General features: G+C 44.3%; 49 protein-coding genes (1 of these 49 cut by a window edge). 15 read left to right on the forward strand and 34 right to left on the reverse strand.

The window, feature by feature from the left end:
* From GC102_RS13145 to GC102_RS13165, 5 genes are all read right to left on the reverse strand, one after another.
* On the reverse strand, positions 1-144 hold the beginning of the coding sequence (locus GC102_RS13145; RefSeq protein ID WP_312883257.1) for a response regulator. Its footprint begins 1488 nt before the window's first position; 144 of the gene's 1632 nt are visible here — the first part of the coding sequence; it begins with the start codon at positions 142-144; the stop codon falls past the left edge of the window.
* A gap of 309 nt (positions 145-453) precedes the next feature.
* On the reverse strand, positions 454-2385 hold the full coding sequence (locus tag GC102_RS13150; RefSeq protein WP_171689938.1) for a glucosidase family protein: 1932 nt from the start codon (positions 2383-2385) through the stop codon (positions 454-456).
* A 34-nt stretch (positions 2386-2419) separates the two neighbouring features.
* Complete coding sequence (locus tag GC102_RS13155) at positions 2420-3232, reverse strand: carbohydrate ABC transporter permease (RefSeq protein WP_171643204.1); 813 nt, start codon at positions 3230-3232, stop codon at positions 2420-2422.
* Positions 3229-4068, reverse strand: a complete 840-nt coding sequence (locus GC102_RS13160) for a carbohydrate ABC transporter permease (RefSeq protein ID WP_246320903.1) — start codon at positions 4066-4068, stop codon at positions 3229-3231. Before GC102_RS13160 ends, GC102_RS13155 begins: the two co-directional genes overlap by 4 nt.
* Positions 4069-4270: 202 nt before the next feature.
* Entirely contained in the window at positions 4271-5590 is a 1320-nt protein-coding gene (locus GC102_RS13165; protein ID WP_171643206.1) for an ABC transporter substrate-binding protein, read from the reverse strand.
* Between the two features lie 173 nt (positions 5591-5763).
* On the opposite strand from GC102_RS13165, the gene GC102_RS13170 reads away from it, so the two are divergent.
* The 3 genes from GC102_RS13170 to GC102_RS13180 are packed head-to-tail and all read left to right on the forward strand — an operon-like array spanning position 5764 to position 10226.
* A complete protein-coding gene (locus tag GC102_RS13170) occupies positions 5764-7506 on the forward strand; it encodes a cache domain-containing sensor histidine kinase (protein WP_171643207.1) in 1743 nt (580 codons plus the stop codon).
* Positions 7503-9002 carry a helix-turn-helix domain-containing protein gene (locus GC102_RS13175; RefSeq protein WP_171643208.1) on the forward strand — a complete coding sequence of 500 codons (1500 nt, stop codon included), beginning with the start codon at positions 7503-7505 and terminating at the stop codon, positions 9000-9002. The genes GC102_RS13170 and GC102_RS13175 overlap by 4 nt, the downstream gene beginning before the upstream one ends.
* Before the next feature lie 33 nt (positions 9003-9035).
* Positions 9036-10226 (forward strand): MFS transporter, encoded by a 1191-nt coding sequence (locus tag GC102_RS13180; protein ID WP_171643209.1) that lies wholly within the window; start codon positions 9036-9038, stop codon positions 10224-10226.
* Between the two features lie 132 nt (positions 10227-10358).
* Here GC102_RS13180 and GC102_RS13185 read toward each other — a convergent pair whose 3' ends face one another.
* Together GC102_RS13185 and GC102_RS13190 are read right to left on the reverse strand one after the other, a co-directional pair.
* Positions 10359-11546, reverse strand: a complete 1188-nt coding sequence (locus GC102_RS13185) for a benzoate/H(+) symporter BenE family transporter (RefSeq protein WP_171643210.1) — start codon at positions 11544-11546, stop codon at positions 10359-10361.
* Positions 11547-11688: 142 nt separating this feature from the next.
* The gene (locus GC102_RS13190; protein ID WP_171643211.1) at positions 11689-12513 is read right to left on the reverse strand and encodes a LysR family transcriptional regulator; all 825 of its coding nucleotides are present in this window, start codon (positions 12511-12513) and stop codon (positions 11689-11691) included.
* A 115-nt stretch (positions 12514-12628) separates the two neighbouring features.
* Here GC102_RS13190 and GC102_RS13195 point away from each other — a divergent pair, with 115 nt between their 5' ends.
* The 8 genes from GC102_RS13195 to cydS all read left to right on the forward strand — a co-directional run bounded on the left by GC102_RS13195 (position 12629) and on the right by cydS (position 20878).
* Positions 12629-13861 carry a cysteine desulfurase gene (locus GC102_RS13195; protein ID WP_171689939.1) on the forward strand — a complete coding sequence of 411 codons (1233 nt, stop codon included), beginning with the start codon at positions 12629-12631 and terminating at the stop codon, positions 13859-13861.
* A 227-nt stretch (positions 13862-14088) separates the two neighbouring features.
* Positions 14089-15531 (forward strand): MocR-like pyridoxine biosynthesis transcription factor PdxR, encoded by a 1443-nt coding sequence (gene pdxR, locus GC102_RS13200; RefSeq protein WP_171689940.1) that lies wholly within the window; start codon positions 14089-14091, stop codon positions 15529-15531.
* A 148-nt stretch (positions 15532-15679) separates the two neighbouring features.
* Positions 15680-16249 carry a TetR/AcrR family transcriptional regulator gene (locus tag GC102_RS13205; protein ID WP_171689941.1) on the forward strand — a complete coding sequence of 190 codons (570 nt, stop codon included), beginning with the start codon at positions 15680-15682 and terminating at the stop codon, positions 16247-16249.
* 59 nt (positions 16250-16308) lie between these two features.
* A complete protein-coding gene (locus GC102_RS13210; RefSeq protein ID WP_171689942.1) occupies positions 16309-17679 on the forward strand; it encodes an MFS transporter in 1371 nt (456 codons plus the stop codon).
* Between the two features lie 37 nt (positions 17680-17716).
* A complete protein-coding gene (locus GC102_RS13215; RefSeq protein WP_171689943.1) occupies positions 17717-18040 on the forward strand; it encodes a luciferase domain-containing protein in 324 nt (107 codons plus the stop codon).
* 362 nt (positions 18041-18402) lie between these two features.
* Positions 18403-19746: a cytochrome ubiquinol oxidase subunit I gene (locus tag GC102_RS13220; protein ID WP_171689944.1), complete on the forward strand. Its 1344-nt coding sequence runs from the start codon at positions 18403-18405 to the stop codon at positions 19744-19746.
* Positions 19743-20774 (forward strand): cytochrome d ubiquinol oxidase subunit II, encoded by a 1032-nt coding sequence (locus GC102_RS13225; RefSeq protein WP_171689945.1) that lies wholly within the window; start codon positions 19743-19745, stop codon positions 20772-20774. The genes GC102_RS13220 and GC102_RS13225 overlap by 4 nt, the downstream gene beginning before the upstream one ends.
* Positions 20775-20779: 5 nt before the next feature.
* Complete coding sequence (gene cydS / locus GC102_RS40580) at positions 20780-20878, forward strand: cytochrome bd oxidase small subunit CydS family protein (RefSeq protein ID WP_376769369.1); 99 nt, start codon at positions 20780-20782, stop codon at positions 20876-20878.
* Between the two features lie 68 nt (positions 20879-20946).
* On the opposite strand, the gene GC102_RS13230 is transcribed toward cydS, so the two are convergent.
* The 3 genes from GC102_RS13230 to GC102_RS13240 all read right to left on the reverse strand — a co-directional run bounded on the left by GC102_RS13230 (position 20947) and on the right by GC102_RS13240 (position 22582).
* Positions 20947-21096, reverse strand: coding sequence for an aspartyl-phosphate phosphatase Spo0E family protein (locus tag GC102_RS13230; RefSeq protein WP_171643218.1), 150 nt, complete (start codon positions 21094-21096; stop codon positions 20947-20949).
* A 628-nt stretch (positions 21097-21724) separates the two neighbouring features.
* Complete coding sequence (locus GC102_RS13235) at positions 21725-22234, reverse strand: SRPBCC domain-containing protein (RefSeq protein ID WP_171689946.1); 510 nt, start codon at positions 22232-22234, stop codon at positions 21725-21727.
* 18 nt (positions 22235-22252) lie between these two features.
* Positions 22253-22582 (reverse strand): ArsR/SmtB family transcription factor, encoded by a 330-nt coding sequence (locus GC102_RS13240; RefSeq protein ID WP_171689947.1) that lies wholly within the window; start codon positions 22580-22582, stop codon positions 22253-22255.
* Between the two features lie 302 nt (positions 22583-22884).
* Here GC102_RS13240 and GC102_RS13245 point away from each other — a divergent pair, with 302 nt between their 5' ends.
* Both GC102_RS13245 and GC102_RS40585 read left to right on the forward strand, forming a co-directional pair.
* The gene (locus tag GC102_RS13245) at positions 22885-23172 is read left to right on the forward strand and encodes a transposase (RefSeq protein WP_171689948.1); all 288 of its coding nucleotides are present in this window, start codon (positions 22885-22887) and stop codon (positions 23170-23172) included.
* Between the two features lie 131 nt (positions 23173-23303).
* Complete coding sequence (locus tag GC102_RS40585) at positions 23304-23468, forward strand: IS3 family transposase (protein ID WP_171689949.1); 165 nt, start codon at positions 23304-23306, stop codon at positions 23466-23468.
* A gap of 91 nt (positions 23469-23559) precedes the next feature.
* Here the strand turns inward: GC102_RS40585 and cysI are convergent, their stop codons facing one another.
* Complete coding sequence (cysI, locus tag GC102_RS13255; RefSeq protein WP_171689950.1) at positions 23560-25281, reverse strand: assimilatory sulfite reductase (NADPH) hemoprotein subunit; 1722 nt, start codon at positions 25279-25281, stop codon at positions 23560-23562.
* 38 nt (positions 25282-25319) lie between these two features.
* The gene (locus tag GC102_RS13260) at positions 25320-27152 is read right to left on the reverse strand and encodes an assimilatory sulfite reductase (NADPH) flavoprotein subunit (RefSeq protein ID WP_171689951.1); all 1833 of its coding nucleotides are present in this window, start codon (positions 27150-27152) and stop codon (positions 25320-25322) included.
* Between the two features lie 243 nt (positions 27153-27395).
* On the opposite strand from GC102_RS13260, the gene GC102_RS13265 reads away from it, so the two are divergent.
* Complete coding sequence (locus GC102_RS13265) at positions 27396-27587, forward strand: hypothetical protein (RefSeq protein WP_171689952.1); 192 nt, start codon at positions 27396-27398, stop codon at positions 27585-27587.
* An 83-nt stretch (positions 27588-27670) separates the two neighbouring features.
* Here GC102_RS13265 and GC102_RS13270 read toward each other — a convergent pair whose 3' ends face one another.
* From GC102_RS13270 to GC102_RS13300, 7 genes are all read right to left on the reverse strand, one after another.
* Positions 27671-28471, reverse strand: a complete 801-nt coding sequence (locus GC102_RS13270) for a pyruvate, water dikinase regulatory protein (protein ID WP_171689953.1) — start codon at positions 28469-28471, stop codon at positions 27671-27673.
* Between the two features lie 13 nt (positions 28472-28484).
* Positions 28485-29093, reverse strand: a complete 609-nt coding sequence (locus GC102_RS13275; protein WP_171643225.1) for a helix-turn-helix transcriptional regulator — start codon at positions 29091-29093, stop codon at positions 28485-28487.
* 80 nt (positions 29094-29173) lie between these two features.
* Positions 29174-31855, reverse strand: coding sequence for a pyruvate, phosphate dikinase (ppdK, locus tag GC102_RS13280; protein ID WP_171689954.1), 2682 nt, complete (start codon positions 31853-31855; stop codon positions 29174-29176).
* On the reverse strand, positions 31855-32031 hold the full coding sequence (locus tag GC102_RS13285) for a GapA-binding peptide SR1P (protein ID WP_171689955.1): 177 nt from the start codon (positions 32029-32031) through the stop codon (positions 31855-31857). The genes ppdK and GC102_RS13285 overlap by 1 nt, the downstream gene beginning before the upstream one ends.
* Positions 32010-33065 carry a type I glyceraldehyde-3-phosphate dehydrogenase gene (gene gap, locus GC102_RS13290; RefSeq protein WP_171689956.1) on the reverse strand — a complete coding sequence of 352 codons (1056 nt, stop codon included), beginning with the start codon at positions 33063-33065 and terminating at the stop codon, positions 32010-32012. Before gap ends, GC102_RS13285 begins: the two co-directional genes overlap by 22 nt.
* Before the next feature lie 228 nt (positions 33066-33293).
* Positions 33294-34196 (reverse strand): NAD(P)/FAD-dependent oxidoreductase, encoded by a 903-nt coding sequence (locus tag GC102_RS13295; RefSeq protein ID WP_171689957.1) that lies wholly within the window; start codon positions 34194-34196, stop codon positions 33294-33296.
* Positions 34197-34274: 78 nt separating this feature from the next.
* Positions 34275-34679 (reverse strand): Rrf2 family transcriptional regulator, encoded by a 405-nt coding sequence (locus tag GC102_RS13300; protein ID WP_171643237.1) that lies wholly within the window; start codon positions 34677-34679, stop codon positions 34275-34277.
* A gap of 204 nt (positions 34680-34883) precedes the next feature.
* Here GC102_RS13300 and GC102_RS13305 point away from each other — a divergent pair, with 204 nt between their 5' ends.
* Positions 34884-35486 (forward strand): DUF2238 domain-containing protein, encoded by a 603-nt coding sequence (locus tag GC102_RS13305; protein WP_171689958.1) that lies wholly within the window; start codon positions 34884-34886, stop codon positions 35484-35486.
* 311 nt (positions 35487-35797) lie between these two features.
* Here the strand turns inward: GC102_RS13305 and GC102_RS13310 are convergent, their stop codons facing one another.
* The 15 genes from GC102_RS13310 to GC102_RS13380 form a co-directional block, all read right to left on the reverse strand.
* Positions 35798-38527, reverse strand: a complete 2730-nt coding sequence (locus GC102_RS13310) for an alpha-mannosidase (protein WP_171689959.1) — start codon at positions 38525-38527, stop codon at positions 35798-35800.
* Positions 38528-38530: 3 nt separating this feature from the next.
* Positions 38531-41662 carry a beta-galactosidase gene (locus GC102_RS13315; protein WP_171689960.1) on the reverse strand — a complete coding sequence of 1044 codons (3132 nt, stop codon included), beginning with the start codon at positions 41660-41662 and terminating at the stop codon, positions 38531-38533.
* The gene (locus tag GC102_RS13320) at positions 41659-42978 is read right to left on the reverse strand and encodes a glycoside hydrolase family 125 protein (protein ID WP_171689961.1); all 1320 of its coding nucleotides are present in this window, start codon (positions 42976-42978) and stop codon (positions 41659-41661) included. The genes GC102_RS13315 and GC102_RS13320 overlap by 4 nt, the downstream gene beginning before the upstream one ends.
* A gap of 46 nt (positions 42979-43024) precedes the next feature.
* Entirely contained in the window at positions 43025-43942 is a 918-nt protein-coding gene (locus GC102_RS13325) for a carbohydrate ABC transporter permease (protein WP_171689962.1), read from the reverse strand.
* Between the two features lie 29 nt (positions 43943-43971).
* Positions 43972-44910 carry an ABC transporter permease gene (locus GC102_RS13330; protein WP_029199042.1) on the reverse strand — a complete coding sequence of 313 codons (939 nt, stop codon included), beginning with the start codon at positions 44908-44910 and terminating at the stop codon, positions 43972-43974.
* Between the two features lie 79 nt (positions 44911-44989).
* The gene (locus GC102_RS13335) at positions 44990-46459 is read right to left on the reverse strand and encodes an ABC transporter substrate-binding protein (protein ID WP_171689963.1); all 1470 of its coding nucleotides are present in this window, start codon (positions 46457-46459) and stop codon (positions 44990-44992) included.
* Positions 46460-46633: 174 nt separating this feature from the next.
* Positions 46634-48157: a response regulator gene (locus tag GC102_RS13340; protein ID WP_312883258.1), complete on the reverse strand. Its 1524-nt coding sequence runs from the start codon at positions 48155-48157 to the stop codon at positions 46634-46636.
* Positions 48147-49970 carry a sensor histidine kinase gene (locus GC102_RS13345; RefSeq protein ID WP_171689964.1) on the reverse strand — a complete coding sequence of 608 codons (1824 nt, stop codon included), beginning with the start codon at positions 49968-49970 and terminating at the stop codon, positions 48147-48149. Before GC102_RS13345 ends, GC102_RS13340 begins: the two co-directional genes overlap by 11 nt.
* A gap of 634 nt (positions 49971-50604) precedes the next feature.
* Entirely contained in the window at positions 50605-51516 is a 912-nt protein-coding gene (gene murQ / locus GC102_RS13350) for an N-acetylmuramic acid 6-phosphate etherase (RefSeq protein ID WP_171689965.1), read from the reverse strand.
* 39 nt (positions 51517-51555) lie between these two features.
* Complete coding sequence (locus GC102_RS13355) at positions 51556-52575, reverse strand: N-acetylglucosamine kinase (protein ID WP_171689966.1); 1020 nt, start codon at positions 52573-52575, stop codon at positions 51556-51558.
* Position 52576: 1 nt separating this feature from the next.
* Positions 52577-53401 carry a carbohydrate ABC transporter permease gene (locus tag GC102_RS13360; RefSeq protein WP_171689967.1) on the reverse strand — a complete coding sequence of 275 codons (825 nt, stop codon included), beginning with the start codon at positions 53399-53401 and terminating at the stop codon, positions 52577-52579.
* Between the two features lie 17 nt (positions 53402-53418).
* On the reverse strand, positions 53419-54348 hold the full coding sequence (locus GC102_RS13365) for a carbohydrate ABC transporter permease (protein WP_171689968.1): 930 nt from the start codon (positions 54346-54348) through the stop codon (positions 53419-53421).
* 27 nt (positions 54349-54375) lie between these two features.
* Positions 54376-55677 carry an ABC transporter substrate-binding protein gene (locus GC102_RS13370; protein WP_171689969.1) on the reverse strand — a complete coding sequence of 434 codons (1302 nt, stop codon included), beginning with the start codon at positions 55675-55677 and terminating at the stop codon, positions 54376-54378.
* Between the two features lie 40 nt (positions 55678-55717).
* Entirely contained in the window at positions 55718-56740 is a 1023-nt protein-coding gene (locus GC102_RS13375; protein WP_171689970.1) for a serine hydrolase domain-containing protein, read from the reverse strand.
* On the reverse strand, positions 56733-57590 hold the full coding sequence (locus GC102_RS13380) for a MurR/RpiR family transcriptional regulator (protein WP_171689971.1): 858 nt from the start codon (positions 57588-57590) through the stop codon (positions 56733-56735). The genes GC102_RS13375 and GC102_RS13380 overlap by 8 nt, the downstream gene beginning before the upstream one ends.
* Between the last annotated feature and the right edge of the window lie 81 nt (positions 57591-57671).

Consider the following 57671-nt stretch of genomic DNA (forward strand, 5'->3'; position numbering starts at 1 on the left):
TGAAATTGCTTCCAAAGCTTCTTTGCCATTCCGATAGTCTCCAATACATTCAAAACCGTGCCGATCCCACTCTATGCTCTCCTTTATTCCTTCTCTCACTTCAATTTCGTCATCAACGATCACAATTCTATACAGTGTGTACACCTCCGTTGCTTCTCTTTTGCAATTTCACAGGCTGATTCTTCAATCTGTCTGTCGAAAGAAAACGCTTTCCAAAATTTCATTATACAAGTCTTTACTCTCATCGGGAAGGAGTTTATTTTGTGATATTTTGTCGATTTTTATCATATTATGAAATTAAAATTCTGGCCTCACCTAACCTATCAGCTTTTCAATTTAAAAAAAGCCGACAGATCAAAACTGTCGGCTACATCGTCTACATTGACCCAATCGGAAGTTGCACCATTCATCAAAAAATCATGTCAGTTATTTCATTTTGATAGAGTAACGTATTCAAAATTCACACCACTGCACTTCGAACGCTGTACCTCTAACTCCCTCAAAATGCATGTTGCCTTTCTCACTGGAAACAATAAGTTCAATATGCGTACTTTGACTTTTCACGACCAAATCAAATTCTCGACCAAAAGCTTTGATCGATCGAAGAGCCATCTCATCCCAGCCTTCTGGCAATCTAGGCACACAAGCAAAGCTGTTTAATCCAGTTGGCTTAATACCGAATAAACCTTCCGTAATTACACGGCAATACAAAGCACTTTCAGCTGAAAGATGACGCTGATTCCCTTCAGGATAAGCTTCAACTGCATAAGGCACATGCTCACCCAAGAGTCTTCGACTCGAATAGGATTCCAAATAGGCTATAGCAATTTCTGTTTCTCCTGCAGCAAACATACCCCGTAACCCGTAGAGTGTAGAGCGATCCCAGAATGTAGTGTCTCCCGCTTGAGTAGCCAAACCGTCTTCTGACCACAGCCTTGGGGAAAGCAGTGCTTTAATGGTTTCCACTTTACGTTTCTCAATTCCCATCGTCAGAGGAATACAGATCCATGATCGCAAAATGTCGTTTCCATCGTAATACCGATACGTGTCGAATCCTTCAACAGTAGCACCAAAGAATTCCTCGATCGCTTCATAAAGCTCCCCGGCTGAGACCTTATATAGTTCCGCATATTCACTTTTTCCTAGCGCTCGGGCTAAATCCGCAGCATGTAAATACGCTGCATAGGTCAAACAAGAAGTAGATAGATTGGCTGAACCACTTGGGAACCTTCCTTCTAGCTCGTCAGAATCCGATGCGATTACACCCTCACTATTTTTTTGACGCTCACAATAATTAAGACACCACTCGATAGCTGGCCATAATTCCTTCGCTATTTCTTGATTGCCTGTCGCTAGTGCAAAGAGCGATGCACCATACGCATACATGGCTGCGTCTCCCCGGTCTCCTGCTCCCTCCCAAATATCAACACCTTCCGCAATGATAGAGCTAGGAATCGGTTGATAATCAGGTCCCATGAACGATGTATATAGACGCAGAGCATTGAGTGTTGCCTCATTACCAAGTTCATTCCCTAAATAAGGAAATAGCGGTCCGGCATATTCAATCTGGTCATTGGTCCAAATACCTGCGTAGTAATGCCCCCCGCCCGGACTATGCATGAGACCACCCTTTGTTTCAAAAATACTTTCTGCTGTTCTTAATTTGGCAAACTCAAACATGCGATTGAGATCAGGATTCGGAGTTTCCAAATGTAAAGATTCTTTTAATTCATCTACAAATAAGCATCTCTTCATCTGTTCTTCTGTGACATTGATCTCCTCATCTGGCTCTTTCAAATGTTTGGCATGTATTCGAACACCAAATTGTAACGACTCATTAGGTCCAAGAGTTCGTTCACCATGTGCATCATGCGTGACATCTATGAGGTAGATGCCAGACACCCCTTTTACAGTTGTTTTTGCACGTCTAGAAATGACTTCTATAGAAACAAATTGATTGGATGTATTCGTCAACACGATCTTCTCTAAAGCACTCTTCGTATCTGTAGATGGAAATATCGTTCTTTCTATAAATATCCCATTTTCTTCCACGCTATAAATGTGGAGCAGACCGTTAAATTGAAATAGACGGGGCCGTTCATTTTCACTCTTTTTCCCATTAATCTGAATAATCGGCATCATCTCAAGTTCAAAATCATGCATCATGCTCGCATGTGTATCATTTGGAATTGTCCGAAGAGTAGGCCATACAACTTTGCGTGATAATATTAATTTCCCCTCTTGGTTAATTCCATAACGGACAATCATAGAGACTTTTTTTCCGCTCATTTCCAAATGATCTTCGTGAAGCAGTTTACTGTCTTGTAATACATCCCAATGAATGCGGTTAGAACCAAGGGTCCATCTTTGTTTGTTTTCCTGCATGTTCTTCCTCCATGTATATATCTAGCACAAGCACCTATCCTTTAATGGCTCCATCCGCCATACCTTTTACAAAAAACTTTTGAAGAAACAGATAAACGACTGTAATTGGCAACATCCCCATCAAACATCCAGCTGCTACCCAATTAATATTACTTTGGAACTGTGAAATAAACATGGATAGAACAACGGGAACCGTTTGAAACTCTCTTTTTTGCAGAAAAAATAAAGAGAATTGATAATCATTCCAAACTTGGACACCAATTAATATAACAATAGTCGCAGTGATGGGTTTTAATAATGGCAAAATAAGACGAAAGAAAATAGCGTACTGATTGCAACCGTCAATGACGCCTGCTTCATCCAATTCCTTTGGAATTGTGCTTATAAAGCCAGTGTAGAGAAAAATGGTCATTGGAAGAGCAAACGTTACTTGTGCTAACGAGATCGCCCAGTACGTATTAATACCTCCAATATCCACAATCAATTTATACAGAGGTACTAGAATCGTAAGTGCAGGGATAATTAAGCATGATATGCAGACGGTGTAAATAAAATTGTTCCATTTGGTTCTATGTCTAGCCAGCGGATAGGAAGCAATCGAACCAATTAGAATAACTAGCACAAGAACGATAGCTGTGATGATTATATTGTTCAGAATCGCTTTGCCTAAGTGCGCTTGCTTCCAAACGTCCACAAAGTTACTAAGACTTAATGAAGTAGCTGGAAGCCACTTGGAACTTACATCGCTTGCACCCTTAAATGATAAGTTTATTAAAATATAAAAAGGAACAATATGAACAATCGAGATGAGCCCGATGATGAAATACTTCAAAATGTTCTTACTCACATGCTCACTTCCTTTTTACGTAGCATTCTCAATAAGGTCAAGCTGACAATACCAATGAGTATAAACATCACATTACCCAGAGCAGCTGCATATCCGGCGTCTTGTCGTGCAAAGTACAAGTTGTACATCATCGTAGATAATGATTGAGACGCATAGCCAGGCCCCCCGTTGGTCAGCGCCACAATAACGTCAAATAGCTTCAAACCACCAATGATATTGACGACAACATTAATCGTAATCGACGGCATCAATAACGGTAAGGTTACATTTTGGAAACGTGCAAACCATCTGGCGCCATCGATTGAAGCAGCTTCATAGTAATCTTTGGGTATCGATTGCAAGCCTGCCAAGTAAATAATCATCGCTACTCCCATAAACTGATAGGTGTTAACAAAAGTAATAATCCCTACAGCCACAGGGCCATTAGCGAGCCAATCGGTGGGAGCTTGATGAAACAGGATCCTAATATCGTTAATCGCTCCACCATCATATTGAAAAAAGAAATACCAAATGTAACCCATAATCAACGGACTAATAATAACTGGCAGATAAACAATGGTTCTGACCAAACCTTTTCCACGTATTTTCTGATCCAGGAACAAGGCGTATGCAAGCCCTAACAGGTTTTGAAACAGTGTGCTTCCAAGCCCATATATAAGCGTATTCTTCATCGTTATGAATATTTTTTTATCCGTGAACATCTGGGTATATTTATCCCAACCTATCCAGTTAAACGTTGGTGAGTAGCCATCCCAATCCGTAAAAGAGATTCTAATTCCTTTGACCAATGGATAAAAAATAAATAAACCAAACAAAAGCAAAGCAGGTAAGTACATGATGTTTAACGCATTTGGAGACAAAAGCAGCTTCTTAATCCAACTAGATTTATGTATTTCTACGCGATTTTTATTTTGTATCGCTTTCGTATCTACAGTATTCAATTTTTCTCTCTCCTTCCTAAACCATTGCGAGGCGGAACAAGAATAGCCCATAAACATAAATGCACGTAGGGGCTATTCTATTTCCATCTATTTATCTTTACTTTGTAACTGTTGCTCTTAAACGAGTGTATTCTTTTTTCATATTTTCAGAGAATTGCTTAGCTGTAATTCCGCCAGCAATGATATCTTGACCATTTTTACACATAACATCCCACATGCCATTCGGTAAAAATACACGGTCAAAATATGGAAGTACACGCACATCTTTATACTGCTCATAGTATTTGCTTAAATCGCCGGCATCCACTTTGGCACCTTTGATTCCTGAAGGCAACGCATTGGAAACAGCCACCAATTGAGCATTCTCAGGTTTTGCGTAGTAAGCGACAAACTTTTTGGCTGCTTCTATGTTTTTGGAATCTTTGGAGACTCCCCATGTTGTTTTTTCCCCGCCGACAAAGGTAGGGCTGTCACCTTCAACGATAGATGGAATTGGCATGAAACCAGCATTCAACTTTGGATTCACTTTCTTTGCTTCTTCAATCACATAAGCTCCGTAGAAAAGAAAGGCCGTTTTTCCTTCTGCTAATGCTTTCGCATCATCATTGTACTTAGCCGTTAAGACATCTTTGTTTAAGTAACCTTTTTTGTATAGATCAGCAAACATATTGGCGAATTTATCCCAGTTATTCCAATCAAAAGTACCATCTAGCAGCTGGGCAGAATTGTTTGTAGCGGCACTTGCATAAAGCGGAGTAGCAAAATAGTCAAAATACTGTCCCACTGGCCAGTTATCTGAACCACCCATATGGAAAGGCGCTACTGTACCACCACTTTTGGTTTTAATTGTTTCTGCCGCTTGCATCATTTGATCATACGTTTTAGGAACTGCAATGTTGTATTTTTCTAATACATCCACATTGTAAGCAATTCCTGATTTATCTTGATCCATTGGCAAAACGTATACTTTACCTTTGTCGTCAGTTACAGCAGGTTTAATAGCATCATCCAGAGCTCCTACCCAAGCTTGATCTTTCAAATCAGCCAAATACTGTCCATATCTGATTTTGGCCCAACCATGTGTAGAGAAAACATCCGGTAGATCATTACTTGCCATTTTTACTTTCATCATGTTTTCGTAATCTTTACCTGGAGCACTGAATTCAACCTTGATGGTTGGATTCTCTTTCGTAAAATTATCAGCGATGGTTTGAAGGACTTTGGCTTGTTCACCAACCACGTTTGTTGCTACACTAATCGTTACTGGCTTAGCTGAATCCTTCTTATCCTCTTGCTTTGTTTCCGTTGTAGCAGCAGGTTTGATATCGGCTGCCTGTTTGTTTGAGCCACAAGCGGACAAAATTCCTGTAGTTGCGATTAATATGCACAATGTGGCTTGCCATTTTACACTTTTCATCTTTGTCTTCCCCCTCAGATATGTTTTGTAACTGCTTACATTCATATCCTAACATGAGTAAAACCGTTTTCAATGATGGATATCTACACTCTGATTGCGATTTTCTACACAGTTCAACATGGATTGACACGTCAGCCCCCTAACTATATGCTTGTCTCATAGGAGGCGCTTTCATGACAATCAGCCTATCTCTTCGCAATAAATTAATGATTATTTTTACGGCAACCATTATTTTGCCTTTTCTTACTCTAGCGATAATTCTACCTTATTATTTCAAAAGCTTGATTAGTGAAGAAACGCAGCATGTAACCTCCGGCGCCATGAATTCCTTATCCAGAAACTTAGAAACATATTTGGATGACTTGGATCGTCTGACCTTATTACCTTATTATAACGATGAACTTATACAAGCTCTCAAAATTACCGCATACCAGTCCAATTCGAGCTTAGACGATTATACCAAACTAAGAACTTATCGTGCTCTTAATGGGGCCTTGCCCAGTTATTTGATCAATACAAGAAAAGAGATCCTAAACACAGTTATTGTGACCAAAGATGGAAAAGGATATTTGAGTAGTAGGTTTGATGCGAATAATCTTGTGCAGGACTTTCCCTTTCAGGAGCAAAATTGGTTCCAGAAGGCACTTCTAGCCAATGGTAATGCAGCTTTTGTAGGATCCCATAAACAAGACTACTTATCCGGAACGAATAACACTCGCGTATTCTCAGTAGCTCGTATGATCAAAGATCCCGATTCCAAAGAACCTATTGCTGTTATCATAGCAGATGCAGATTATGGGGCACTGAGCAAAATAACGGAAGATATTTCATTTAGTATGAATTCTATGATTGTGATTATGGATGAGGACAATCAACTGCTTTATTCCAATAAAGAAGTGCCTGACACTTTGGTGACTCAACTCTCTAACAAAAGCAGCAAGATTACAATCGGTGACCAAAAATACGTAACCCTTTCCAAAAACCTAAAATCTGCGAATTGGAATATTGTCGTGCTTCTTTCTGAGTCAGAAATGAATTCTAAAATACAATGGATTTCCACTGTTGCTATCATTGTCTCGGCCGGTGGTATCTTGGTCACTTTCATTCTTTTTATGTATTTAACCAGATGGATCGTAACACCATTTAAACAAATGAATGGCGTCATGAAAGAAGTCCGGACAGGAAACTTACAAGCACGTTTTACCTCTATCGGAAAGGATGAGATTTCACAGCTTGGACAATCCTTAAACAAGATGATTTCTCAATTGAATGATATGATTAACCGCGAATATAAAACGGCCCTTTCCTTAAAAGAAGCTGAATATCAAGCCCTTCAATCACAAATTCAACCTCATTTTCTTTACAATGTATTGACAGGATTTATTGGTTTGAATCAACTAGGTGAAAAGCGAAAACTTGAAGATGCCATATTTGCCTTGAGCGGTATGCTCCGCTATATTCTTGCCAATAATCAAACCACGACAATTGAACAAGAGTTTCAAATTTTGCAGGGATATGCCTTGCTTCAAAAACTCCGGTTCAACGAGAAACTGCAAATTGATATCGGTTACGAGAAACTTGTAGGTTCTTTTCAAATTCCTAAGCTTTTAATTCAACCGATTGTGGAGAATGCGATCATTCATGGCATTGAACCTAGCGAAAAACCAGGTCTTGTTGAAGCTAAGGCTCTTATTTATGTCCATGAAGATAAGGAATTCATCCAAATTAAAGTACGTGATACTGGGGTCGGATTCGAAATGAGTGACTTTCAATCAACCAAGCAACATATTGGAATCTCTAACGTAAAAGCAAGATTAGAAATGCTTTATCCTGATGCTAGTTTCATGATTCAGAGTAGACCTGGAGTGGGGACAACCGTTCATATTACTATTCCACTAGAAGGAGCACATTTATGAGAATTATCATTGCCGATGATGAGACTTGGGTTAGAACGACAATTAAAAATATGCTGATGGAGCTAGACATGCCTCTCGATATTGTTGGAGAAGCAAGCAATGGCGAAGAATTGATTGAAATGTCTCAATTGCATCAGCCTCAGCTCGCTTTCGTAGACATCCGTATGCCAAAGATAGATGGTCTTGAGGCAATTAGAGTAGCGAAAGAGCTGTCCCCCCAAACTAGATGGGTCATTTCGTCAGGTTCATCCGACTTCAAATACGCGCAAGAGGCCATTCGACTAGGCGTTAAAAACTACCTGTTAAAACCAGTTGACCCACAATCATTGTCAGCGTGTGTAGAGGAGATTTCAGAGGATTATAATCATGATTTGGTAAAAGGTAATGATGAATTCGAGTTTTTAATTTCTTCTTTCGTATGGGGCAACAGAACATTACAGGATTTATCAGGATTCCAATCTCATCAGTTTTCCGGCACCCTTATTTGTATAGACAGTTCCTTATCTGAATCTTTAAAGCTACAGCTGATACAAACATGGTTGAAAGAGATACAAACCCATATGAAAAAAACGATGAATCATAAAGATATCAGGTATGCCAAAATTACGCTACGCAATGGCGATTATGCGATTATAACAGCCTGGAATCCTTCGCATCGTTCAATTATGATGAGTATACGCTCAGAGTTAGTCCATTTTATTAAATCCAAGATGATCGAATATAAAACCGACTATTTTTCATTAACTGCTTTGCAAAGTGATATTAGTGATGACTTGGAAACATGTATGGGGCAAATTTCAAGTCTTCAAAACGCAGCTCCGCTAAGGGCCGTCTTACCTCATAGTGGCGTATGGTTAAAGAAAGATTTGGATTTCTATCAAAATAACGATCAGCCTATCGTTGAAATTAGCCGAACTGCTGAAAGGATCGTCCGCTATTATCAAAGCAATGAATACTTATTCTATAAGAAAGAAATAGACACCCTGGAGCGACAATTAACTTCTATTCCCCTGCATCAGATCAAAACCATTCACGCCATCTGTGAATTCTTTAATACGACCATCAAAAGAGCTTTTGACCCTAACAGTCAGTCGAAAATATGGATAGAAAAACTCAGGGAACTCGGCGAGAAGTTGTTACCTACTTCAGCTAATAAAGACTTGGCCAATCAGGATTTGATTAATCATGTCATTCGCCATATTGAGCAGCATTATATGGATGATATCGGCATCCATCAACTAGCGACCCAATTCAATATTACGCCTAATTATTTGAGTACACTCTTCAGCAAACGAGTTGGTGTCACGTTTTCGAAGTACATTACCCAGATTCGTATGCATAAAGCCAAGGAGATATTGATAGAAAAGACGAACATGAAAATTCAAGAAATAGCTAACCAACTGGGTTATTACAGCAGTAGTCATTTCATCAAAACCTTTTCGGAATTTCATGGCTCCTCCCCCTCTCAATTTAGAGAGCAGCATCTTGATAAATAAACATATAACCTTAACAATGAAAGGACGTAGATCATGCAATTGAAATCAGATATCAAGTTATTTCTGCGTATTAAGGGAGCCGGATACCTTCTGATGGCTATCGTTATTTACGGAATCGGAACTGGCATACTAGCTCCCATGAATGCGGTATATTTGAAGGATCATCTAGGTTTATCAAAAGGCGAGATCGCGTCCATTTTCTCTATCTCATTATTTCTGAACATGGTCATTACTTTATCCGTCGGCATTGTCAGTGACAGGATCAAGGGAAAAAAACCAATTCCGATGATTGCTGCTGTAATTTGCACAAGCGGGCTCATCATCTACATGCATGCTGACAATTATATAGAGGCTCTGACTGGCATGTCGATTGCCGTGGGCCCATCTGGATTGATCATGGGACAACTTTTTGCTATGGCCCGCAATCATTTCAAGAAACAAGCCGAATCCATTATGGAAATAGCGATGCTTTGGCTTCGTGCTGGGTATAGCGTTGGTTTTTTTATGGGCCTGCTGTTCGGCGCTAATCTGTATCTGATTACAGGATTCCGAGGAGTACTCTGGGGTAATGTCGCAGGATTTACGGGTCTCTTCTTGCTTCTGTTATTTTATAACGAAATTAAAGGAGCGGCTGAAACCGCAGCCATCAAGGCTGGTGAACCGTTCTCTTTGGCCATGTTGATAGCGCTCTTGATGCTTTTATGTGCTGACGCCATCCGCGGATTGTATTTACCATTAGTTTTCAACGAAAGGTTCGGAAGGCCAGATCTCATGTCGTACCTGTGGAGCGGTCAGGCCGTTTTTGAACTGTTATTCATGACCTTGACAGGTTATTGGGCGGCCAAGTTCGGGAGCAAACCCATCATGGTATTAGGCGGCATATGTGCGCTCGTCACTTATATCGTGTATACACTGTCTTCTCCTTTAGCGCTGTTTTTTACGGTCCAGCCTGTCTATTCTTTATCCATCTCTATTTTATATGGTGTAGCAATGGGTTACGTTCAGCGCATGTTTATCAACCACACAGGCTTTGGGGCCAGTTTGTACCTTTTTATCTCCCAAACAGCATCACTCATCGGCTACTTACTGCCCGTATTGATCCGAGGTATATCACCAACTATTTTTATCATACCGATCACATTGGTGATGGTTGCGCTAGTTATTATAATGAACGTGCTTTATAAAGAGAAGAGAATTTTGAAATCAGGATCTTTAGGAAGATAGCAACAGCGCATTCCACAGATTATCATCGCGTCCCGATTAGTTTTACCCTCGTCATACCACTTTTTGGTCATGGCAGCTGCTTCTTTATAGAACAGCTGCTGTTCGATCAGTTTTACGGTTACTTTCGAATCGCTAAGTCTGCTCTCCCCGTTCTGTTCTCTTGTTGAACTTTCCTTCACCGAAAATTTGTGCTGAAATGATCCCTACCAACAAAGACCATACAGGAGAGGATACCCCAATAAATGAGACGTTTGAAATCGCGATTAGAAAAGCAAACAAGGTCGAGTATCGATATGACGACTCCGAGAACGCAGCTTGCATGCTATTTAACAATACAGCTATGAGAGCAAATCCTGATAACATCGTAATAAAAGCGGAAGGCAGCATTTCAATAATCACAATGACTTTCCATGCAAATAAACCGAATAAAGTGACTAATCCTCCGGAAACTAGTGCCGCACCTAACCGATTTTCTTTCGGACCCGCTTCCTTACTGCTGCAGAGCGCGGTCATCATCCCCCCAATGTTCACGGCATGGCCTCCAAAAAAACCGGCGATAAGCGTGCCAACCCCTGAAAGTACAAGCGTCTGGTTAACTGGAGGCTGAAAGTCGTTTTTCTTCAAAGCAGCTAAAGCCACTGCAATATCGTTTGTCAGAATCAGAACGGCAATCGGAATCGCAATCGAGAAGAAACTGTGAACGGTAAAGGAAGGAATAATGATTTGAGGTAAGGCAAATTCAGCAGCCTCCGGTACTGCCGGAAAATCATATCCGATGAAAAGTCCTAAGACGCCAAAAAGTATGACCCCTAGTAACGGAGGGATTGATTTTGAAATTTTGGGGGCGATAAAAAAACCTAAAATGGCCATTCCGCCAATAAGAGGTGAATCCTTTAACGCCGGAATGATATTCACCACATATTGAAGGACCAACCCGGCTAGCATAGCATCAATAAAAGGCTTTGGGATGTAATCCAACGCTTTACTGAATAATCCTGTAAAGCCAAATATAGCGATAAGTCCCCCCGCCATAATGAAACCGGCTGCCAATTCATTCAGCGTAAATTGATCGACAACTGTGCTTAGAAAAGCAACAGCCGTGATCGAGTGTGCCCCGGCAAAAGGGATCTTGTATTTCCATGTCAATACCAAATTTAGAATACCGCCTAAGCAGTAGACACAGAACAACCAGGAAATCAGCTGCGACCGGCTAAACCCCGCTGTTTCAGCACTATTTATGATCATGATGGCGCCACCCGTGCAGGCCATCAAAGCAGACATAACGCCGGTCGATAGGTTTTGTGTATTCAGAGCTGACATATACTCCCCAATCTATCCTATTGTTTTTTCCTATGAAAAGGTAACTACTTATTTACATAATAGTAGCTTAGCCTCATTGGTATGTAACCACCCAATTTCGAGATTTCTTTCCCAACCAATCCCGCCATTCTTTCCCATCTCATCAGTCCTCTCCACTCCTTAGATGATTCAAGAAATACCAAACACTCTTGGACAGACGCTCGGCAGGCCTTGTAATAACACTCGCTACCACAGGTATTGGTGTGAACGTTGTCCAAGGCAGCAGCTTCCCATAAGATAGCTCTAAACTAGCTGCTGATTCCAAGATCACTCCATACCCCATCCCCTGCATGACAAATTGTTTAACCGTTTCGGTGGAATCGAGAGGCATGATCTCCATATCCCATTTATCGTTTATGGGTAAGGATACAACATCTCGAGGAACAATCAACTTTCGGCTATGGAATGACAACGAAGGTTGAATACCTATCAATCGCTCCTGAGCAAATGGCGTAACTCGAAATGAAAAATGATCGTCTGGCGGCTGCAGTGTCATTCCGATATCAATGCTGCCCATTCTGACTAATCTCTCAATTTCCTCATCCGTTCTTGTTTGCAGTTCTACTGTGATATCGGAATATGTTTCAGTAAACGAATACATGATTTTCGGTAGCAAATAAGCGGCGACTACTTGGGAGGCAGCTACAATGATTTTGCCTCGATTCCCTAGCCGATATTCCTCCATTGCCCGATAAATCTGCCCTTCCAAGGACAGCATGGTCTCTGCATACTCCATCAGAGTAAGTCCTGCATCCGTCACAGCGATATCCCGGCCAACAACCGTAAACAGGGGAACTCCTACTTCCTGCTCCAAACGCTTAAGCTGCATGGAAATCGCAGGTTGGCTCACATAGGTATCCTTTGCAACTTGAGTAATACTCCCCTTTTTAATAACCTGCAAGAACAAGGACAAGTGTTTAGTATTCATAAGCCCCCCAGATATATAATCAAATTATTATGATTATATAATATTAATAGTATTTGTATTATAGATCAAACCATGTCATTCTATAGTCATTCTTTTGAAGGGAAGTGTTTTCACCATGAATATCCAAGAAATAAGAGACCAATTTCCGATTTTAAAGCAGCAAGTTAATGGACATCCTCTGGTCTATTTAGATAGTTCGGCCACATCACAGAAGCCCTATGCTGTCATTGAAGCGCTACGGGATTATTATACGAATTACAACTCCAACGTTCATCGCGGTGCACACACGTTAGGTTCATTAGCTACAGATGCCTATGAGAATGCCAGAGATAAAGTCAAATCGTTTATCCATGCCAGGGAGTCGGCCGAGATCGTGTTCACTCGCGGAACAACCGCTTCATTAAATCTAGTCGCTCAATGTTATGTGAGAGAGTTTCTTAAAGAGGGCGATGAAATCTTGATCACCTTAATGGAGCATCACAGCAATCTCATCCCTTGGCAGCAGGCAGCTAATAAAACAGGGGCAACGCTTCGCTATATTCCCATCCAACCTGATGGCACCATTCGCTTAGAAGATGTCGAGGAAGCTATCACTTCGAAAACCAAGTTCGTATCCATAACCCATGTTTCCAACGTGATGGGAACTATTCATCCTGTGAAACAGATTGCTGCAATTGCCCACCGTCACGGGGCGGTTATTTGCGTTGATGCGGCTCAAAGCGCACCACATCTTCAGCTGGATGTTCAAGATTTGGATTGTGATTTTATGGCTATTTCCGGTCATAAGATGGCTGGCCCAACCGGCATCGGTGTTCTGTATGGCAAGAAAGCCCTCTTGGAACAAATGACGCCTTATGAATATGGCGGAGAAATGATCGATCACGTGGACTTATACGAATCCACCTGGAAGGAGCTTCCTTGGAAGTTTGAAGGAGGAACGCCGAACATTGCAGGCGCTATCGGGCTTGGTGCCGCAATCGATTTCCTGCAACAAATCGGGTTACCTAATATTCGTCAGCATGAGAATCATCTGGTCAACTATGCATTAGAGCAGCTTTCATTAATTGAAGAAATTTCGATCTATGGCCCGAGGAAGCCCGAACTAAGAAGCGGCTTAGTCACCTTTAATGTGTCAGACGTACATCCCCATGATCTCGCAACCGTTCTGGATTCAGAAGGAATTGCCATTCGAGCGGGCCATCACTGCTGCCAACCTTTGATGAGATGGCTTAACGTTTCATCCACAGCTCGTGCGAGTTTTTATCTTTACAATACGGAAGAAGATATTGATGCTCTCGTTAAGGGTTTAAAGCGGGCCATATCTTATTTCAAATATGTATCTCAATGACAATTTGTTGGAATAGTTCGGTTACTACACTGCGAATTCCATGGAATATTTTTCAATTATCACGCGAATAATAACCAGAACCTTTCTTCATTCTTGCACTTTTTATCCCCACTATTATTAAAAGATTAGCGAGTTTGTCATATATTCTATTTGAGAGTTCAACAACGAATTCATGAACTGTATTATACTATGGATTAAATTGATATTTCTCAAAGATGGTGGTATTCATGCGCAAACCTGACCGAACGAGTAAAAAACCTCTCTATCAACAGATCTCAGATGAGATGGAGAGGAGTATTATATATGGCGAATATCCGCCAGGAAGTTTCTTGCCTTCTGAACGTAAGCTAGCCGAACGACTGGAAGTAAACCGAAGCACCGTTGTACAGGCCTATGAGGAATTACGTGCAAGAGGAATAGTCGAAAGTATCAGCGGAAGCGGTACCATGGTCAGCAACCATATTTGGGGTATTAGGCCCAATTTAACACCTAATTGGCGTCAATATGTCGAAGGTGGCACTTTTGCCCCTAATCTTCCATATATTCGCCGAGTCCGTGAGGTTCTACGTGAACGAGAATCAATCATTGACTTTGCTAGTGGCGAGTTATCTGCTGACTTATTCCCCAATGAAGCGATTAAGCAATTAATGAGGGACATTCCTTTCGAAGCCTACTTAGGATATGACGATCCTAGTGGGTATTTGCCGCTTAGAGAGACTCTTGTAGGTTTTCTGGAGGAAAGATTACGTATTCGAGCGACAGAAGCTTCCATCCTTATCACCTCCGGCTCACAGCAGTCTCTGTATTTGATTATGCAATGTTTGTTAGCTCCTGGGGATGCGGTTGCCATTGAAGACCCGTCTTATTACTATTCTTTGTCCATGTTCCAATCTGCCGGGCTCCGTATTTTTCGCTTACCCGTAAAAGAAGATGGCATCGAACCCGAAGACATTATGAATTTGTACCGCCAACATCGCATTCGCATGATTTTCTTGAATCCGAACTATCAGAACCCGACTGGGACGATCCTTCATGCATCTAAAAGAGAGGCCTTGCTAAAGATCGCTGCAGAACTCGGTATACCCATCGTAGAAGATGATCCTTTCAGCCTTACTTCCTTTGATCATTGTCCTCCTGATACGTTGAAATCCATCGATACTCACGGTTCTGTACTCTATGTCGGCTCCTTATCCAAGGTTGCAGCTTCAGGATTACGGATCGGTTGGTTGGTAGCTCCTCAGGCTGTCGTACAACGATTAGCGGATGCTCGCCAGCAAATGGACTTTGGCCTAAGCATTGTCCCACAGTGGCTTGCTAATAAATTTCTGGGATCGGATTTGTTTGATCAACATATACACTTCCTAAGAGACTCCCTTTCTCTGAAGCAGCATGTCATGATTCGATCCCTTCAGCAAGAATTGCCTGATCAAATCAGCTTTACACCGGCTCGTGGAGGTCTAAATTTATGGTGCACCATCCAGGACAAGCTTGACGATCAGAAGTTATTGGAGGAAGCGATAAAACGAGGGGTTGTATTTATGCCAGGAACCGTATTTGGTTCTGAGCCAGGACATCTAAGATTATGCTTTGCTCGTCCCTCAATGGATGAGATCGCGTCTGGCATATCCAAACTAGCTCAGGCTTTTCATGCATTAACACAGAAATGTTAAAAGGATTGTGAAAGCTGCCCTTCGCTATTTACATAGGAAGGGCAGTTTATTATTTTAAAAAGTTGTGCTTCCAGTCCTTGACATTGCAGATCAGCTCTCATACAATAAGAAATGTAAGTAAGTACTTGCATTAAAGAAGGGTAGATTAATGAGCAACAATCCAAGTACGAGTGATAAACTTCTGTTAGCAACAATCGATCTCATGGCGGAAAAAGGGTATGATGGCACGACTACTAAGGAAATCGCTGCTGCTGCCGGAGTGAACGAAGTCACGCTTTTTCGCCATTTCGGCACGAAAGAGAAGCTGTTAGCAGCTGCCTTCAACCGTTATCACTATGCCTTAGAGATGACAAAGCTTTTTAACGAATCTTTGACAGGCGAGCTGCATGAGGACCTTCTTATTATCAGCCGAAAATATCATTATCTCATGAATCGTAATAGAAAACTGTTTCAGATCATTCAAAAAGGAAGCAGCATTCTCCCTCCAGAAGTATATCAGGAGGCCCACCGCCATCCTCAGGAACTTAGGAAGCTTTTAACGAATTATTTGATTTCCATGTCTGAGCAAGGTAAAGTGATAACTTCAAAACATGACATACAGGCATATGCATTCATGTTGATGAATCATGGTGCGTTCAATAGCAACTTTTCCCCCATAGATTTGGACGAATTTATTGAAGAAAGCGTGCGGTTATTCGCTAGGGCATTAACTCCCTAGCTTTTTTATAAACTACAATGCAAGTATGTACTTGCATTCATACAAAGGAGCGATAAACCATGAATTCTGAAACCATGCTGCAAAAAGGTCCTATTTTAATGCGATTATTGTTGTTTACCGTTATGATGTCATCGATGAGCGCCCTAATGTTTAACGTTGTGCTCCCGCAAATCAGCGAGGAGTTTCATCTTACCCTTGCTCAGGTGAGCTGGCTGTCATCCGCCTATACGCTTATCTACGCGTTTGGAACCGTGACTTATGGGAAACTTGCGGACAGATTCCAACTGAAGAGCCTATTAACGTTCGGACTGACATTGTTTGCGGCGGGTTCTCTAATGGGGCTCGTTTCCCAAACATTCTGGTTCGCTCTACTCGGAAGGTGCCTGCAATCTGCAGGGGCCGCGGCTATTCCGGCAATTGCATTGATTATCCCTGTACGGTATTTTTTACCTGAAAAGAGAGGATCCGCATTAAGCATGACAGCCGTCGGGATTGCCCTTGGAAGCGCTCTTGCACCTGTTATTTCCGCGATTGTCGTCAGCGTTGCCAATTGGAGATGGCTGTTTCTGCCTTCCCTATTAATTTTATTATTGCTGCCGCTATATCGAAAATATCTCGAGTATGAAGTGAAACAAGCTCCGCGTAAATTCGATTGGCTTGGCGGAAGCTTGCTCGCCGCATCCATTGCGCTGCTTCTGCTTGGGGTCACAAATCGATCATTGTGGTATTTGGTTATCGGTTTAGCAACCTTATGCCTCTTCATCGTACGAATTCGTACCGCCGAAGAACCTTTTTTCCAACCTCAGTTGTTTCGTAACAAGAAGTATACCATCGCAATAACACTGGCGTTTCTCATTAGTGGCATAGGCATCTCCTTGTATTTTTTAACTCCAATTCTGTTTTCACAAGTTTATCATCTTGGTTCCAATTGGATTGGTTTCGCCATGGTCCCTGCTGCGGCAGCCTCAGCACTTCTGGGGAGAAGAGGCGGGAAACTAGCTGATCTAAAAGGCAATTCATACCTGTTCTCTGTTGCTTCCGGTTCTTTATTTACCTGTTTTGCCTTATTGTCTATCTTTACAGGAATCTCGCCTCTATGGATTTCATTCTTTTTGATTTTTGGTAACGTAGGCCAATCTTTCTTGCAGATTGCAATGTCCAATTCCGTTTCAAGATCATTGCCCAAAGATCAGGTTGGCGTGGGCATGGGTCTTTTCTCGATGGTCAGTTTTATAGCCCAAGGAATAGCTGCAGGCATTTACAGTATTGTGGTTGCACAGGGTCCCTCCGTTCATTGGAATCCGTTAAATGTCGATCCGAACAATTACCTATTCAGCAATTTTTATCTCGTTCTTGCCGCAATGCATGTGGGGATCTTGTTCTTCTACCACTTGCAATTCCGTACCAAGAAACCAAGCGTTGCAATTTAACATTGAACAAATCACGATTAGGGGAGGGAACATAAAGATGAATGCTAATGTGAGGCAAATTTTTATCGACCAATTGCTTTCATGGCCAGAAGTAACTCAGCAGCCACACCGTTTCGGAGGTATTGAATTTCTGTTTATCGGAAAAGAAATTGGTCATCTACATGGAGATCATCTAGTCGACTTACTAATGCCAAAATCGTTTCGCGATCAGCTTATAGTTTCAGGGCGTGCGCAACCCCATCATATATATCCTGATTCTGGTTGGGTATCTGTTTATTTAACGTCAAATGAGGATGTTACTAACGCCATTGAACTTCTACGATACAAGTATGATTATCTAGTGGCAAAACGAAATGAATGATGATAAGAGCACTCCCTATTATTTAGTTTGTTGTCGATGGAGAACCCTCAGGCATTTTGCCTGAGGGTTTTTCTATATGTATGAATATCGACATGGTTTATTATTCACAAAAATGTCGCATTGGGAATCAAGTACATGGAGTAAAATTTCATAATATTGGCATTCTATTAGGATGTAACCATTCAATCTGCCCTACAGTAGGTGATCAAATAGATAAGTACAAAAAGCAAGAAAAATGGCTAATTTGGCTATGTGTCATTGTCGCTTCTCTCATGCTTCTTTCCTGGATTCGACAGATGATCACATATTCGTAAAAAATGCTTTCCCAAGCAATTTTCAAACTGAAAAGGAGTACATCACCTATGACTTATGATCCCGTGCTTTATAGCCGAATGCTAACAGAGCTCACATTCGCCTTCCATATTATCTTCGCTACCGTAGGTGTCGGTATTCCCATCATGATCGCCTTCGCCGAGTGGTCTGGCATTAAGCGAAATGATCCTTACTACCTGCTTCTTGCGCGGCGCTGGGCACGTGGCTTCGTTATAACTGTAGCTGTTGGTGTTGTCACCGGAACTGCGATAGGTCTCCAGCTCAGCCTGCTGTGGCCGAGCTTTATGCGCGTTGCTGGCCAAGCTATTGCCTTGCCTTTGTTTATGGAGACCTTCGCATTTTTCTTTGAAGCTATATTCTTAGGCATCTATCTATACACTTGGGATCGATTCCGCAAGCCCATCACTCATTTTCTGCTCAGTATTCCGGTCATGCTCGGATCCTCAGCGTCTGCTTTTTTTATCACAACCGTTAACGCATTTATGAATACCCCGCAGGGCTTTAAGCTGAACAACGGCTCCATTACAGACATTAAGCCACTTATAGCCATGTTCAATCCCGCTACTCCAACGAAGGTCGCACATGTGCTTTCTTCAGCATATATGACTAGCGCCTTCGTCCTTGCGGCGATAGCCGGCGCTGCTCTGCTTAAGAAGCGCGAATCGCTCTATCACCGTAAAGCACTCAAGCTAACGATGATCGCTGCTCTTATTTTTTCAATTACAACTGCACTCATTGGAGACCTTTCCGGGAAATTTTTGGCCAAATACCAACCCGAGAAGCTGGCTGCTGCTGAATGGCATTTTGAGACGGCTAGACAAGTGCCGCTTGTTCTAGGGGGGATTTTAACAGAAGATCATAAGATTAAATACGGGTTGAAAATCCCATTCGCCCTAAGCATTCTAGCTCACGATAACCCAAATTCCGAAGTTAAGGGCTTAAATGAAACACCTGTTGCTGAACGTCCACCACTTATTGTTCATTACTACTTTGATTCGATGGTCACGATAGGCATCTTCCTTACGGTACTTTCTATGGCATCTGTTTGGATGGTTTACAAATTAAAGAGTGTCCAATATCCAAGTTGGCTGTTGAAGTTGATCGTCCTTTCTGGCCCCCTTGCCATTATAGGGATTGAATTGGGTTGGATTTATGCTGAGGTAGGCCGACAGCCTTGGATACTTCGAGGTTATATGAAGACCGTCCATGGAGCGACCACCTCCACACATGTGGATCTGATGCTCCTTTTGTTCTGCATCCTATATGTAGCGATTGGGTTAACTTTGGTCAAAGTGCTAAGGAAAATGTTCAAGAACAGTGATGTACAAGAAGAACTTAAGAGCAGAGGTATTGAGGGGGGACCTGCACAATGAAGTACGAGTTAATCGGCATTACAGTCCTATGGATATTTCTGTACGGCTATCTGATCGTTGCTTCCATTGATTTCGGGGCAGGCTTCTTCAGCTATTACTCCTACGCTACAGGAAAAAAACATCTCGTTGAAAACATCATCAAACGTTACCTATCGCCCGTATGGGAAGTAACGAATGTTTTCCTAGTTTTTTTCTTTGTTGGCATTGTTGGCTTCTTTCCCGATAGCTCGTATTACTTTGGGACAGCCCTTTTGGTGCCTGGCAGCATCGCGATTGTGCTACTTGCGATACGCGGCTCATACTATGCTTTTAGTATATATGGACAAATGCAAAAACAAAGTCACTTGTATACATTTTTGTATGGAGCAACCGGCCTCCTCATTCCTGCTTCCTTATCGACCGTCCTGACGATATCGGAAGGTGGCTATATGACAGAAGAGAATGGCAAGGTTATTTTACACTTTAGCAAGCTCTTCACAAGCTCCTATTCCTGGTCAGTTGTGCTGCTTGCACTTGTTAGCGTTCTGTACATTTCTGCGATGTTTCTTTCCTACTATGCCAACAAAGCGCAGGATTATGAAGCACTTGAAATCGTTCGAAGCTACGCACTAGGCTGGAGCCCGCCAACAATCGTGTGCAGTATATTTGTTTTTTTCGCTATTCGCTGGCACAATCCGGAACATTTTCAAGCTATGCTTGATTTGTCTTGGATGTTCGTTGCTTCGTTACTATGCTTCTTGGCTGCGGTGTATCTGATGTTTAAACGAAAAAGCTTTGGCTGGGCATTTATACTTGTTATGCTGCAATTCGCCTTTGCCTTCTTCGGATATGGAGCTTCCCACTTGCCCTATATCCTTTATCCGTTCATTACCATACACCAGAATTTCACGAACGATGCTATGGCTATCTCGCTAATTGTCGTTTTCCTTGCTGGATTATGTCTGCTTATTCCATCACTTGTTCTACTGATGCGACTGTTCCTGTTCGATGCTGAATATGTGCGAGGGAATCCCTCCAAGAAAGGGTGAGGATTATGGATTTCTTTCTGCTTATGATTGCACCTCTTCTACTTGTGGCGTTTTCCCTCGGGATCTTATTCATGATGTTCTCAAGAGGGCAGGATAAGTTATAATCGATCTTAACTAAAAAAAGAGGATATGCAGTTGCATATCCCCTGGTCCATTCTCTATAAAAGTACTATCATTTTAACTCTTGAAAGTTAACAATATATTCATCTAATTTTTGACTAAGATCTACTACTTTCTCATGCGTAAAACTTCCGCGTATATACGCCTCTTCTATCATTTCAATGCGTAATGCTTCGATTTTTTCTAATAGTAGTAGTTCCATATCACTTATTCACACCAATTCTGTTCAATAATGGTTTGTATACCTATTATAAAACAGGATGCTGTAAAAGGTAATGATTGGGTGGATAAACTTTATGACAAATTTGTGAAATATTATTTCAACATTGAATAATATTTCTGTTTTTTTGCGTCTTAATGTCACTTACTGTTGAGGGGTAACTAACATTATCGAACATGGTTGTACGGAACGACAAAGTTGTATTTTATACAGCAATAAGCAAGCTAAAACGCGTTATTTACGCGAAAATTGTAAAAAATAACCAACAAAAGTAGCTCTATTGCCTATAAAAAGGCTGAAATTGTTTCAGGAAGAGTGCCCATCTGGTTAAAGTGCAAGCGGAGACGATGTTTTTCATCGTTAAAGTTGCGTATGAGCACGTACGAGTGACTGTAACGATGAAATACATCGCTACAGTAGCAGGAAGAGTGCACATCTGGTTAAAGTGCATGCTGAGACGATGTTTTTCATCGTTAAAGTTGCGTATGAGCGCGTACAAGTGATTGTAACGATGAAAAACATCGCTACACTTACTAGGATCACATAGTTTTACCCACTAACTCCTAAAATAAGCCGCCGGCTATATGCCGGACGGCCTTGTGATAAGAGATTATTGAATGGATTGCAGATGCTCTTCGAGACGATCCCAAGTTTCAGTAATTCCTTGCTCCATACCCATTTCCATGACGGTTTTGAGCGCTTCGGGTGAAGCGTATTTTGAGCGGCTGACAAGCTTCGTCTTGCCTTCAAATTCTACAAAAGTCATCGTTACGTGAGACGACGGCATACCCTCCGTTTCATTCCCTTCGGCATCCGAGAAGTAATCGACGTAAATGATTTTCTCCGCCTCAACGATTTCATCATAGACTGCTTTGCCCCAAGATTCGTATCCATAAAAATCCCCTTGGTTCTGATCGATACACTTCATGCAGTAATGCCAGATACCGCCCGGACGAAAATCGACGTTGCAAACTGTAAGCGTCCAACCACGAGGTCCCCACCAGTGCTTTAGATGCTCTGCCTCGGAGAATGCTTTGAATACAAGCTCGCGCGGCGCGTTAAAAACACGCTCCAAAATTAGTTCCTGACCCTCTACCTTGGAAATCATTTTGTTTGACATTGAAAATCCTCCTAAAATTTAGTTTTGGTTATTTTGTTTGTTTTTCAGCTTCTGCAGGTAATTCTCCAGAGCGTCAAGTCGTTCATCCCAGACACTGCGGTAGGTTTCAAGCCAACTATCCAGTTCTTGAAATGGTTCCAAACGAAGTTTGTAGTTCCGGCGATTGGCAACAGCCTGCACCTCGACTAGTCCAGCCTCCAGCAGGACACGTAAATGCTTCGAGGCTTGAGGCTGGCGAAGCCCAAGGCCATCGGCGATATCCCCTACTGTCAAGGGACCTTCTAACAAGAGTTCAACAATGCGTAAACGGTTGAGTTCGGCCAGTGCGTTAAATGTTGTGTTATCCATGATGATGATTTCCTGTTCCAGTTCTAGTCAAGTCAGGCCACCTCGTTTCGTTAGCAAGTTACCTTATTTCTATTTACAATATACCCTAATCGGAATATTCCTGTCAAGGAATATTGAAAATTAATTTGTGAGTGCTCGAGCAAGATTTGTATATAGCGAGTGGGTTCAATCCAATATACATTTATGCCTGCCTACCCTTCACTGTACTTATGCTATGGTAACATGAAGTTTTAGACTTTTTAGTAGACACTCACTACGGGACCTTTATAATAATAGATATAAATTCAAGGTCGAGGTGTGGCATGGGAAACCAACGCGAAAGTTATGATGAGGAATTTAAACGGAAAACAATTGAACACATGGAAACGGAGAATAAGAGACCAATTGAAGTTGCCAGAGAACTAAATATCCCTAAAAGTACCTTAAGTCGTTGGATTAAACAGTATGGAAGTGGTGCTGTGGAAGCACAAACCCAAGTGTTTGCCGACTATGAACGAATGAAGAAACTGGAACAAAATATCCTCGAGTTACGGGAGGAAAATGAAATTTTAAAAAAGGCGAAGCACTTCTTCACAAAGGACCCGCGCTGATTTATCCGTTTGTTTTTAAACACCGCTTCCAGTATCGGGTCGAGAAGATGTGCTCCGTATTACACGTATCAAGAAGCGGATATTACAAATGGCTCACACGCAAGCCTAGCTCTAGTGAGAAGCGAAGGATCATGCTTGAAAAACGAATTCAGTATTATTTCAAAAAATCCAAACAGCATTATGGTAGCCCCAGCATCACGGAAGATCTGCGCAAAGAAGGTCACACGGTGTCTTCTAGAACAGTTAGTCGTCTCATGAAGAAACTAGGATTACAGTCACGCTCCGAGCGGAAATAGAACGATAATACAAAAAAAGAAGTGCGTCTAAGTAAACGCACTTCTTTCTAATTCCGATAAAATCCGGAAAGCTATATTAGTTAACCAAAATTTACGAATGAAAGTCTTGTCCGGAACGGACTTCTTTCACATAGCCGGCGCGAATAACAAAATCGCCGAAATGCTCGTTATCTTGCCGTTCCTTCGCATATTGATTAACAATCGGTCGCAGCGAATCCAGAATCTCCGCTTCGCCAATGTTTTCCTTATACAACTTGTTCAGTCGGTTTCCGGAATGGCCACCGCCCAAATACATGTTGTATTTACCTGGTGCCTTACCAATGAACGCGATTTCCGCCAGCATTGGGCGGGCGCATCCATTCGGACAACCGGTCATGCGAATGACGATCTCTTTATCACCCAAACCAGCTTCTTCCAACATCGGCTCGATTTTATCGATTAAGTCGGGAAGGTAGCGCTCGGCTTCAGCCATCGCCATACCGCAAGTCGGCAGAGACACGCAAGCCATAGAGCTTCTGCGCAATGCGGAGTACTGAAGCCCATCCGCAAGACCGTATTCTTTGATCAGCTCTTCGATCTTTTTCTTCTTCTGAGTGCTCACATTACCGATCACCAGATTCTGGTTCGCCGTAAGTCTGAAGTCCCCAGTATGCACTTTGGCAATTTCACGAAGTCCGGTCATCAGTAGGTAGTTATCTTCGTCTTTAACACGACCGTTTTGAATAAACAGGTTGAAATGCCATTTCCCGTTACTTCCCTTCACCCAGCCATAGCGATCTCCATTATGATCAAAATGGTATGGACGTGCCGCTTCGAGCTTCCAACCTAAACGAGCAGTTAGTTCACCAACGAACCAATCAATGCCGCGGTCATCAATCGTATATTTAAAACGTGCATGTTTCCGCACAGAACGATCGCCATAATCCCGTTGAATCGTAACCGTCTTCTCTGCCAAATCAACCAATTGGTCCGGCGTAATGAATCCGATCACTTGGGCTACTTGCGGGTAAGTCAACGGATCGCCATGGCTCATCCCCATACCGCCACCGACGGATACATTGAAGCCTTTCAGACGTCCATCTTCAACAATAGCAATGAAACCCAAATCCTGCGAGAAGACATCCACATCATTGGAAGGCGGTACGGCAATACCGATTTTGAACTTACGCGGCAAATACACTTTTCCATAGATCGGCTCTTGCTCTACGCCATCTTGGCTGTCTACTACCTTTTCGCCGTCAAGCCAGATCTCGTGATAGGCTTTGGTCTGTGGATCAAGATGGTTGCTAACGCGACAGGCCCATTCGTATACTTCAGCATGAACATCCGACTGGTAAGGATTCGGATTACACATGACGTTTCGGTTAACGTCACCGCACGCGGCTAATGTGCTTAACAACGAATCATTCACTTCACGGATTGTCTTCTTCAAATTCCACTTCAGCACGCCGTGAAGTTGGAAAGATTGACGAGTTGTCAGACGGATCGTATTGTTAGCATACTTCTGTGCAACCTCGTCCATCATCAACCATTGCTCTGGCGTAACGACTCCGCCAGCAGCACGCACACGCAGCATAAACTGATAAGCCGGCTCTAGCTTCTGCTTCTGCCGTTCGTTACGTAGATCCCTGTCATCCTGCATATAGCTTCCGTGAAACTTCATCAAACGGTTATCATCCTCGGGGATGGACCCCGTGATTGCGTCTTTCAGCGTCTCTTCGAGACTTCCTCGCAAGTAATTGGTTCTCAATTTAATATGTTCTACTTCGCTGTGCGGCGCACTGTTCTTTGAAAGTAAATAGTTTTCTGACATATTGGCCTTTCTCCTCTCGCGATCTTTGGGATTTGAACTTAGTAGACATCCCTCTGATAACGTTTTTGCTGTTGCATACGGGTCAAATACTCCGCTGCTTCTTCCGAGCTGAAACCGCCCTCTTGTTCAATAATTGTTGCTAGGGTCGCATGGACGTCGTGTGCCATTTTCTTTTCGTCACCACATACGTATACGATTGCCCCTTCTTGAAGCCATTTATAGAGCTCGGCACTCTTCTCAAGCATCCGATGCTGCACATATACTTTCTGGTCGGTATCGCGGGAGAACGCAACATCCATGCGTGTCAACACGCCATCCTTAAGCCACTTCTGCCATTCAATCTGATAAAGGAAATCTGTGGAGAAGTGCTGATCACCGTAGAAGAGCCATGATTTGCCTTCAGCCCCAGTCTCTTCTCTTTCTCCTAGAAAGGCTCTGAACGGAGCGACGCCCGTGCCAGGTCCGATCATAATGATTGGTGTTTCCGAGTTCTCGGGAAGCTTGAAATTCGGGTTATTTTGAATGTATACTGGCAGCGTTTCGCCTGACTTGATTCGCTCAGCAAGTTGTACCGAGCACACGCCGTAACGCTCTCTGCCTTGAGTCTCGTAACGCACCGTACGAACGGTAACATGAACCTCATCCGGGAAAGCTTTGGAACTGCTTGCAATCGAGTACAGTCGAGCAGGCATCTTCCGCAGGATCGCTACGAACTCGCCCGCCGGTACTCCCTTAAGGGAGTAATCCTGCACCAAATCTAATAGATCGCGCCCACTGGTGTACGATTTGAGATCTTGCTCACGTCCTGCAACCAACAACTCTTGCAGCCCATTGTTTGAGGTAAGCTTTGCTACTTGCTCCAGCAACGGTTTCGTCAATACAGTAATTTCATAATTATGAAGTAACGCCTCGCGCAATGAACGCTTCTCGCCGTTCTTATTAATAGTAACGAGTTCTTCGGCTTTCCAGCCCATGGCTTCGATCAATTCGTCCACAAGGCGTGGGTGGTTCTCCGGATAGATACCTACACAGTCACCCGGTTCGTATTGAAGATTGGATCCCTCCAGAGAGATCTCAACGTGGCGGGTTTCGCGGTCCGATCCTCGGCCATTCAGGTTCAAATTCTCAAGAACCTCGGCTTGAAACGGATTTGTTCTCGAATATTCGGATTCAGTGCCACTTTCAACCGCTGCTCCGACGCCACTTACAATAGTCGAGCCCGCTGAAGTTTCACTTAAAGAGCCTAAAACGGAATTCATCCACTCTGCTGCTGGCTCATCGAAATCCACGTCGCAATCGACACGCGGGGCAAGACGTTTGCCGCCAAGTTCTTCCAGACGTTTGTCGAAATCCTTACCTGTTTGGCAGAAAAGCTCGTAAGATGTATCTCCAAGTGAAAGCACGGAAAACCGTAGATCCTCCAATTTAGGAGCTCTCTTACTATGAAGGAATTCATGGAAGGAAATCGCGTTATCCGGTGGATCTCCTTCTCCATGAGTACTCACTAGAACAAGCAAGTTTTGAATCTTTTTTAAGTTATTCGGTTTAAAGTCTGCCATCGAGGAGAGCGCTACTTGAAAGCCTAGCTCTTCTAGCTTTTTGGACATTTTCTTCGCTAACCCTTGAGATTTCCCTGTCTGTGATCCGAAGAGTACGGTCACCTCTTTGGAGATTACCGGCGCATTCGCCGCCAAAGTCGCTAAGGGAGCTACAGGAGCTGCACCAGAAGCCGTCACTACAGCTGATCCCTGAAGTGCTGCAAGATACCCGTTCAGCCAGATTCGTTGTGATTCCGTTAGTGTAGGAAGTAATCGATTAAGTAATTCTACTTGTTCCTGATTAAAAGGACTGTTTGTTACTTGAAGTACCAAGAATATCCACCTCTCATAGCCTGCAATGATATTATTTCCTATTTTACATTTTTCTCATTATTTTCACTCTCTTGAAACTATCATGTATGTCGAAATAGGTCAATTAGAATGATCTTATATGATCTATCAGTAATACTGATAAAGAGATAAATACCTATTATCGGATGTCAAAAGTATAGACCGATATTTACAGTCATAGACGAATAGTATAGGATACAGGATTTAAGCAAGGGAGCTTCGCAAATGAGATTTGTTACAGAAACGAGATTAAAACGATTGGAAGAATTGATTCAATTGATTCCTGAGTACGAAGAAAGAAGCCACGCTCTTCATCTATTGAATTCGATTCGTAGTGATATCGATGATAACTATGCTGAAATTGAAAAACCGATCAGTTTAAGCGGCTTGAAGCGACGGCCAAACGACCGAAAATAAGCGAAAAAATAGCAAAAAAACGAACCTCTAGAATTCCTTCTAATGTTCGTTTCGCATTTTATTATTAAACCAAGTATTCGCGGCTACATGGCGTCCAGTATGATACCAGCCGTTTCCTCAATAGCTTTTTCAGTGACATCGATTACGGTACATCCAAGCTGCTTATACAAACCGAATGCATACTCCAGCTCTTCCGCCACTCTTTCTAACGCCGAATATTTAGCGCCAAATGGCAGCCCAACTGCTTTCAGCCGTTCCGTACGGATCTTCACAAGCTGTTCAGCGCTCATCGTCAATCCGATCAATTTGCTTTTGTTAAGCGAAAACAACCCTTGCGGAGGCTTTACTTCCGGAACTAATGGATAGTTGGCTACTTTATATCCTTTATGCGCCAAATAAATACTTAGCGGTGTTTTCGACGTCCTTGAAACGCCCAACAGAACAATATGAGCTTGTTTTAGAGCGCTTGTGTCTTTACCGTCATCGCTTTTGACAGCAAACTCGATCGCTTCGACCCGCTTATAATATTCTTCATCCATTTGGTGCAGCAACCCTGCTTTCCTTTTGGGAGAATCATTAAAAGTATCAATGAAAGCTTGCATAACAGGACCTAGGATGTCTATGCTGGTCACGTTTAATCGAATCGCTTCTTGACGCATCATCTCTCTTAATTCCGGAAGAACCAGTGTGTATACAACAAAACTGCCTAGTCGGGAAGCTTCCTCCATCATACTTCGGATTTCTTCCTCCGTACGCATAGTTCCAAAACGCCTTACATGAACTTGACTGGCGTTAAACTGACGAATTGTCGCTTGAACAACCGTGTTTGCCGTTTCCCCAACCGAGTCCGAACAAACGAATATCGTATGGACTTTCTCCTCCACCCGTGAATACCTCCTAATTCGCAGCTAGTTCCAACATTAATTTGGTCATGGTTGTTTTCGTTATTCGTCCGATAACGCCATCTTTGTCTTGTTCGGCATCCAAACTCACGACTGGCAGACTGTCAACTTGATGATGAATCATTTTGCGCGCTGCATCAATGACGTGGTCCTCCGGACTTACGGTAACGATGTTCGGGTGTCTCGTCATCACAAGACTAATCGGCATGGAAGGAGCACCCGCATTGCCTAACGTTACTTTTAACAAATCTTTTCTAGAGACAATACCCACTAATGCCCGATTACTGCTCACAATCATCAGAGTGCCCACATTCTCAAGAAACAGAGAGACGACGGCATCATTCACTGTAGCTGTTTCTTGAAGAACGACAGGTAGACCCATAACATCTTTCACATAAATGCCATCAAGCTTTTTGTACGATGATTCCTCACGTTCCAGTGTTTTGCCGAGAAAATAACCAACCTTTGGCTTCGCATCCAAATAACCTAGCATAACAAGCAGGGCAAGGTCGGAACGAATGGTAGGACGAGCGATTCCGAGCATTTCAGCTAGGTGTTCTCCGGTAATCGGAGCATGCTTTTTTACGCGTTCAATGATTTCCATTTGACGGGATGTAAGTTCTATCGTATTTCCCTCCCCGAACTTTCATGTTCATCCCCATTTTAACCGATTTTCTCGCTGTATCAAATGGCTTGAGCTACCTTTTGTTCACCGATAACACCATGCAAGATGAACGCTTGTGCTGCAGCTATTCGAGCCAATGGAATTCGGTAAGGGGAACAGCTAACATAATCCAACCCCGTCAAGTGGCAAAAGAAAATCGACTCTTTATCTCCACCATGCTCCCCGCATATGCCCGTTTTGAGCGACGGCTTAACGAGCCTACCCGCATTCACGGCTAAGTCAATCAATTGTCCGACTCCTTCTGTGTCAAGCACTTGAAACGGATTATGAGGAAGAAGCTTCTGATCGACATAGTGGGTTAGAAATTTACCCTCCGCATCGTCACGGCTATAACCATACGTCATTTGCGTCAAATCATTGGTGCCAAAAGAGAAGAAATCGGCATAGGCTACAATTTGGCGCGCAGTAAGAGCCGCTCGTGGAACCTCGATCATGGTCCCGACCTTGTACGGACAATCCCGAAGTTTGTCTTTCCCCAGCACCTGTTCCGCAACAAAGTCAACAAGCTCTCTCAATATTTTCAGTTCATTGGCATGACCCACGAGTGGAATCATGATTTCCGGAAGAACTCGGACGCCTCTGTCGATACAGCCTGAAGCTGCACGGAAGATGGCCTCTATCTGCATATCATAAATCTCCGGATATACAATTCCCAATCTGCAGCCCCGCTGTCCGAGCATCGGGTTAGCCTCATGGAGAGCTTGCACTTTGCGAAGCAGGTGAGCGATCTCTTCTCTTTCTAAGTCTGACGCATCTTTATTATACGTCAGCTCCGTATGTCTTTTTTGCAGATCTTCGAGGTTCGGTAAAAACTCATGCAAAGGTGGATCCAGCAACCGAATCGTTACCGGAAGGCCATCCATCTCCTCGAACATGCCTTCAAAATCTGACTGCTGCATGGGAAGCAGCTGTGAAAGAGCCTGCAAGCGATCCTCTTTGTTATCCGCCAGGATCATTCGTTGAACGACAGGCAGACGAGTTGGTGAGAAAAACATATGCTCCGTTCGGCATAAACCGATCCCTTGAGCACCCAGCTGTCTGGCGATTTTCGCATCTTCCGGATTGTCTGCATTCGCGTATACTTTCAATGTGCGAATATCATCCGCCCACTTCAGCATAATGAGAAGTTCATCCGTCATTCTCGCCTCATGTAAAGGCATAGCACCGATAATGACGCGCCCACTTGCGCCATCCAATGTAATCCAATCGCCTTCTTCTACGACTCTGCTTCCCGCAAACATCCGTTTCTCATCAAGCACAATTCGGACTTCTTCGCAGCCGCATACGCAAGGTTTGCCCATTCCCCTCGCCACAACAGCGGCATGGCTCGTCATCCCTCCGCGGCTCGTGAGCACACCTTCCGATGCGATAACGCCATGAATATCTTCGGGTGTTGTTTCGTTTCTTGCTAGAATGACCGTCTTGCCGGCACGGCTCCATTCTGCTGCCGTGTCTGCGTCAAATACAAGCTGTCCAACCGCGGCGCCCGGCGAAGCAGGAAGTCCTTTGGCCAGCACATCCTTTACAGCTTCTTCATCGATACCTCTGTGGAGCAGCTGATCTAGATGCGACACTTCGATGCGTTCAACAGCTTCCTCCTTAGTCAATAAACCTTCATGGACTAAATCGACGGCAATTTTGAGCGCAGCTTGGGCGTTTCGTTTCCCGTTTCGCGTTTGCAGCAGGTAAAGCTTATTATTTTCAACCGTAAACTCGATATCCTGCATATCTTTGTAATGCTTCTCTAACTGCTTGGATGCCGCAAACAACTGCTCATAAATCAGGGGCATTTCGCTTTTCAGCGCAGCAATCGCCAGCGGTGTTCGGATACCGGCAACCACATCTTCCCCTTGTGCATTAATCAGGTATTCACCGAAAAATGTATTCTCACCCGTGGATGGGTTTCTCGTAAAGACAACGCCTGTGCCGCAACTGCTGCCCATATTGCCAAATACCATGCTCTGAATGTTAACTGCTGTTCCCTGTTCATCGGGAATCCGATTTATTTTACGGTAAATCTGAGCTCTTTGATTGTTCCACGACTTGAATACGGCCTCAACAGCCAATCGCAACTGCTCGTAGACATGCTGTGGAAAAGCTAGGCCTGTTTTAGCCAGAATACACTTTTTGTAATCTTCGATAAGACCCTTCCAACCCTCAGCTGTAACATCCTGATCTTGAACGACGCCCTCTTTCTCTTTCAAGCGGTGCAGCAGCTGCTCGAAATGATAGCCTTCAATGCCAAGCACCACGTTTCCAAACATCTGCATCAAACGACGGTAGCAATCGTAAGCGAACTTTTCATTGTTTGTTAGCGCTGCCAACCCTTGAACAGTTAAGTCGTTGAGACCTAGATTCAAAATGGTATCCATCATACCCGGCATCGAAGACACAGAACCGGAACGTACAGAAACAAGAAGTGGATTGTTCGCATCCCCGAATGTTTGTCCCTTTTGTTTCTCTAACTGCTTGAGAGCTGCTGCAATTTGTTCAAGCAGGTCCTCTGAGATCCGATTACCAACTTTAAAGAAAGCTAAGCAGGCCTCGGTCGTAATGGTGAAACCCGGTGGTACGGGAAGGCCGGCACGTGTCATCTCAGCGAGATTAGCCCCCTTTCCTCCCAGTAAAGCTTTCATTGAAGCATTTCCCTCCTGAAAGGGTACCACTTGTTTCTGAATCATTATTTGTTAGCCTCCTTATTTTTATCGATACATAGGGTAGAATTGCACAAGCCATAGAATTTTTTATATCCGTCCGTAGGTAACGTTGCAATCACTTCATTACATGATTTACAAATGATAACACCAAGATCATACCGATGAATGGCCGCCAATGTTACATGGTTTGTGTTAGACATTTCGTTTCCCCCTTTAGTTGTGTGCTTTCGGCACGTGACATATGAGCTACTAAATCAATGACTCTGTTTGTGTAACCCCATTCGTTGTCATACCAGGCCAGCAGCTTAATTTGGTTTTCGTGTGTCATAATGCTAAGACCATCAATAATGGCAGATTTCTCATTACCTATATAATCCGCAGAAACAAGCGGCAATTCATTGTAGTCAACAAAGTTTCCTATTTGCCCAGCAATCGCCTTTTTAATCGCGAACTTCACATCATCAACGGTAACTTTACGACCGACCACCACTTGAAGATCTAACAAAGAAACATCTTGTGTTGGCACGCGAACGGAGACGCCTTGAATTTGGGATGCGAGATGAGGAATCACATCGATAAGTGCTTTCCCCACGCCAGTTGAAGTTGGAATAATAGAATTTGTGCATGCCCTCGCACGTCGAAGATCTTTATGCGGGTTATCCATATGATTTTGATCATTCGTAAAAGCATGAACCGTTGTCATCCAACCCTGTTTAACAGAGAAAGCTTCATCTAGGATATGAAGAACTGGTGCGATACAGTTGGTTGTACAGGAAGCTGCAGATACCAAGCGATGCTGTTTGGGATCATACTTCTCTTCATTCACACCCATGACAACTGTGAGGTCCATATTCGTCCCTGGTGCAGTAATCAAAACCTTCTTAGCTCCAGCAAATAAATGTCGTTCAGCACCATGCCGATGATTGAACTTTCCGGTTGCATCCACAACCAATTCAACACCATAATCCTCCCACGGTAATAAATCCGGCTCTCTTTCACAAATGACGGAAATCAGTTTTCCATTAATCTTCATTAAGTTGTCATTTAACACGTCAATTTTCGCGTCCCATGTGCCATGGACCGAATCATATTTCAATAAATGGGCTAACACTTGAATGGGGCTTGTTGAGTTGATAACGTTGATTTCAAAATCCTGCTGCTTCTCGGTCAATGCTTTTCTCAAACAAAGCCTTCCGATTCTACCTGTACCACTAATGCCAACTCGCATCTCCATCCCCCAATTTCATTATTTAGTATGTCATAAATGTATCATAAGGTTATATAATGTACAATATATATTTTGAAGTTCACAAAAATATCATCATTTGTCACTATTATAGGGGTTTATTTTATATATGACGTCATATATAAATATTAATGATTAAAGTAATAAACAAATAAACTCATACTCGCAGAGTATGAGTTTATTTGCAGTTATTGACACACACCGATGTAAAAAGCCCTAGTCGAAATATTCTTCCATCAAATCCATATTCACACCCATAGCTGCTTTGCTGCCATCGGCCGCGGCATAAATTAATTGCGAAGGCATGAAATACGACGAATCCCCTGCGGCATATAAACTCGTGACCGAACTTCTTCCAAAATCATCTGTCTTAACGCCACCTAATTCCGTCATTTCGCAGCCCAAGCTTTCCCCAAATGATGCTTTTTGCACAAATTTAGGAGTAACGAAGCCACCTGATCTTTGGATATGAGTACCATCTGAAAAGCGTACCTGTTCCAGATAACCATTTTGACCGATAAAGGACGCAATGGGTTGTTCCATGACCGTAATTCCCTTCGAGTGAAGCCATTCTTTTTGCTGATCCGACAATGACGCCTGACCGTTCGTGCATAATACCACGTCCTTACTCCAATTGAGGAGAAGTTTAGCTGTATGGAAAGCAGTCGGATACTCGGAGACAACAACAAGCGGTTGATCCCGAAGCTCCCAGCCGTCACAATAGGGGCAATTAAACAAACTCTTCCCATATAACGGATAAAACCCTTCGATCTCGGGATAGATTTCCTTTACACCCGTGGCTAAAATCAGTTTTCGCGCTTGAACGCTAACACCAGATGAAGTGAACATCTCAAATCCGTATTCGGTTTTGTTAACAGATGTAACTTCGGTCTGCCAATGATTAACTGACGGATAACGCAGCACTTCTTCATAGGCAATACGTCGGAACTCGGCTGGTGCTACGCCATCTCTCGTAATAAATCCATGAGATGCGTGTGTTACAGCATTTCTAGGCTGATTATTGTCAATCAAAGCTACGCTTCTCCTAGCTCTACCAAGTACAAGTGCTGCATTCAAACCTGCTGGTCCTCCGCCAATTATGGCACAATCATAAATCATATTGATCATCTCCTATTCAAATTTTCAATTAAAGTCATAATAGACTCTTAATATCTATAATTACTTTAAAAAAACGACTTAGCTCAAACTGAAATTAACTTTGTGAGCCAAGTCAATAATTCTTGTTTTTTTGAGATGCTGCTCCATCAAATCTTCTGCTTCAACCATCACTTTTTGAATCAAACATTCAGAACCGTGGTCAAAATCACAGTCGAATAAGGAAGCAGTACCCTCAATGGCATGAATGATATCCAAGAAAGTAATCTCATCTTTTTTTCGGGTAAGTCGGTAACCTCCATTGGCCCCAGAAGCCGATTCAATCATCCCTGCTTTCACAAGCTTTGTTAAAATTTTAGAGAGATAGCTTGGTGAAACTCCCTGAGCCTCTGCTAATTGCTGAACGCCTACGGGCTTGGTTGGGGAAGCGGCAACGACCATAAGCATCGTATGCAAAGCATAATTGGTTGCTTTTGAAAATTTCATGATCTCACCTCGATTACAGACTTCATGTGTCTATAATATCGTTTGATTGTAAATGTGTCAAGAATTTCCCGGGCAATTATTTAAAGAGGCAAGGCAACATAGATTTTTATATCTTTAATGATTGTGTTGGCTTGTTTAAGCGTAAAATATAATGTTTACTGAAACGACTAATTTCGGATTTCGGAGCGAGTGATGGAGAAGAAAATGGAAAAACACAAAGACAAATGGAATGACCTCTTCGAATTGGCCATGTATGTGACTGCCGCAGTCTGCTTTGTTTATTTTTGGATGAAAGGCAGCCAAGCAAAGATGCTTCAGGCCATTTTGATTGTTGCTGTGCTGCTGATCATCCGAATCGTAGTCAAATTCACAAAGACCACGATGTTTGCAGCGTTGCGATTTTCTGTCCTATTGTTCATTTTTATCACAATGTTTTTGGCAAACGAGTTTGGATTTTACAGCGTAATCCCTTATCTAGATAAAATCGAGCATATCTTTTCGGGCTTGATCCTTTGCTTCGTCGGTTTATTGATTTATATGAAAGCAAGTAAAGGCGAGAAAACAGCCGCGCCGAATGCGAAAGTTGCCGTGTGGTTTTGCCTTTTCTTTTCCATCGCCATGGCCGGCGTTTGGGAAATATACGAGTTTACGACGGATGGTCTGTTCGGTCTCCATTCACAGTTCGGAAGCTTGGTCGACACGATGACGGATATCATTTGCGGAACCATAGGCGCCGTAGTGACCTGTATTTATCTAGCTTTCAAGGCGAAGCGCAGAAAAATGCCGCTGATTGACGTGCAATCCTGATCTAACCTGGGCTGTCCCAAAAAATCTTTATTTGGAATATTCAGTTTTTAAAACTTCTAAGCCTGAATACTCTTCCATTGGATTAATCCAATGGAAATAGGGATTTGACAGCCTAAAAGCCAATTGTATTGGAATATTTCCAATACAATTGCGATTTTCGAGGTAGGAGAGTCGATTCCATTGGAAAATTCCAATGGAAGTATTAATTGCAAACTGAATACAACTCAAATGTTCCATAAGGTCAAAATTAAAGGGCTGTCCTCAAGTAAATACTTGTGAACAGCCCCATTTTTTTTACCAATAAGCTAATCTTATCGTTGAATCCCGATTGTAACAATTTCACAAGGACCTGTCGGCAAAGACATCTGGCCTCCGGCGTCAGCTTCAATACTCGGTCCGTGTACTTCCATAATCGTACTCTTATAGAACGTGTATAGAGGTATATTGGAGTTTAGTTTGAGTTCGGTGTTTTGGGAACTCATGTTGTACCAACGGAGCAGCAGATCGCCAGTTCCTTCATTCATTTTCATGGAGGAAAACGCCATCTTATCGCCTTCCCAACGGAATGGTGCATACGTAGTTGCTATGCGCCCAGAGTGAATGCCCGTTTGACATAACGTCCACGGAATTTGGAACTGGTAGGCTTGCTCGTAAGCGCCGTATTGTTCGCCTTCTCCGTTATCCGGAATGATCGTCATTCGGACGGTGTGTTCGCCCAGACACTGCGCTTCCGGCGTTGGGAACAAGCCCCAGTCGCCAAGCTCTCCTACCGCGCGAAGGAGCGTCACGGCAATCGTATTGCGTCCGTCACGCAGAACTTCGTATTCGTTCAATCCGAGGTTAGCAACAACAAGACCTGCCTCCGCCTCGCTTACATCAATGAATGCCTGCTGATGCTGCGTATTGCTTGGATTTTCCCACTCAGCAGTCGGCGTGTTGTCGCGCTGCGGGATTTCAAACATGGAGTCGACGCGGTGAACCTGTGTATTCAGATCGGATGGGAACAACATCCGTAAACGATGATCTTTGGCCTGATTGTTGAAGGAGGACTCGATCTCTACCCCTTTGCCGCCGCGGCTCAGACTGACAATGGTACGGATCTGCATAGGTACCATGTGAGCTGATCGCTGGGCTTTTCTGTGCGGATAGTAAATCAAATCCCGCTGCTCTTCTTCCAGTAATTCGCCCGCTGACGCAGGGATTTCCCAGTCGTGTACAATTTCAATAGATGCCTGATAGGGAGTATCCTTTAACACTCGGATTTGTGCAGCTAAGCCTTGTGTTGTAAGCGGCGTCTCGCCATCCGGTTGTTTGTACATATATTCGTTGCCGATATCCCCAGTATTCTCATAAACGCCTAAATCCCGGTAAGATCGGCCATTCTTCTTGTCTGTTAGCGTAAATGATCCGTTATCTTCGATTAGGATCTTAAGCGATTCATTCTCCAGCTCCCGGTCTCCAACTAACAGCGAGGAATCAACAATCTCATCTTCCCTCTTAACCCAAGCGTACGTCTTCAGACCTAAAGCAGGAACCTTCTCCGCTTCAAAAGTCAGCTTCACTCTACGGCACATATACGGCTGACGGAACTTGTCGTCCGGCAAATCGTAACCAAATTGCAGTCCTAGATCTTCAAAAGTGCAAGCTACGACATTTCCCAGCGCGTCCACGAGCGAACGGCCTGTAAGATCCGCCGCCTTCGCAAAACTGCTTGCTTCTTCTAGTGTATAGCCATCACGGAAATACAAACGCAAGGCATCAAGCTCGATACTCACGACACCGGTACGCTCCCAACCGGTTGTATTAAAAACAACGACCGGTAGGGCGCTTTCGCCCGCTTGCGCAAAGCTCGACGTATCGATCGCTTCAGCAATCGCTCGTTTGCTGTCATCGACGATCGCTTCCGCCACGTGACGGCTTTTCTCGAAGCGAGTCACCATTTCCCGGTGTACTTCGTCTACGGAGCAGCCACAAATGCTATCGTGCGGATGATTCTGCATTAATGTTTTCCAAGCATATGTGAACAGATGATGCGGGTATTTCTCCCCAACTTCGAGGACATGTGCGAAAGCGGCCAGCGGTTCAGCCACTTTTTCCAGCATCGCTTGCCCCTGCTGATTCATTTGCTTCAAGTAAACACGAGCTGAAGCGGTGTTCACGAGCGTAGACCAACCGTCTGTTCGTTGACTGCGAAGCTCACCTTTTACCGTAGAAAGCTCATGCTTCAAGGAACGCTGAACAGCCTGCAAGTAATCGATAAAATTCGAATGAACAAAATTCGTATCCGGATACAGCTCGCGCGCAGCTTGAATCGCTTCAGGCAAGTCCAACTGAACCGGCTGATGGTCGCACCCATTCATAAAGAGCAGCTCGCCAGTCGATGCGTATTTCTCTGCGTCCGCTAGCTTCCGCTCCCAGTACGATTTCGCTTCTTCCCGGTCTACTGGAATTTCATTGCCATTCGAATACCAGTTGGCGAAAAGAATACCGAGCACTTGTGAACCATCGGGTCCTTCCCAAAGCAGCTCCGAGAATGACGATTCATAATCACCGTCAGACACAGTATTGTTAAAGCCAGTCGGCTTCACGCCACGTCCAAACAAAGCATTCGTGATCCCGGACTGCTGCATCAATTGCGGCGTTTGGCCTACAAGTCCGAACGTATCGGGAAAATAACCGATCTTCGATACATCGCCATATTTCTTCGCATCTTGATGCCCAATCTGCATATTTCGTACATTGGCTTCGCCGCTGGTCAGAAACGCATCCTGCAAAATGTACCACGGACCTATTAAAATACGGCCGTCCTGAATAAATTTGGTCAATCGATCCTTTTGATCCGGTCGAACCTGGAGGTAGTCCTCCAAAATGATCGTTTGTCCGTCCAAAAAGAAGCTGCGATAATTTGGATCCTGATCCATTTTATCCAGCAGCGTATCTACTAGCTTAACGAGACGAACATGATGCTTCTCATAGGGTAAATACCATTCCCGGTCCCAATGTGTATGGGAAATGATATGAGCGGTTCTCTTGGTGCTCATCGGTTAACTCCTTTCAATATGGACTTCGTCCGGACGGTATACGGAGATGAGATTGCCTTGGGCATCTGCAGCAAAGAGAACAGAACGCTCTTTCTCTAGCGTAAATGCATAGGTTGCTTCACTAACCGTATCCTTCACTTTGACATTCACATCCCATGCAAATTCAGAAACGAATACATACAGGAAACCGTTTTTAAAGCGTAACTTCCTTCCGTATACACCTGCAATGTCGCCGCCTTGCAGCCATTCCAATCCGCTATCACAGCACGCGGCATCGATGGCATAACGATAAAGGCTGGCGACCGTGTCCAGTCGTTCGTTCAATTCTACGGGCAGCGGACTCCAAATGAGTCTGCCTTTGCCCAGCGGAATATCGACAACTGTATCGCCTGAACAGCCAGACTCAGTTCCCGCGTCCGAAAGTCCAGTCCGCAATTCTTTCACGACTTCAGCAATTCGGCGCTTGTCAAAGGAAACCGGGAGCGCTGCACCTTGCAGCCTAAGCATTTCTTCACGGCGAACATTGTGAAGCTCAGCTGCACCCAGCTCATCGATTAGACGCGGAGTTTGTTTCCAATACGCATCAAGACTGATTGGACCTGTCGCAAGCAGCGTCGCACCCGTACGCTGTACGATATCTACAAGCTTCGACCAAGCTTGTTCATCAAAATTATGCGCGCTCGGCAGAAGGATCAGCTTCGCTGGTTGGTCCTCCAACGCATCCAAATGATATTCTGAAGCCGATCGGAACGGCATCTTCATTTGATAGGACAGTACGCGCGTCATTCTAGTCGTCGCATCAAACGCCAATTTCCGGTTTGAAAAATCGTTCGAATAAGGGAAGATTGCTACGATATCCTCCAACGCCCGCTCCTGGAACAAATCTCTGATTTCAGCCATAAACCGTCCGAAATCGTAAGAAACATCAGCTTCTGGCTTCTCCGTACCGTCAGCACGAAGCGCACCGATATGCGATTCGTTGGCATTATCCATATAGAAGTTAGTATTCCAAATCCAATGAATAGCACCGGCGCCTCCGGTCGCGAAAGCATAGGCATATTTGCGCTCCAACAGACTGCGCAGTTCGTTCTCTGAACGTTTAGCGCGTCCATCCGGAGTCTCCACATACATAATGCCGGTTTCTTGTATGACATTCGGCTTATTCGCTGTTTTTGCAAAAATACCGTCCCAAACGAGGTTATCGTTCAGCCACCACGAGTGCACGGTTGTATAGTCCACTGCCTCCTCATAAAACAAAGGAGATGGCCGCTGTGCGCCAAGCGCTTCATCTTGTCCAACAACCACAAGATGATCGGGACTGATCTCTTTAATCGTATTGTAGAGCTCTTTGGCCCAACGATTATGCATCTCCATCGAGAACAAGCAGTAATCCAGCCAACGTGTTCCTTTCTTGCCCTTGTGCATATCCTGCACGTCGAAATTGATTTCTTCAGCCTCCGGAATAGCCGCCGATTCAAAAGTCGGAAGCTGTTCAGGCGACATATTCCACCGCTCCTGAAGAAGCTCGATACTGCCATGACGCTGCTTAAGCCACTCTATAAAAGCCTGCCGTTCGTAGATATCCCGAGTGGATCGCGGTCCCGCAGAAAAAATCTGAGCGGGATCAAACATGGAAGGCTCGTTAATCAAATCCCAATCCACATGCGTCGTTGCACGGTGACGCGAAACAATCGAGCGGATAAACCGCTTCTGTGCCTCTACGCTTTGCGGATCGAGATAAGGGTTAACCCCTTCCCAAGTCTCTGGCGTAAAGGAGAAGAAGGTGAACGTTACCTGGAGATTGTGCTTCTTAGCCGTTAAGAAGAATGCATCAATTGCTCTCAGAACTTCTTCGGAAGCATGTCCGTCCACCTGCATAATATTGCGGTAAGCCGTCCAAATCCCTGTACGGATCCAATTGATGCCTGCTTTGGCCATTTGGGCCATATCTCGATCCCAGACATCGCTATTGGGCAGGAACACAAATTTGCGAGCGACATCGGAGGTCATATACGTCATGCCGACGATCGGCAGCGGACGTCCGTCCTTGATGAAATAATCACGATCACAGGTAATCGGTTGTCCCTCGGCAAGAAGCAAGGAGTCGTGCCCCCAGAAGCCTTGGCGAAGCACGCGAAGCTCTCCATCCTCAGACGTTGCCTTGCAAATCACATGATATAAACCAGGTTGTATGTCAATCGGCACCGGAATTCGCACCACGTTGAATTCTTTATTCACTTGGGCCGTCAATCGATGGGTCCACGCGTCCTGTGCGCCACCTTCATGCGCTACATGAAGATCAAATGTCCATTGCTTCGATGCAGCTCCAGCTTGGAGCCCTACGATAAGCTGAGTCTGGAGCGTTAGCATTGCATGCTCTCCCGGCTCGTAATTGGCATAATTCGGCTTGATCCACAGTTCCGTAACGCCATTTGCGCAAAATGCCGCCCACCCCATCAATGCTTGAGCACCGCCTTCATTCCAAAACGAAGGACTAAGCGGTACATTGACAAACATCCAGCGCGAACCGATGAATGTGCCGCGCGAGTTTTCCCAAAGAACAACAGGCGCAGCAACTTCACGACCTTCCTTACTGATGCTTTTCAAAAGCGGATAAATCTGCGTACTCATGGTACCTGCAGCGCCCATTTGATCGGGCAGATCGCTGTTGCGTGTCGTATGCGGAACCAGATTCCACGTATCTGCAAGGGCGAACATCGATTCCTGCCCCTGAAGCAGCGGCAAGGTTTCTAACGCTCTATAGGAGCGCATTGGAATTGCTTCAACACGAAGTATTTCATGAATGTACAACTGCTGATGATAGGCGGTCTGTTCCGACTCTACGTGCCAGCCATCAGCTTCTCGGCGTACCGGACGCTTGAAGGCTGCGCCGCCAATACTGAGCAGTCCACCGCCGCGTTTCAAGAACGCAAGGATTTCCGTCCATGCGGACTTAGGGAAATACGGGGCATGCAGATTAACAAAGCATCCACCAACAGCCGACTGGAGAGTTTCTCCCAATGCATCGGCACCTACTACAACAGCACCTTGCGCTGTGAGTAGATCGGTATTCACTTCACTAGAATTGCTGATCGGGAATGCTGCATCATAGAAAATAATGACCGGTCGACTCATAGTAAACCATCCTTCATCGCTTTATACACCAACTGGGAGAATAAACTGTTCGACCAGGCGAACCATTTCCGCGTAAAAATCGTTGGATCATCGACATGAAAGCCCTCGTGCATAAACCCTGTGTCTGCATCCGTCGCCTCAAGCATTGCGATCATAGCCAACTTCTCTTCATCTGTGGAAGCCGTCAAGCCTTGCATGGACAGGGCCATATGCCAAATGTAATCGTCTGGCGTATGCGGACTGCCGATGCCTCTGGCAACTTTGCCTTCGAAGTAAAACGGATTCTCTTTGCTTAGCGCAAATTGTCTTGTGTTCTGATAGATCGGATCATCCGCCGATACATAACCCAGATACGGAATCGACATCAGCCCTGGCGTGCCCGCATCATCCATCAAGCAGTAGTTGCCGAAGCCGTCCGTCTCATAGGCATAGATCGGACCAAATGTTGGATGACGATAGATACCATATAGTTGGATGCCATGGTCGATATCCGCTTCAAGGGCTTTCAGATCGTGGAGGAAGTCCATATCTCTGAATACCCACTCCGCAAACTCTTGCATATGGCGAAGGGCCACAACCGCGAACATATTCGCTGGAATATTGTAATGAAAGTCGCAAGCATCGTCACTTGAACGAAAGCCTGACCATACCATGCCCGTGTAATTCACTGGCATCCCCATCCCATTATTGCGCAGCGAATCCGTCGGAATTCCGTTATTGCGCGTGAAACGATAAGGGGACTTTTCAAAGTGATATTGTTCCGTCTTCAACAATTCGAAGATTTTAAACATCGCAGCTTTAAATCCCGCATCGAAAATATCCGTTAACTCCGTTTCCTTCCAATACGCATAAGCCAGCCGCATCGAGAAGCATAACGAATCCAGTTCAAATTTACGTTCCCATACCCATGGCGACATTTCCGTTTGATCCGCCTTGTTCCAGTGCCAGTCGTTCGCTGATTCGTTGAACGCGTTGGCATACGGATCGATATGAATATATTGGATATGACGCTTGATTAAGCCGCTAATGATGCGCTGTAGATCAGAATCCTGTTTGGCAAATGGCACATAGTGCATGACTTGTTCCACAGAATCGCGCAGCCACGACGCCGGGATATCTCCGGTGATGACGAATGTGGTGCCATCCTCCATCAATTTGGTCGTCGTCTCTAATGTATTAGGAAAACAATTTTTAAATAGCTGCAGCAGCTTCGGACGATGCGCCAGCTTCTCTTCGGCCTCCAGCAATACCTCTTGAATTGCCTTTGGCAGCTCCAGTTTCGGCATCGGAATTTTCGGCAGTCTGAATTGTTCCACGGTAAGTCCTCCAAATTTTTCTAGTTTCGAAGAATGCACTTTTACGTTACTCTTTCACGGCGCCAATCGTCAAGCCTTGAATAAAGTACCGTTGGAAGAACGGATAAGCAAAAATAATCGGCCCGGTTGCAAGAACAACCATCGCCATACGGGACGTATCTTGCGGCAGCGATTGCAGTAAGCCTACGCCAACAGAAGGGTTGCTTGTATTCTGGAGTAGGAATTGCATGCTGTTCTCAATCCGCATCAACATCGATTGTAAAGGCACTAGTTTCGGTGTATCGATATAGAGCAGCGCATTAAACCAATCGTTCCAGTATCCCAAAGTACTGAACAAACCTATAGTGGCTAGTCCCGGAAGCGAGAGCGGCAGCACTAGTTTGACGAAAATCCCAAATTCACCGGCCCCGTCGATTTTCCCAGATTCAATAATGGCGTCAGGAACAGATGTGACGAAGAAAGTACGCATAATCATAATGTAAAATGCATTTCCGGCCAAAGGCAGTATCAAAGCCCAGATTGAATCTTTAAGTCCCAACAATTGTGTAACAACGATATATGTCGGTACAAGTCCACCGTTAAACAGCATCGTGAAGAAAGCAAAAAAACCGAAGGCATTGCGGAATTTAAAGCTTTTGCGTGAAATCGCATAGGCAAACGTAGCTGTGATAAGCAAGCTTACAATCGTCCCTACGACAGTTACAAGAATGGTAACCCCATAGGAAAGCAACAGCTGATCACCCGCTTTGAAGAGGTAACGATAGGCATCAAGGCTCCATTGTTCCGGAATAATGCGGTATCCATTTGCACTCAACGTTTTCTCATCCGTAAATGAAATGATCGTTACAAACAGAAAAGGAAAGATACAAGCGAGCGCAAAGAGGCCCGCGACAAGATTAAAAATTATATTCAAAGCAGGCGGCAATTTATGAAAGTCACGGCTTTTCATTGGTTTAGCAATCATTTGAATGTCCTCCTTTCCATGAAAATAGTTTAGAACAATGCATTGTCCTTATCGAATTTTCTAACGATATAGTTCGAAGTCATAACCAGAATGAAACCGATAACCGATTGGTATAGTCCAGCTGCGGTACTCATACCGATTTCTCCCGTAGATTTGAGGCCTCGATATACATACGTATCAATTACATTCGTCACTGAATACAGCGTTCCTGAATCTCTTGGCACTTGCAGGAACAATCCGAAGTCTGCATAGAAAATGCGTCCGATTGCCAGCAATGTCAGAATCGTCATAAGCGGCTTCAGCATTGGGAAGGTAATGTGTTTGATTTGCTGCCATTTGCTCGCTCCGTCAATCATTGCGGCTTCATACAGCGATTTGTCGATCCCCATAATCGCGGCCAAATACACAACACTGCTGTAACCGACCGATTTCCACAGGTAAACAAAAATGATAATAAGAGGCCAGTACGTCTTGTCGTTATACCAACGGATCGGATCAATTCCGAACCCGGAGAGAATATGATTTAACATCCCTTTATCTACACTAAGAAAACTGAACACGAAGTAACCGACGATTACCCACGATAGGAAGTAAGGCAGGAACATCCCTGTTTGATACAGCTTCGCCAGTTTTTTATTTACGATTTCTGATAACACAATGGCTAACCCTACGGATAGCACTAGTCCTGCAATAATAAACACAATATTGTAGAGAAGCGTGTTCCGCGTAATGATATAGGCGTCATTGGTGCTGAATAAAAATTTAAAATTTTGCAGTCCTACCCATTTGCTTTCCATAATACTTGCCCAAAAACCATCGCGGCTATAGCGGTACTGCTTAAAAGCAATCACCATACCGGCCATCGGCAAATAAGAGAAGAACAGGAACCAAAGCGTCGCCGGCAATGCCATCAGCAGCAGAACTCTACTTTGTTTAACATCTTTAAAAAATGCTCCTATTCCCTTCATAAAATCACCCCTCAAGATCATTGTTGTAGTAAAAAGATCAGGCGAATGTTGAACATTCGCCTAATCAACTATGCTGAAATTATTTCTTGTTAGCTGCTTTCCAAGCATCAATTTGGCTTTGCGCTTCAGCCATGATTTTATCCAAACCAGCTTTTTTGAATTTTTCGTTAGCTAGCGGAATGTATTTATCCGGATCTACCGTACCAGTCATCAATGTTGCCCAGAATTCTTCTTTTACGTTTTGAACCGCGGCGATTTCGTTGATCACTTTGGAAGGATCGAAGTTGAAGCCAAGCAATGGTGCAGGTTTGCCGGTATCGTTAAACTTCTTGAACTCTTCCCATTTGTTCGCAGGATCCTTAACATCTTTATACGTCAGCAGAACGTTTCCGAGTGAGAAAGTCGGCATATCGTAATTTTTGGATTCTGGTAAGTTTTCCATTTTATCGTTATCGACTTTTTTGTAATGAACGCCTTCAATACCGGAATCGACCATATTACGAAGCACAGGATCGGTATTCAGCAAGTTCAGGAATTCCATGGCTTTTTCCGGATACTTGGAATTAGCTGAGATTGCTTGCATGGAGCCCATAACGGACCAGTTGTAGATCAGAGCAGGGCTTGCCGCCTTGGAAACAACCGGATAGCCATAGCTAGCTGACCAAAGGTTGTCTGCAAAAGGTTGATTCGTCGCTTTATCCGCGAACCATTTGCCAGTTACTTGTACATCGTTAAGCGAGGAAAGCGTCGATGCTTCTGTAGGAACATATCCCGCTTTGTAGTATTTGTTCATGGTTTTAAGTGCTTGCTTCATTTCTGGCGTATCAAAAATGTTGACCACTTTGAAATCCGCATTGTTTACACTCACAGCCATCGGCATTTTCTCAATAATGTAATCATAAGGCACATATGGCATGTAATTTTTATCAACGGCTAATCCGTAAATGTTCGGTTCTTTTTCTTTAATCGTTTTGAGCAGTGGCTCTAAGCTTTCAAGCGTGTTCACATTATCTAAGCTAAGGTTGTATTTGTCGGCCAGGTTTTTGTTGAAACGCCATACGTCTTGAGCTGGCAGTTCTTTATTGGCAGGTACACCGTAATTGTGCCCGTCCACTTTGGAGCCGTTAAGAAAGGCAGGATCTAATGCTTTAACGATACCTTGTCCATTTTTTTGAAGAAGCTCGTCAATCGGCTTAAATGCGCCTTTACGTACGTTTTGTACGTAATCAAAAGCCCATGAAGACGTAAACATTATGTCCATCGGTGTGCCGGATGCTGTCATGACTTGCATTTTTTGTGCGTAATCGCCCCAGTCTGCCATGTTCATTTTCACGGTAACGCCGATTTTTTCCGCAGTGTATTTACTTACTTCAGCCATTACGCGGTCAACGTCTTTTTGCGGTGTTCCGATTGTGTACCAGATTAACTCTACCGGTTTATTTGTCGTTTCATTCCCTTTCGCACCGCCGGCATCTTTGCTGCCGCACGCGCTAAGAGCCATTGAAACTGCTAGCGTCAATCCTAGTGTGGTGACCAAACGTTTTTTCATTTTGTATCCTCCCTGTTAAATGCTCTATTGTTTACGCCCCGTGGGGCTACCTTTACAGTACCTCATGAAAGCAGTTACAAATAGACGATAAACTAAATGAACCCTGTCTAAAGTTAAGAAAAAAGCAGCTATTTATCCTTTTCGGCAAAAAAAAGGACTGCTCCTCAGTTTTCCCTAGAGCAATCCTCTGTAATCCGTTGGGGAGATTCCCACATACTTTTTAAATTGTTTATAAAAGTAACCCAATTCTGAGTAGCCCACCTCATTGGCAATGACATGAACCTTCGAATTCGTGGTCTTTAGCAGTTCCTTTGCTTTTTCGATTCGGTACCGATTGATATATTCCGTAAATGTCTCATTAATCTCCTTATGGAACAATTGTCCCAAGTAAACGGGGTGAATATGATAATGCGCCCCCAGCATTTTGAGCGATAGCTCTTCCGCATAAGATTGATGGATATATTTTAAAACCTGCTGCACGATCGGACTTCGAACGTCTGAAATTAAGAAACCGATTGTCCTATGGGCAATTTCGAGGATTGCCGTTTCCAGCTCTTCCAGCGTAACCGCGCTCCTGATTTGGTGAAAAGCGTGATTATAGGCATCGAGTTCCTCGGTATGGCGAATCGCTTTGATCTCCAGCTTGAAATGAATGATCATCTCAAAGGCGATATTCTGAAAATCGTGCGGCGTAATTCCCGGAAGCGCTTGAATCCGTTTGAAATCGTTTTGAATTTGCTCGCGCAAATTCTCTTGATCTTTGGCAATAATTAGTTTCGCATAAACTGGCCAATCGATAATTGAGAAATCGACCTTTCGATTGTCTTGATTCATCGCAAGCTCTGTATAATCAATCATGTTCAGTTCCGGATATACCCAGAAATACTCCTGTGCTTTCTTCGCGGCCGCATAGCTTTGTCCAGCCTGTTCAGGCAGAAGCTCTACACTGCCGATAGATATGCGGAGAGCACGATCCTGAAAATCAGCCTGAAGCTGCTGAAGCAAAGCGGTCAAATCCGTTCTGCCGCGGTCAGCATCATCCATAGCTGCAAGCAGGACGATATCGCCATCCATATCGAAGAATGAGGTGATCCAATCATAGGATTGCACCCGATCGGAGATAACCTCGAAAACCTCGGCAGCATCAGATGTCGCTCGGAGTACAGTTGCTATCATATAGGCACGATCGAGATTCATCCCCAGAAGGTCGGCGCGTTCGTAAAATTCCAAAGGCGCAATCTGATGGGTTAACCAACGATGAAGCGTGTTATCTTTCAATACTTGTTTGCTGTAGGCCTGAACCTGCCGAGTTTCTTCGAACGTATTCAACTTCTCGACCGTATTGTGAAGCGTTGCCTTCAGCTCTTGGATGTTGATGGGCTTCAGCAGGTAATTTTCGATGCCGAGCTGCATGCCTTCTTTTAAATAGGTAAACTCATCGAAACCGCTGAGCACGATGACTTTCAAATCAGGATGAACCGTTCGGGCATGGCGAATCAGATCCAAACCGGTCATCACCGGCATGGAAATATCCGTCAACAAAATATCCACCGATGTTTCCTGCAGAGCATCCAAAGCCTTCTGCCCATTGCTGGCATGTCCGACAATTTCCAGCCCTGCTTCGGCCCAATCAATAATGTCATACAACCCTTCGATAATGAAAGGCTCGTCATCCACAAGAAAAACCCTAAACATCATAACCCTCTTTTCCGTCGTCCATAGGCAGCCATATGTCTACTACCGTTCCTTTGCCAGGTTCGCTAAATAATTTCAAGCCAAACTTGCTGCCGTAGAGCAGCTTGAGGCGTTGATTGATGCTCCGCAGGCCGAAGGATTCCCCTTCGGTTTCCTCTGCTTGTAAGAAGGATTCTAGCTCGCTCAAACGCTCAGGCGTAATGCCGTTTCCGTTGTCTTCCACTTGCACATGAAGGAACTCTTCTGTTTGTTTCACACGAATATGAAGCTCATTATCGGTGCATTCGCTTCGCAAGCCATGTACGATGTAATTCTCAATTACGGGCTGCAGCGACATTTTCATTATGCGTGTAGATGCTAGCTTCCGATCCCATTCGATCGAATACGTGAATTTGTCCTTATAGCGAATCTGGAACAGCTCGAGGTATAAGCGGCAGGCTTCAAGCTCATCCTTCAGTGTGTAAATCTTTTTCTGCTGTACCAGGCTTCGGAATAACGCCGACAAACTGTAAATCATTTCACCAACGTCATGAGCCCCATGAGAGATTGCCCGCATTCGAATGACTTCTAGTGTATTGTATAAAAAGTGAGGATTAACGCGAGCTTGCAGAGCCGTTAACTCTGTATGCTTCTGCTTAATATCTGCCTTATACACCCTATCGATATATTGATTCAACTCTTCGATCATCTCATTGAAGCTGCGAGAAATTTGTCCTAACTCGTCCTCTCGCTCATCCGGAATCCGTGCATTCAGATCGCCTTGTTTGACCTTCCGTGTAAAGCGAATGATCTGGTTGGTGCGTTTAGAGACATTCATCACAACCAAAGAAGGAATCAGAATGGCGAAAAAAATACATATCGCGCTAATCATAAAGATCGTGCTCCCGATTCGCCTTGAGGATGCTTCAAGTTCATTCTTCGGAATGAAACCGACGACAACAAAGTCTCCTTTACTCTGCGTCAGCTTCGTCACATAACCGCTTTGATTCGAGCCACTATTCTCGTACAACGAACTAACCTGATCCATGAAAGGATAGGGCTTGCCGTAATACTGATCCGAAGAATCAAACAGGACGCCCCCATCCGGTGATAGAACGAGAATCGTCCCCTTTAACTCTTCCTTATCATTCAAGAGAATCTTCCAAATGCCGTCTGAGCTGAAGTACACGACCTGCTGCCCTATATTTTTCAAGGTTTGCTTGTCGTTGATAGGTGTCCTAATCGAGTACAGATGGTTATCCCATTGACCTGCGGCTTCACGAACCCATATATTCGGCAAGGTAACACTCTTGCTATCAAGCGCCATGACTTCAGGAATGTAGGAATGGGCTGCATTCGTAGGAACGATCTTCAATTGCCGGTTACGATCCAGCACATATAAGGTCATCTGATCCACGCTGTACAGCATCAGACAACGAATATCTTCGTCGTCTTCCACCCGATTTTTAAAATATTGCAGACCAGCATTCCACGTGCTGTTACCACCTAAATTGTATTGCTCCAGACCATGCTGCACATATTCCTGGAAAGGGTGCTGCAGCATGAAAGAGATGCCCGCGGCAAGCGAACTATCCCGATATAGGCCGAACACGATAGACTGCGCAGAATCGTATTTCCCCCCCAAATAATTGTTCACATTCGTCATTGCCTTCTTCTGTATATCCAGCTCACGATTAATCGCCGCTTGCGACATCGAATGATACATGAAATAAGAAAACGAAATAATCGTAATGACGGTTATCAATGAGAACAAGAGAAGCAGCTTCATAAACAAATTATTTTTCAAGTAATTTCGGTACATCTTGCGGAACCCCATCCTGCCATCAACTCCTGCTGTTAATCGGGTACATTATAGCATATCAGAGATCGCACATGAATTCGCATCCGTTTATGCGTTAACTTCCCCAATAAATGAACAAATAAGCGCGAAAAACGTGCTTACAGCGAGAGCTCTGCGCGCCGAAGCTCGCCCAATGAGTCCGAGAAATTTACTGTTTTGCATAATTTCCAATACAATAAAAAAGTGGTCAAATCCACTGGATTATAGGTCGGCTTGAAAGCGAAACTCTGTGGAGAGATTTCGAACATTTAGGATGCAAATCTGAGGATCACGGGGAACAAGGTGCCGTTATTTCGATGATTATGTCTATGTAGGACCTGTACGCGGAACGTAGGGGCCCTATTTTGCCGTTTTACCGGTTTTTACACCTCAAAAGAGGGAAATAGCGGCTCCTCGTTCCGCGAAAACGTGAAATACGCTGTTTTGAGCAAAATAAAGCTTCTACGTTCCGCTAAAATTTGATGATGCCGGGTGCGTGTTGAGTTTGGGATACAAATATAAGAGAATATGTTCACAGACTTATCCACAAATACGCATCTTGCATAATTTCCAATACAATAAAAAATGCCTAAACTGATTACGATCAGCCTAGGCATTTAACTAATAAGAATTATTGAGCTTGTTCGAGCTGCTTTACAGCATTACCAAAATGATCATTTACTTGAACAAGCGCATCCAAAGCCTTCTCACGGCTTACGTTGAACATAATCATCAGAATCGCGACTCTTGCATCTCCATTAGCTTCTATTCCGACGCGGCGGGCTGTTTCTTCATTAGCACCAGTCGCCTCCTGAATAATCCGCACGGTACGATCCCTAAGCTTCTTATTCGTCGCCTGAACATTTACCATCAGATTACCGTAAACTTTACCCATCTGAATCATCACGGTCGTGGAGATCATGTTAAGAACCATTTTTTGCGCCGTTCCCGCCTTCAACCTTGTCGACCCTGTAATAATCTCAGGTCCGACGGGCACCTCGATCGGATATTTCACAACTGCACTGAGCCGCGTATCTCGGTTACAGCTAATACCGATCGTCAATAAACCCAGTCGATTAGCCTCTCGTATGGCGCCGATCACATAGGGAGCCGTTCCGCTTGCTGTAATACCGACGACTACATCACCTGCTCGTGCAACATCTGCTATCGCACGTACCCCAGCTTCTTCGTCATCTTCAGCATTCTCTACAGCTGAACGAATGGCTATTTCTCCTCCAGCAATAATGCCGTTCACAAGCTCCGGCTCAACACCGAACGTAGGCGGGCATTCGGATGCATCTAGAACGCCGAGACGGCCGCTGGTTCCAGCTCCAATGTAGAAAAGTCGGCCGCCGCGAGTCATCGCTTCGACCACTGCTTCTGCTGCATCAGAGATTTGCGGCAAAGCTCCATTAACGGATAGAGCTACCGTTTGGTCTTCCTCATTCATTAGAGTCACGATCTCCCGAACAGTAAGTCGGTCTAGGTGACTTGACTTTGTATTTCTCTGCTCGGTAACCGTTTGATTAACTTGTTGTACCACGTTACCTTGCCTCCTTTTTATGGATGCGTTACCTTGCCTCTATTTACGAAAGACAAATGCTGCTATCCGTTGTTTCATTACTTCCGTTAATTCGAAGCCCCGTTCCTGCAAGGCAAGAAGATAGGCTCCAATGACTGGTGGGCGTTCGAGCAGTCGGACATCGAACATGCCGGACCGTATTAACGGTGTTTGCATAAAGCGATTTTCGAACATTCGATCTGAAAATAAGCCACCAGTTATCACAAGAGGGATTGTATTTTCCGCCAAATGATGGCTATCACTTTCCTCAATGGGCTGTTGTTTCTCCATGGAAGTTATAACGGTATTAACGAGCTCTTCAAGCTCCTGAATCGCTTCTTCCACGAGCTTAACAGCAATCGGATCCCCATCTGCTGCAGCCCGCATAACGAGCTTGGAGCCATCCGCAATCGCGGTACGTACATTGTTCTGGCCATAAATGGTGTTGATCAATTGTCCAGGATGCTGTAAGGACCAACGTTCAAGAACTAACCCCGTCAAAGCTGTAGGCTCCCCTCGGCCGTCATACGCTCGCATAACGGCCACCAGCGCTTTCCGCCCAAGATCAAACCCGCTACCTTCATCGCCGAGTAAATAACCCCAGCCGCCGACTCTTACAAATCCGCCCGTCACTGGATCGAATCCATATGCGATCGAGCCTGTTCCTGAAATGAGAGCAATCCCCTTTTGTCCCCAAGTACCAGCGGCCAAAGCGGTCACTGCATCATTGTGCACGGTGATCGGAACACCTTCCGGCAATTCGGTTTGCAGCCAGTCACTGATCCGTTTCCGATCTTCAGGACGATCACTCCCCGCAAGTCCAAGGAAAATCCCATCTAACTGGGACATTTCCGTACCCGATTGGTCTAATACGTCACGGATGAGTGTGAGCAGAACTCGCTGAACATCCTCCCATGGACGGGACTTCACGCTGCTGGATTCTCCTCGGCTTTCAGCCAATATGTTGCCTTCCGCATCGCCGAGAATACATACCGTTTTGGTCCCTCCGCCATCAATCCCAATATATCTAGTTTCAGCCATATTATTTCACCGCTCCTGCCGTCATGCCTTCCATAAACTGTTTCGACGCTAGGAAAAACATGACAATCATGGGTACTGAAGCCAACGTAAGCCCGGCAAATAGCATGCTTAAATCCGTAGAGTACTGTCCGAACAACGACAGCATGCCAACCGGTATCGTCTTTTTCATATCGTCTTGGATAAAAATCAGCGGGAAGAAGAAATCGTTCCACGCCATAATAAAATTCATAATCATGACTGTTCCCAGTGCAGGGCGAATAAGCGGCAGCAAAACGTGCCACATGACACCGAAATCCGAAGAACCATCGATGCGAGCTGCTTCCTCTAGCTCCTTCGGCAGCGTCCTAAAAAAACCAGTTAAGATCAAGACAGCAAGCGGCAATCCAATCGCCGTATACACGCTGACAAGCGACCAAACGCTATTCAAAAGAGCTAGCTTCTTCATTAATAGGAACAAGGGTACGATCCCAAGCTTAATTGGAATCATCATGCCTAAGAGGAAAAAGAAGAACAGCGCACCATTCCAACGGAACGGATATCTTGCAATATAAAATGACGCCAAAACGCCAAACAGCAGAATCAAAGCTACAGAAACGACACTAACCACGACACTGTTCCAAAAATAAGTTCCGAACGGAATTTGATGGATTAGCTTACTATATGCCGTAAACGATATAGAAGTCGGAAGCGACATCGGGTTTTTCAAAATCTGGATATTCGTCTTGAAAGAGGAGGTCAGCATCAGAAAGATCGGATACAAACTGACCAGTGCACCCAAGTACGCAGCAGCGTATTGGAGCCCCCGAACGGATTTGTTGGTTTTCATGGTGTGTGCCTCCTTTCTCAATGCTGAGACGATTGGTTCCTAGTGAAGTACAGGAACAAAGCGGATATGGTCGCGATAATGAAAAATAGTACGACTGCCAATGCCGAGCCCAAGCCTAATGCGACCGAATCACCACCAGATGAGCCGCCAAACGCAATCCGATAAAAGAACACAGCAAGCGTGTCGGTGGAGTTGTAAGGTTCCCCTTGCGAACCCTCCATGGCATAAATAAGTTCGAACGCTTCGAAAGCATGAATAAAGGTAAACACCGTAATGATGATCAATGATTGACTCATCATCGGCAGGATAATAGACCGGATCAAGCGCAAACCTTTTACTCCGTCCAGCCGCGCCGCTTCAATGACTTCTGTCGAAATTGCGTGCAGACCAGCGAGAAAAATCAACATGGAGAAACCTATGCCAAACCAACTGTTGACCAGTGTAATTGATGTTAACGCATAAGCCGGGTCCCCGAGCCAAGGCTTAGCCCACGAAACAAGACCGATCTTTTTGAGCAGCACATTGACAATACCGTTATTCGGGTTCAACATGAGTTTCCACAAAAAGCCTACTACGATGACAGAAAGCAGCCTCGGTAAAAAGTAAGCCATTTTCAGAAAGTTCGAACCCTTAAGTTTGCTGTAAACAAGATAGGCAAGCACGAACGCAATCACGTTCTGAACAGCCATTTCAACAGCAAAGTAATAAAGATTATGACCAAACGCATTCCAAAATAAATGGTTGAACGGTTCTTTCGTAAACAGGCTCACAAAGTTGCCTAGCCCCACAAACTCCCCGCGGGTGAGACCCTTCCAGTCATAAAAACTGTAACCGAAAGCCGAAAGGATCGGATAGATTACGAAGAGAATGTAAACCGCGAGGGCAGGAACCGGGAACAGATGAACTGCTCCCTTTTTCCACCAAGACGATTTTGCAAAGTTATTCATGTGCCCCCACCCCTCTTTTAAACTGATTTATTTCTTAGGCTTGAACCATGTATCTGCGCTCTTTTGAACTTCTTCCGTCACTTGCTCTGGAGTCAATTTGTTTAAGTACATCCCTTGAATGGAGTTTTCTAAAGTAGATTTGGTTGTAGGGTTGCCTGCATTGAAATAGACAACGGAAGCGTAAGGTGTAGATATCGTATCTGCATTCTTAGCAATTTTGGCTACAAGCGGATCTTTTGCTGCCACACCTGGGATTGTGCTTGGTTTTTGCAGTTCATTTACAGCAAGAGCTCCGAATTCTTTCGTTGTCAAAAACTCCATAAATTTCAGAGCTTCTGCCTTATGAGCAGATTTTGCATTCACTGAAAAAGAGCCGTCTACCCAAGTTGTAACTGTTGCTTTGCCATCTGCTTTCATCGGCGGCACTGGGAACACATCCATTTGCAGATCTGGATTCGTTTTCTTCATGACGGCATATTCCCAATCGCCCATGACCATCATAGCTGCTTGCTCGGAAACAAACATGTTTCTCATATCGTCCATACCGATCCCTACATAATTATCTGGGAAGTACGGGGTCATATCTTTGAGCATTTTAATCGAACTTACATATTCCGGGCTTTTAAAATTCGCCTCACCGGCAAGTATCTTCTTAATGAAATCTGTACCGTAAACGGAAGGTGCAAGCGTACCTTGGGTCAGGGAAAGAATCCAACCTTCCTTAGAGCCGAAAGCGAACGGAGTTACTTTATTTTTCTTCAAAGTATCCGCCGTTTTCAACAGCTCATCCCACGTTTTTGGCTCTGTCAGATTATATTTTTGGAAGATTTTCTTGTTGTAAAATACTTGCGTGGAGCTGAATACTGTCGGTACGCCGTATACTTTACCATCTGTTCCAGTAGCGGCCAGCAAAGTGTCCTTCGAGAATACGTCCATTCCTTTGACGCTTGTCAGCGGCTCTAAGTAACCGGCATCCGCCAACGCAGCGCCTGCAGCATAGGGACGAAGATGAATAATATCAGGACCATTTCCACTTTGCAGACCTGTGTTTAGGGCTGTGTTGTATTCCGTATTTTTAATCGGCTTGAATTCGATATCAATGTTCGGGTTGTTTTTCTTAAATTCAGCTATGATTTTAGCGTAAGCTTCCGCATCTTCGGTACGCCAGCTGCCCATTGTCAACTTCACTTTTTCCTGAGGTGCTGCCGTTGGTGCGGTACTTGCTCCACCTGGAGTCGTGCTAGGAGTTGCGGAATTGCTGCTGCAAGCGACAAGCATGGAAGAAGCAGCAACCATAGTTAATAATGCCCCACTGAATAAACGTTTCATTTAGAAAGCCTCCCTTTAATGTTTACTTATATGTTAAACCTCATGATAGATATGAGGACAAAACCGCTTCATGTAAAATTGGACGCAGCTCCCGGATCTTGGTGTTTCGCCCAAAATGAACGGCATTGGTAAGAAATACAACGCTGATGCCCTGTTCGGGCTCAACCCACAAGCTCGTTCCGGTAAAACCAGTATGACCGAAACTACCCGCTGGCCACCTTTCTCCGCAGCTCGGGACGTTTGCGGGATCATGCTTGACTTCCCAGCCAAGGCCGCGGCCACTTACGGGAGCCGCTGTTGCTTCTCGCATCAACGATGGCGGAACTATATCCCACTGTTCCGGCTGCAACCACCATGCCGCATAGCGTGCTAGGTCTTCTGCTGTTGCGAATAATCCTGCGCTGCCGGTAACACCACCGAGGTGGAAGCTCTTCTCATCATGAACTTCGCCGATGACATAAGCTCCATCTACCTGTTCGGTTGCGGCAATACGATCTCGAAGTTCGGAGCCAGGGTTAAAAACCGTATGCCGCATATCAAGTGGATCGAATATATGCTGCTTAACAAAGCGATCCAGCGGCTCGCCTGACACACGTTCTACAATGATCCCAAGAAGGATCATACCGAGATCACTATACAGCTTGTCCTTACCTGGCTGAAATAAAAGCTCTTGCGCCAGAATTTCCTCGAATAGACTAGGCCTTGCTGCTTTACGTGGAAGATAAGGCAAATCCGGCGGCAGCCCTGACGCATGCATCAATAGATGACGCAGTGTGACTTGCGGATGACGGAATGCAGGCAAGTACGCCTGTACGGAACTATCCAGCGACAGTTCCCCTTGAGTCACAAGAACAAGAATAGATGGAAGCGTAACGGTTACCTTCGTAAGGGATGCGATGTCGAACATTGTGTTCAGCTGAATCGGATGTTCCCTTGTGCCGTCCGTGTATAATCCATATGATTTTTGGAATCGAAATCGGTTCGATACAGTAATGTCGAGCACAGCGCCGGGCAGCAGCCCATCGCGCACCCATCCTCCCACCAAGCGATCCACTTTATCCATTACGTTTCCCCACACTGACGGCTTGTCGCGTCTTTTCCAGAGATTTGATGCTTTCATCATAATGTCGGCCAGCGATGCCGGCGTACAAAATATCGATCACGTTCAGTTGAGATATCCTTGAGGCCATCGCACCGCTTCGGATACTCTTCTCTAAGGTGCTTATAAACAATTGTATATCCGCAAGCTCCGATACCGGATTGGCTCCGAACCGGGTCAATGTAATGACTGAAGCACCGTTATTCTTAGCAACGGCCAGCGCACGAATCATGTCTTCGGTTTGGCCTGAATAGGAAATTCCGAAGACAACGTCACCAGGAATTAGATTGGCTGCAATAGTTGCTTGTGCATCAAACCCGGTGCCGATTTCACACCAACGATTAATACGCGTTAGCTTTTGCATGAAATCCTTCGCGATAACCGCCGATGCACCTACGCCGAACACACCGACTTTTCTTGCGCTGCTCAGCGAATTAATTGCTTTTTCCACACTTTCCGGAGAGAGTACCGTCAAAGTATCTTGGATAGAAACAATATTGTTATTGGACACCGATTTGATGAGATCTACGATAGATCCGTCGGTACGGATTTCTTGGTACGATTCTGTAGGTAGCGACGATTGTGATAAATCACCTGCGATCCTCAGCTTCAACTCCTGAAATCCTTTGCAGTGAAGGGAGCGTGAAAGCCTTACAATCGTTGCTTCACTTACGCCAGCAAACTCTGCCAGCTTCTGCACGGAAAGGCTGACTACCTGTTCCGGATGCTCCATAATATACTGTGCAGCCCTGCGTTCCATCGGCTTTAAGCTCCCCATAGCCGCTTCTATACTTACTAATCCACCTTTTAACATAGGAGTCACCCTCTACGGTTTCATGTGTAACTTTGAACTTACTTACCCTTATTATAGAGTTTTATTTCACTTTGTCTATAC

Source organism: Paenibacillus germinis, from assembly GCF_013141785.1.
Classification (GTDB): Bacteria; Bacillota; Bacilli; order Paenibacillales; family NBRC-103111; genus Paenibacillus_E; species Paenibacillus_E phytorum.

Excerpts from the sequence above, each read along its gene's own strand:
- GC102_RS13150 (WP_171689938.1), bottom strand. The coding sequence starts at position 2,385 with ATGCAGGAAAACAAACAAAGATGGACCCTTGGTTCTAACCGCATTCAT.
- GC102_RS13160 (WP_246320903.1), bottom strand. The coding sequence starts at position 4,068 with ATGTACTTACCTGCTTTGCTTTTGTTTGGTTTATTTATTTTTTATCCA.
- GC102_RS13165 (WP_171643206.1), bottom strand. The coding sequence starts at position 5,590 with ATGAAAAGTGTAAAATGGCAAGCCACATTGTGCATATTAATCGCAACT.
- GC102_RS13170 (WP_171643207.1), top strand. The coding sequence starts at position 5,764 with ATGACAATCAGCCTATCTCTTCGCAATAAATTAATGATTATTTTTACG.
- GC102_RS13175 (WP_171643208.1), top strand. The coding sequence starts at position 7,503 with ATGAGAATTATCATTGCCGATGATGAGACTTGGGTTAGAACGACAATT.
- GC102_RS13180 (WP_171643209.1), top strand. The coding sequence starts at position 9,036 with ATGCAATTGAAATCAGATATCAAGTTATTTCTGCGTATTAAGGGAGCC.
- GC102_RS13185 (WP_171643210.1), bottom strand. The coding sequence starts at position 11,546 with ATGTCAGCTCTGAATACACAAAACCTATCGACCGGCGTTATGTCTGCT.
- GC102_RS13190 (WP_171643211.1), bottom strand. The coding sequence starts at position 12,513 with ATGAATACTAAACACTTGTCCTTGTTCTTGCAGGTTATTAAAAAGGGG.
- GC102_RS13195 (WP_171689939.1), top strand. The coding sequence starts at position 12,629 with ATGAATATCCAAGAAATAAGAGACCAATTTCCGATTTTAAAGCAGCAA.
- pdxR (WP_171689940.1), top strand. The coding sequence starts at position 14,089 with ATGCGCAAACCTGACCGAACGAGTAAAAAACCTCTCTATCAACAGATC.
- GC102_RS13205 (WP_171689941.1), top strand. The coding sequence starts at position 15,680 with ATGAGCAACAATCCAAGTACGAGTGATAAACTTCTGTTAGCAACAATC.
- GC102_RS13210 (WP_171689942.1), top strand. The coding sequence starts at position 16,309 with ATGAATTCTGAAACCATGCTGCAAAAAGGTCCTATTTTAATGCGATTA.
- GC102_RS13215 (WP_171689943.1), top strand. The coding sequence starts at position 17,717 with ATGAATGCTAATGTGAGGCAAATTTTTATCGACCAATTGCTTTCATGG.
- GC102_RS13220 (WP_171689944.1), top strand. The coding sequence starts at position 18,403 with ATGACTTATGATCCCGTGCTTTATAGCCGAATGCTAACAGAGCTCACA.
- GC102_RS13225 (WP_171689945.1), top strand. The coding sequence starts at position 19,743 with ATGAAGTACGAGTTAATCGGCATTACAGTCCTATGGATATTTCTGTAC.
- cydS (WP_376769369.1), top strand. The coding sequence starts at position 20,780 with ATGGATTTCTTTCTGCTTATGATTGCACCTCTTCTACTTGTGGCGTTT.
- GC102_RS13230 (WP_171643218.1), bottom strand. The coding sequence starts at position 21,096 with ATGGAACTACTACTATTAGAAAAAATCGAAGCATTACGCATTGAAATG.
- GC102_RS13235 (WP_171689946.1), bottom strand. The coding sequence starts at position 22,234 with ATGTCAAACAAAATGATTTCCAAGGTAGAGGGTCAGGAACTAATTTTG.
- GC102_RS13240 (WP_171689947.1), bottom strand. The coding sequence starts at position 22,582 with ATGGATAACACAACATTTAACGCACTGGCCGAACTCAACCGTTTACGC.
- GC102_RS13245 (WP_171689948.1), top strand. The coding sequence starts at position 22,885 with ATGGGAAACCAACGCGAAAGTTATGATGAGGAATTTAAACGGAAAACA.
- GC102_RS40585 (WP_171689949.1), top strand. The coding sequence starts at position 23,304 with ATGCTTGAAAAACGAATTCAGTATTATTTCAAAAAATCCAAACAGCAT.
- cysI (WP_171689950.1), bottom strand. The coding sequence starts at position 25,281 with ATGTCAGAAAACTATTTACTTTCAAAGAACAGTGCGCCGCACAGCGAA.
- GC102_RS13265 (WP_171689952.1), top strand. The coding sequence starts at position 27,396 with ATGAGATTTGTTACAGAAACGAGATTAAAACGATTGGAAGAATTGATT.
- GC102_RS13275 (WP_171643225.1), bottom strand. The coding sequence starts at position 29,093 with ATGGAAATCATTGAACGCGTAAAAAAGCATGCTCCGATTACCGGAGAA.
- ppdK (WP_171689954.1), bottom strand. The coding sequence starts at position 31,855 with ATGATTCAGAAACAAGTGGTACCCTTTCAGGAGGGAAATGCTTCAATG.
- GC102_RS13285 (WP_171689955.1), bottom strand. The coding sequence starts at position 32,031 with ATGTCTAACACAAACCATGTAACATTGGCGGCCATTCATCGGTATGAT.
- gap (WP_171689956.1), bottom strand. The coding sequence starts at position 33,065 with ATGGAGATGCGAGTTGGCATTAGTGGTACAGGTAGAATCGGAAGGCTT.
- GC102_RS13295 (WP_171689957.1), bottom strand. The coding sequence starts at position 34,196 with ATGATTTATGATTGTGCCATAATTGGCGGAGGACCAGCAGGTTTGAAT.
- GC102_RS13300 (WP_171643237.1), bottom strand. The coding sequence starts at position 34,679 with ATGAAATTTTCAAAAGCAACCAATTATGCTTTGCATACGATGCTTATG.
- GC102_RS13305 (WP_171689958.1), top strand. The coding sequence starts at position 34,884 with ATGGAAAAACACAAAGACAAATGGAATGACCTCTTCGAATTGGCCATG.
- GC102_RS13310 (WP_171689959.1), bottom strand. The coding sequence starts at position 38,527 with ATGAGCACCAAGAGAACCGCTCATATCATTTCCCATACACATTGGGAC.
- GC102_RS13315 (WP_171689960.1), bottom strand. The coding sequence starts at position 41,662 with ATGAGTCGACCGGTCATTATTTTCTATGATGCAGCATTCCCGATCAGC.
- GC102_RS13325 (WP_171689962.1), bottom strand. The coding sequence starts at position 43,942 with ATGATTGCTAAACCAATGAAAAGCCGTGACTTTCATAAATTGCCGCCT.
- GC102_RS13330 (WP_029199042.1), bottom strand. The coding sequence starts at position 44,910 with ATGAAGGGAATAGGAGCATTTTTTAAAGATGTTAAACAAAGTAGAGTT.
- GC102_RS13335 (WP_171689963.1), bottom strand. The coding sequence starts at position 46,459 with ATGAAAAAACGTTTGGTCACCACACTAGGATTGACGCTAGCAGTTTCA.
- GC102_RS13340 (WP_312883258.1), bottom strand. The coding sequence starts at position 48,157 with ATGATGTTTAGGGTTTTTCTTGTGGATGACGAGCCTTTCATTATCGAA.
- GC102_RS13345 (WP_171689964.1), bottom strand. The coding sequence starts at position 49,970 with ATGGGGTTCCGCAAGATGTACCGAAATTACTTGAAAAATAATTTGTTT.
- GC102_RS13355 (WP_171689966.1), bottom strand. The coding sequence starts at position 52,575 with ATGGCTGAAACTAGATATATTGGGATTGATGGCGGAGGGACCAAAACG.
- GC102_RS13360 (WP_171689967.1), bottom strand. The coding sequence starts at position 53,401 with ATGAAAACCAACAAATCCGTTCGGGGGCTCCAATACGCTGCTGCGTAC.
- GC102_RS13365 (WP_171689968.1), bottom strand. The coding sequence starts at position 54,348 with ATGAATAACTTTGCAAAATCGTCTTGGTGGAAAAAGGGAGCAGTTCAT.
- GC102_RS13370 (WP_171689969.1), bottom strand. The coding sequence starts at position 55,677 with ATGAAACGTTTATTCAGTGGGGCATTATTAACTATGGTTGCTGCTTCT.
- GC102_RS13375 (WP_171689970.1), bottom strand. The coding sequence starts at position 56,740 with ATGGATAAAGTGGATCGCTTGGTGGGAGGATGGGTGCGCGATGGGCTG.
- GC102_RS13380 (WP_171689971.1), bottom strand. The coding sequence starts at position 57,590 with ATGTTAAAAGGTGGATTAGTAAGTATAGAAGCGGCTATGGGGAGCTTA.